A 55,982-nucleotide genomic window follows, 5' to 3' on the forward strand; every position below is an offset into this window, starting at 1 on the left:
AATACCAATTGCGGGTGCCGGAGGGCATTCTAACCAGCATGAACGAGCCTAAAACCAATGTGATGCCGGCAAAAAAATACTCTCACAGCCTCATCGCCCACCATCAACTGCCTCCTAACGAAATGTCCGAGTAGGTTGGATTAGCCCGAAGGGCGTAATCCAACACCAACCATCCCCTCAAAACCCCAAATGTGTCCCAATCCCCGTAAAAAATCCGCAGGGTAAAGACATTGACGCTTGCAGTCAGTATAGTTGACCACCACATAAGTCTTTGAATCGAATCATAAAACGACGCTCCCCTATGTTCACCACAATGATCAGAAAGGTGGTCGGCTCCAAGAACGACCGCGAAGTGAAGCGACTTTATCGCATCGTCCAGCGTATCAATGCGTTGGAACCCGACATGGAAGCCCTGTCTGATGAGGACATCCGCGGCAAGACCGAGGTCTTTCGCGAGCGGCTGAAAAACGGCGAAACCCTGGATCAACTGCTGCCGGAAGCCTTCGCCCTGGTTCGCGAAGCCAGCCGTCGCACCCTGGGGCTGCGTCATTTCGATGTCCAGATGGTCGGTGGCATCGTGTTGCATTCCGGCAAAATCTCCGAAATGAAAACGGGTGAAGGCAAAACCCTGGTCGCGACATTGGCGACCTATCTGAATGCCTTGCCGGGCAAAGGCGTGCACATCGTGACCGTCAACGATTATCTGGCCCGGCGCGACTCCGACTGGATGCGCCCCCTGTATGAAGCCCTGGGCATGAAAGTCGGTGTCGTTGCCGCTCAGCAGGACCCGAACGAGAAGCGCGAAGCCTACCAGGCGGATGTCACCTACGGCACCAACAATGAGTTCGGCTTCGACTACCTGCGCGACAACATGGCCTTCAGCCTGGAGGACAAATACCAGCGCGGCCATGCCTTCGGCATTGTCGACGAAGTGGACTCCATCCTGATCGATGAAGCCCGTACGCCGCTGATCATCTCCGGCGCCGCCGAAGATTCGAGCGAGCGCTACATCCAGATCAACAAGCTGATTCCAAAGCTCGAACCTGGTCGGGAACCCAACGAGGGCGAGGAAGGCGTCGAAGGAGATTTCCTGCTCGACGAGAAGAATCGCAGCATCGAACTGACCGAAGAAGGCCACCAGAAAGTCGAGCGGTTGTTGCAGGAAGCGGGGCTGCTGCCCGAAGATGAGTCGCTTTACGCCCCCCAAAACCTGCTGCTGTTCCACCACATCACGGCCGGTTTGAAGGCGCACCACCTGTTCAACCGCAACGTCGACTACATCATTCAGGAAGGCCAGGTCGTTATCGTCGACGAGCACACCGGCCGGACCATGCCCGGCCGCCGCTGGAGCGACGGTCTGCATCAGGCGGTGGAAGCCAAAGAAGGCCTGCAGGTTCAGAAAGAGAACCAGACCCTGGCCTCCACCACCTTCCAGAACTACTTCCGGTTGTATGAGAAGCTGTCCGGTATGACCGGTACGGCCGATACCGAAGCCTTCGAACTGCGTCAGATCTACGGCCTGGACGTAGTCGTCATCCCGACCAATAAGCCGATTGCGCGGGTGGACTACAACGATCTGATCTACCTGACCGAGGGTGAGAAGTTCAATGCCGTCATTGATGACGTCAAGGCCGAACGCGAGAAAGGGCGTCCGATTCTGGTCGGTACCGCCTCGGTGGAGGCTTCTGAACGGATTTCCGAGGCATTGGAGAAGGCCAAGATCCCGCACAATGTGTTGAACGCCAAACAGCACGATCGCGAGGCCGACATCATTGCCCAGGCCGGCCAGCCCGGCGCCGTCACCATCGCCACCAACATGGCCGGTCGCGGTACCGATATCGTGCTCGGCGGCAACTGGGAAAACGAACTCAAGCACCTCGACAACCCGGACGAATCCAAGCTGGAACACGCCAAAGCCGACTGGCAGGAACGGCACGATGCGGTGATCGCCGCCGGTGGTCTTCACATCATCGGCACCGAGCGTCATGAAAGCCGCCGGATCGACAACCAGTTGCGTGGCCGTGCCGGTCGTCAGGGCGACCCCGGTTCTTCCCGTTTCTTCCTGTCGATGGAAGACAGCCTGATGCGCATTTTCATGCCCGAGCGGATGAAAGGCATCATGCAATCGCTGGGTATGAAAGACGGCGAGGCGATCGAGGCCAAAATGGTCACCAACGCCATCGAGAAAGCCCAGCGCAAGGTCGAGAATCGCAACTTCGATATTCGTAAGCAACTGCTCGAATACGACGATGTCGCCAATGACCAGCGTCAGGTGGTGTACCAGCAACGCGACGAGTTGATGGCCGCCGACAGCATCGAGGATGTGATCGAAAACATCCGCCGCGACATCGTGGATGCCGAAATCAGCGAGCACCTGCCACCGCAAAGCCTGCCCGAACAGTGGGATGTGTCGGGTCTCGAAAAAGGCATCGAAAAAGAATTCGGGGTCAAATTGCCCATTCAGCAATGGCTGGACGAGGACGATCATCTGCACGAGGAGGCCCTGCGCGAGCGGATTCAGCAAGCCGTGGTCGACCGCTACAAGGAAAAAGAGCAGGTCGCCGGCCCCGAGGCACTGCGCAAGTTCGAGAAGCAGGTCATGCTGCAGGTGTTGGATCAGCACTGGAAAGAACACCTGTACAACATGGACCACCTGCGCCAGGGCATTCACCTGCGCGGTTACGCCCAGAAGAACCCGAAGCAGGAATACAAGCGCGAGTCGTTCGAGCTGTTCCAGTCCATGCTGGAGCAGGTCAAGGCCGACACCATTCGTATCCTCTCGCACGTCCAGGTGCGCACACCTGAGGAAGCCGCCGAGGAAGAGCGCAAGCGCCGCGAAGCCGCCATGGCCCGGATGCGCTTTCAACACGAGCAAGCCTCGGCCATGGCCGAAGCGGAAGGCAAGGCCGAGGCCCAGCCGGGTCAGTCCGCCGGTGGGAACGCCAACGCTGGTGGCCAACCGCAGCAGCCCCAGGTTCGACAGGGCCAGAAAGTGGGCCGCAACGAACCCTGCCCCTGCGGGTCCGGCAAAAAGTACAAGCACTGTCACGGCAAACTGAGTTAAGGAAAGGGTACACAGATGGCGGTAGGACAAGGCCCAACCGGGCCGCTGCTCCCGGTGGACGGGGTTTCGATAGGCGTCTGTTGCGCGGGCATCAAGAAACCGAACCGGCGTGACCTCGTGGTGTTCCAGTTTGTACCCGGCACACGCGTCGCCGGGGTCTTCACTACCAATGCTTTCTGTGCCGCACCCGTTCAGGTGGCACGTGAGCACATGAGCCAGGCCGAGACACGCTTCTGGGTCGTCAATACCGGCAATGCCAACGCCGGTACCGGTGCCCGGGGTCTGGCGGATGCCCGAGAGACCTGTGCCCGTCTGGCCGCCCTTAAAGGGCTGGAACCCGAGCAGGCGTTGCCGTTCTCGACCGGCGTCATCGGCGAATATCTGCCCATGGAGACCATCGCCAATGGCCTGCCCAACGCCATTGCCGCCCTGCATCCCGATAACTGGGAAGAGGCCGCTCACGGCATTCTGACCACGGACACCCGCCCCAAGGGGTGCTCTCGTCAATTCGAATACCAGGGCGAAACCATTACCGTCACGGGCATTGCCAAAGGCTCGGGCATGATCAAGCCCAACATGGCGACCATGCTAGCCTATGTGACCACCAACGCCTCGGTCGCCCAGCCCGTGCTGCAGGAACTGTTGAAGACCGCCAATGAAGGCAGCTTCAACCGCATCACCGTCGACAGCGACACCTCCACCAACGACGCCTGCATGCTGGCCGCCACCGGCAAGACCGGACTGCCCGAGATCGACAGCACCGACAGTGAACTCTACCGTCATCTGTTGAAGACGGTTTCCGAAGTCATGCTGGAACTGGCCCAGGCCGTGGTCAGAGACGGCGAAGGCGCCACCAAGTTCGTCGAGGTGGCTGTCGACAAAGCCGGCTCCACCGAAGAAGCCCTGGCCGTAGCCTACACCATCGCTCACAGCCCTCTGGTCAAGACCGCCCTGACCGCTTCCGACGTCAACTGGGGCCGTATACTGGCCGCCGTCGGCCGCAGTGGTCTGGACAACCTGGATGTGGACAAGATCGATATCTGGCTGGACGATGTCCAGATCGTCGCCGGCGGCGAACGGGCTCCCGGCTACACCGAAGAAGCGGGCAGTGCCGTCGTTTCTCAGGAAGAACTGACGATTCGCGTCATCCTCAACCGGGGCAACGTCTCCGACCAGGTCTGGACCACCGACCTCTCGCACGAATACATCCGCATCAACGCCGAGTACCGCACCTGATCCCATGGACAGCACCGCACCAGACAAGCCCCAGGTTAAAGTGATTCATGTTGCCGTAGGCATGGTCCTGAACGGTGGCACCATCCTGATCGCCCGTCGTCCTGATCATTTGCATCAAGGCGGGCTCTGGGAATTCCCGGGCGGGAAGGTGGAAGAGGGGGAAAGCGTACAGGAAGCGCTGGCGCGGGAGTTGGAAGAAGAAGTCGGCATCACTGCCGATACCGATGCCATGGAGTCTCTCACCCAGTTGGAATTCGACTACGGCGACAAGGTCGTGTTACTGGACACCTGGCTTTGCCACGCCTTCAGCGGCCAAGCCCACGGCAAGGAAGGTCAGCCCATCGAATGGGTCAACATCAACAACCTGGACAACTACACCTTCCCCGAAGCCAACGCCACACTGATAGAGAAGCTCCGCGAAAAGTAGGGTGGGCAATGCCCACCAAAAACCTACCACAGAACAGCCTAGTAGGTTGGATTAGCGCGAATGCGCGTAATCCAACAATTTATTCTCGGCTCTGATCCTGATTCCCCGGCAAATCCCCACTCAACAACTCCTCATCCGCCGGCTTCCCGGCAATCCGATGCCCCTCACTGGCCCATTCCCCCAAATCGATCAACTTACACCGTTTCGAGCAAAACGGCCGATAGGGGTTCTCTTTCGAATAAACCGTGGACTTCTTACAGGTAGGACAACTAACGTGAGTGGCCATAAAACCGCCTAATGACATTCGGTAAGCATTTATGACGCGCTTTGTGCCACAAACCGCTTATGCAATGCAACCAGCTGGGATTCCAACTCCGCCAACGAACCCATGTTCGACACCACATGATCCGCCCGCTTCAGCTTCTCCTCGCGCGGCATCTGCTGGCGAATAATCGCCCAGGCTTGCTCTTCGGAGCCACCATCGCGAGCCAAAACCCGTTCGACCTGGACGGATTCCGGCACATCGATCAGTACCGATGTATCGCAGCCGCGATCCAGATCATTCTCGAACAGCAAAGGAGCCACCAGAACCGAGTAGGGCGACGACTGAGCCGCCAATTGCCGCTGCATTTCGGTTCGAATCAACGGATGCAACAGCCCTTCAAGCCAACGCTTCTCATCCGGATCCGAAAAGATGCGATGCCGCAAAGTGGCCCGATCCAGCAGACCGTCTTCAGTGAGTACGTCCTCACCAAAGTGGTCTGCTATGGCCGACAAGGCCGGCTGACCCGGCTCCACCACCTCACGCGCGACCACATCCGCATCCACGCAACCTATGCCGAGCTTCTCGAACACGGCCATAGCGGCGGACTTACCCGAGCCAATACCACCGGTCAGACCGACGATCATGCAAAGCTACCCAGATACCAGCTCATGATGGCGTCGCCCCAGAAGACATACACCAACGCAGCGCCGCACAGATAGGGCCCGAATGGAATCGGAATCTGCCGATCCCGGCCCATCACAGCGATCATCACGATACCGACCACGGCCCCGACCAGCGAGGACAACAGAATAATCAACGGCAACGCCATCCAGCCGAACCAGGCGCCAAAGGCGGCGAACAGCTTGAAATCGCCGTAGCCCATACCTTCCTTGCCGGTGAGCAGCTTGAAGGCCCAGTAGACGCTCCAGAGTGATAGGTAACCAGCAACCGCCCCAATCACCGCACTGTTGATGGATTCAAACAAACCATCGAGGTTCAGCAGCAATCCTAACCACAGCAGGGTCAGAGTGATCGAATCCGGCAGCAACTGATGGTCCACGTCGATCATGGTTAACGCGACCAGAGACCAGAAAAACACCAACAACGCGGCCGTCTCAAGGGATACACCGAATTTCCAGGCAACCACACCTGATAAACCAGCCGTTAAAGCTTCAATGATTGGGTAGCGGGGTGATATAGAGGCTTTACAGGCAGAGCAGCGGCCTTTCAGAAAGACGTAGCTGATTACCGGAATGTTTTCCCACGCTCGAATGGCATGACCGCAATGAGGGCACGTCGAGTCCGGCTTGATCAGATTGAACGTTGTATGATCTTCCACCGATTGACCCTGAATTTCGGCGATTTCACGATCCCAGACACGTTGCATCATGACGGGCACGCGGTAGATCACCACGTTGAGAAAGCTACCTACGAGTAGACCGACAACAAAAACGGCCGCTATGAATGCGGCCGTATTGTTTTGCAGAATGAGAATTAGATCCATTAGACAACAGAACCCATTTGGAAGATTGGTAAATACATCGCTATTACCAAGCCACCGACGATTACGCCCAAAAAGGCCATAATCATGGGTTCCATCATCGCCGTCAGACCATCAACCAGCGTATCGACTTCTTCTTCATATATTGAAGCCGCTTTGCCGAGCATGTCGTCCAAGGCCCCGGATTGCTCACCAATGGCCACCATTTGAACCAGCATTGGTGGAAAAACATCCTGGGATCGCATAGACGTAGCCAGTTCAGTCCCGGTCTCGACATCTCGCTTGACATTCAGGATGGCGTTTTCATAAATAATGTTGCCCGATGCTCCTGCGGCAGACTCAAGCGCACTGACCAGAGGAACACCGGCGGCAAAGGTTGTGGACAATGTCCGCGCATATCGGGCCATCGCAGACTGATACAGTATTTGACCAAATACGGGAAGTTTGACCGTGAACCGTTGCCAGCCATTTCTGAATTTTTTAGAACGTTGGAGACTTTGCTGAAAACCGAACCCGAAAGCTACCAGTATACCCGCACCCAACAGTCCATTCGCCTGCACCCATTCCGACATGTTGAGTACGACTTGAGTGGGAACTGGTAGGTCCGCTCCGAAACTAGTGAACATCTCCGCAAATGTAGGGACTACTTTCACAAGCAAGATAACAGTAACAATAAACGCCACGCAGATCACCGTGATGGGGTATTTCATTGCGCTTTTTACTTTTCGTTTTAGACTCTCTGACTTCTCTTTGTACAGTGCTACACGGTCTAACATCGTCTCCAGTGCACCAGACTGCTCGCCCGATTCGATCAGCGAACAATACAAATCATCAAAGTACTTGGGGTGCTCACGCAAAGCCGCACCAAATGAGCCGCCACTAGCTACCGAATTTTTCATTTGGGTAACCAGTTCAGCCATTTTCTGGTTTTCCAAACCTTCGGCAACAATATCGAAAGCCCGCATCAAGGGGACGCCGGCTTTCATCATGGTAGCCATTTGCCGGGTGAAAATTGCGATGTCTTGAGGTTTCACCTTTTGGCTAAACAGCTGAATGTCGGCTCTTTTCTTGGTCAATTTTTTGACCTGAATAACGCCTTTACGACGCAAGTCGGCTTTAATGAGTGCGGGGTTAGTCCCTGATATCTCACCTTTCTGGACCCGACCATTTCGATCCAGCCCTTCATAATTGAAAATTGACATTTTTTGTGCTTTGGTAGCCATATATCGGCGCCTCAGTCAGTAGTAACTCGGTTGACTTCCTCCAAGCTGGTGATGCCTTTGGCTACCTTGACCAGCCCGGATTTTCTTAAACTGTTGAACCCCTCTTTGTCGAAAGCTTTGCTCAGATCTATGGAATTCCCTTCTTCCATGATAATACGAGAGATCGCTGGTGTAATGCGAACTACTTCGTAAATACCAACACGGCCCTTATATCCCTTGTTACAATTGCTGCAGCCGACAGGCTTGTAGACTGTAATGTCTTTTAATTGGTCTTCGGTAAATCCTTCTTTCAGAAGTACATCTCGTGGGATTTCTGCCGGTTGCTTGCAGTTACCGCACAGTCGCCTGGCCAGTCGCTGAGCGATGATTAAATTGATGGTTGTCGCGAGATTGAAGGAGGGGACGCCCATATTCATCATGCGCGTAAGTGTTTCGGCGGCGCTATTGGTGTGTAGGGTCGACATCACCATATGGCCGGTCTGTGCCGCTTTGATAGCGATCGATGCGGTCTCCAGATCTCGAATCTCACCGACCATGATAATATCGGGATCTTGCCGCAGGAAAGATCTGAGTGCGGCTGCAAAGTCAAGGCCTACTTTCGTGTTTACATTCACCTGGTTGATGCCATCCAGGTTGATTTCTACCGGGTCTTCCGCTGTAGAGATGTTTGTACCTTCCTGGTTAAGGATGTTCAATCCCGTATAAAGAGATACGGTTTTACCTGAGCCTGTCGGGCCGGTAACGAGAATCATTCCCTGCGGCCGTTCGAGGGCAGCCATGTATAGCTGTTTTTGATCGTCTTCATAGCCTAGCGCGTCGATCCCCATTCTTGCAGAAGATGGGTCCAGAATACGCAAAACGATCTTCTCACCGAACAGTGTTGGAAGTGTATTAACTCGAAAATCAATCGCTTTGGTCTTGGAGATTTTAAGCTTGATTCGCCCATCTTGAGGAATTCGACGTTCTGATATGTCAAGATTGGACATGATCTTCAGGCGGGCCGACAGTTTGGGGCCTAGTGCCTGGGGTGGCTTGGCCATGTTTTGGAGAACCCCGTCGATCCTGAATCGCACCCTATAGCTTTTTTCATAGGGCTCGAAGTGAAGGTCTGAAGCACCTTTTTTGATGGCTGACAGCAACATTTGATTGATGAAGCGAACCACCGGTGCATCGTCTGCACCATCCGCAACGTTACTATCGTCATCCGTTTTTTTGGTATCTACTACATCTAGGTCGTCGAGACCTTCCTCTTCCTCTAAATCATTAAATGCGTCTGAACTGTCATCAAGGAACCGTTCTAATGCAGCAGTTAGTTTGTCTTCCTCAACCAGAACGGCATCAACACTTAAGCCTGTGTGGAACTTGATTTCGTCAATAGCGACCAAATTAGTTGGGTCCGATACTCCAATAAACAGCCGATTTGAACGACGTACGAGCGGTATCACGTGGTGGGCTTGAAGCAGACTAGGGCTGATTAGGTCTTTCGGAGCCACTTCAATGTCGAATGCATCCAAGTCGAAAATCGGCGTTCCGAATTCATCGGCAGCTAACTCCGCTATTTTCTTCGGGGTAATAAAGTCGTTTTCAACCAAAAAGGCGACGATGTTCTTTTTTCTTTTACTGCATCCTGTGTTGCAGCTAAGGCCTCTTCTTCACCGATCAGTTCTTCTCGAACCAATCGCTTAGCCAGGCCGCCTAGTGCTGTAGCCATATTGAGGTATCACTCTTGAGTATTTCTAGCCACCTTAGCTTAGTCAAAATTAAGGCAACATTGAATCTTTGGGCTCAATGTCAGGGCAAATGATGTGCGGGGTGACGCAAATTGTCACATCTTGCTAAATAATTGGTAGTTTAGATGTGCGTTAGTCGAAAATTCGGGTGGGGACGATATGATTATGCTGGTGATTAGAGTATCTTCGAGTTGGCACGTATGCTGCTTGGGTTGTTGCAGGTGGGTTACTGTTGATTCAACAGCCCCGAACCGAAACAACGATTCGAGGAGTCGACAATATGAAGAAACAACAAGGTTTTACATTGATCGAATTGATGATCGTGGTCGCGATTATCGGCATTCTCGCTGCTGTTGCGATCCCGGCGTACCAGGATTACACAGCTCGAGCTCAAGCATCCGAAGCTGTTAGCTTGCTGAGTGCGTTGAAAACTCCGGTTTCTGAATACTACCAAACCGAAGGAGTGCTGCCTGTATTGGCCAGTTTGGGCAGCTATCAAGGCTCCGGTAAGTATGTTGCGAGCATCACTGACGGCAGTTCTGCCGCTAGCTCTGCAACTTACACGGCCCTTATGAGATCTTCTGGGGTGTCTGCAGCCATCGCGGGTCAAACGGTAAGCTTAACAGCAACTGGATCTGGTGGTACTTTGTCTTTCGTATGTGCTGGTGGTACCATGGCTGACAATTATCTGCCTTCAGGCTGTAAGTAAAGCTTAGACGCAGTAATAGTAAGCATCTAATCAAGCCGACGTCAGTCGGCTTTTTTTTTGGAGAAAAGAAGTGGTTACGTCGCCGGGAAAGAGCTGGATGCTGATAGGTTTGTATGCTAGCTTGCTGTTTTTTATGCATTTACCTTCGAGTAATTTCGGCGGGCAAGCGCTAGCATTGTATTTCAATATTTTTTACTCGGCTGCTTTTGTCCCGTGTTTGTTGATTGGCTTCTATTACGTATTGAAGAGCAAGACCATTGCTTATAATGACTATATCGTAGGGTTGGTCATTGTATGTTCTGCTTTGACTATTCCATTGTTTTATGCCGTAAATCTGGGAGACAGTTTGCCTCGTGTCATTTTTATATGGCTAGGCCTCCTGCTTTATGTGGTGTTAAGTCAGTATTCAACTATTACAAAAGTGCATGTAGTTGCCATTGTCGTTGCAAGCTCTTTAATCCAGGTGCTGCATGGGCATTTGCAGGTTTGGGTGCTGTATCATTTGGACTTCCTGGTGTTTGGCGAATCCTCCAGGCCCGTTGGTGTGTTTCAGCAGGTTAATGTCTTGGCGTCGTATGTTGTCACGGGGATAGTTTGTTCCGGCTGGCTTGCGACTCGAAACTACGAGTCGATCATTCCAAAGTATGTCGTATATTCGCTACCGCTTTTGGGACCCTCAATTCTGATGCTGGTGCTGTCTCGGTCTGCATTTATAGGGCTTGTTATTGGCTTATTATTGCTGGCTATTGGTGGGTGGAAGAGTCGGAGTAAATTGAAAGCGTGGTTTGCGTGCCTGATTTTAGGTTTTGCGGTCGGATTCGGTGCCTTGTTTGTTTCTGCGCAATTCACTGACGGCCCGAGAACTGTTGACAGTATAGTGAGTGGTGGCATCAGGCCATATGATTATGCCCATGCCGTCCATATGATTAAAGAAAAACCAGTATTGGGATGGGGATATGGTAGCTTCCGGTCGTCGTTCGTTTATAGTTACGTAGACAGAAGAATCGAGGAAGGGAGGATAATACCCGGTTCTCATTCACTCTCTCACCCCCATAATGAGTTCTTGTATTGGGCTGTTGAGGGCGGAGTCCCCGTGCTTGGGGTGATACTGGCCTTTATAGCAGCTGTTTTATATCTTAATTATAGAGATCAGCGAATAGAGTCATTGGCAGGCTGGGCCATGATGGTGCCTATCGCGGTCCATTCTATGTTTGAGTATCCTTTTTATCATTCATTTCCTCATTGGTTCGTGTTCGTAGCTCTATTTTGGGTGGCAACATGCGATAGATCACAATTAAAAACCGTTGCGTTGCCTCATGTTGAAGTTTGGAGGGCGGTGGCATTATCAGGTTCACTGGTAGCCGTATTATATTTTTCGACTGCTTACCATACCGCTATTGTGTACCGCAACTATTTGCAAGACCCAGATGGAAATATTGGGATATTATCCGGTGTGATTAATCCGTTTGCCCTGACCGATAGGTTGAATCTTTCATTTCTAGGCGCGGACTTGGTAAATGCAATGAATCTTGGTGACAAGTCCTCGGTCATATTCTACGCTGAAAAAGCTGAAGAATTTATGTCTAATCACCCTAACGAAAAGTTATTTTACATCGTTGTTGAGGCATATAACTCAATTGGCGAGGAAGAAAAAGTTGAGCAATTGAGTCGATTAGCCAGGCTTATGTATCCTAGGAACTACTAAAGAGCAAATCTAAGGCTTAGGTCTAAAGCTTGAATGTTTTTTGTCAGGTCGCCTGATGAAATGTAGTCTGGGTGCTGTGAATTATAGATGGTTTTGACGCTGTTCAGGTCGACATTACCCGAGACTTCAATGCTTATTCTGCCTTTGGCTCGTTGTAGAGCGAGTGATGTGTCCTCGGGGCTGAAATTGTCCAGCATAGCGATATCTGCATTAGATGTTATGCACTCATCCAGCTGAGCCAGGGTTTCGACTTCTACTTCAATGATTTTACTGGGATCTTTTTTCCGGGCGAATGATACGGCTTTAGATATGCTTCCACATGCCGAAATATGATTTTCCTTTATTAAGAAGCGATCAAAAAGGCCCAGTCGATGATTGGTGCACCCGCCAGCGACTACGGCATATTTTTGCGCCATTCGCAATCCAGGGATCGTTTTTCGAGTATCAAGAATGATCACTCCAGAATCAGATGCGCTGTTTTTATATCGATTAGACGTTGTCGCTGTGCCTGAGAGGGTTTGTAGGAAATTCAGAGCCGTTCGCTCGGCTGTCAATATGGATTCGGCTAGCCCGTTAATGGTGACTAATTTCTCGCTAGGCTCTAGTAGGTCTCCGTCTTCTTTGTGCCATTTCAGAAGTACATTGGCATCAACCTGCCGAAACACTTCATCAGCCCACTCTCGCCCGCACAAAACGCCAGACTCGCGGGTAATGACTTCAGCCTTGATTGATTTGTCATCAGGAATCAACTCCGCTGTGATATCGCCGGACCCAATATCCTCCTCCAGCGCAAACTGGACACATCGAACCATATGATTACGAAGTTTTTCGGCGTAAGGGACATCGGCGATGAACATAGACGGGCTAACCTGTGGTTTGAGGGCTTTAAGAGCGCGGATTATAGAGTCGATGAAGCACTTCTCCAAGAGGGGATTGTCTGTCTTCGCATTTCCCGGAATCGGGTGTTAATCTGAGGGCCGTTTTGGAATGGAGGCGTGACGATGACGTTTCTGGCGGCCTTGTTGGCCTGGTTGGTATCGCTCAGTGTCACCAGTGATCGTTTGCCCGGGGCGGAACCGGTTCAGGAGGCTGTGCATCGGGTCGTACGGCGTTTGGGTGGCAGCATCTGGGTTTTTCTGGCGGTTCTGTTTGTTCCAGCCCTGGTTCTGGCGGCTGTTCTGGCCTGGTTCGATCTCTGGATTGTGACCTTTTTGGTCAGTCTGGGGGTGTTGCTGTTGGCGTTCGGGCCGGCGGATCAGGTCGATCAGTTGCGGGTTTATCGGGATTATCAGGCCGAAGGGGCGGCTGATCAGGCGTATCGATTGGCGGTTGAGCGGTTGGGAATGCCCGAAGGCCTGTATGAACAGGGGCCTCATGAGATGGATCAGGCGGTCAAACACGGGCTGGCCTACCTGCTGTTCCAGCGCTTTTTCGTCACCTTGTTCTGGTTTGTGGCCTTCGGGGCGCCTGGCGTGGTTCTGGTGTCCTTGCTGATGATGATTCAACCGGTCTTTCGAGCGGAAGCGGCCGGGCCGTTGGCGGTGCAGATGCGTCATGCCATTAATTGGATTCCGGTTCGGCTGTTAACCCTGTCTCTCGCGTTGGTTGGCAACTTTGCTCAAAGTTTCGCCATTTGGGTCCGGCGTGTTCGGGACTTCGACCATACCGATCAGAATTTGCTGGCCTCGTCGGTCAGAGCGGCCTTGCCGGGCGAACCGGGCGCTCAGCACCCGGAAGACCTTTTGCTGCTGATGCGCCGAGCACAGATTCTCTGGTTGGTGGTCCTGGCCTTGTTCACGATATTCGCCTGGTGACGCCGGTATCACGGCCTATGGGCGTCATGCGGGTTGTTTTTCGAGCATTGTTCGTGCTGATCTGCATCACGGCTTCCGATTGATAGTTCAAAATAATGGTTTTCATAGCCAGGCCAGGGTTGATTCAATCCAATAAAACGCCATTCTATGCGCAGCTAAACCTGCAACTACACCCGCTTTTGATTTGGATGGAAAAGCACCTATGAGCAGTCAACATCACGATTTGATCATTCTTGGTTCCGGCCCGGCCGGTTATACGGCTGCGGTCTATGCCGCTCGCGCGAACCTGAACCCAGTTCTGATTACCGGTATGCAGATGGGCGGTCAGTTGACCACGACCACTGAGGTGGAAAACTGGCCGGGTGGCCATGCCGAGCTTCAGGGCCCGGAATTGATGGAATTAATGAAGGAGCACGCCGAGCGATTCAACACCGAGGTGATTTTCGATCACATTCATACGACCGACTTGAGCCAACGCCCTTACACGTTGACCGGCGACCAGGGCACTTACACCTGTGACGCCCTGATTATCTCGACCGGTGCCAGCGCCCGTTATCTGGGCCTGGAGAGTGAGGAGGCGTTTAAGGGCAAGGGCGTATCGGCTTGTGCCACTTGCGATGGTTTCTTCTATCGGAATAAAGAAGTCGCTGTGGTCGGTGGTGGTAACACGGCCGTTGAAGAGGCGCTGTATCTGGCCAACATCGCGAGCAAGGTGCATGTGATCCACCGTCGCGACAACTTCCGGTCCGAGAAGATCCTGGCCGATCGACTGTTCGAGAAAGTCGAGGAAGGCAAGGTCGAGCTGCACTGGAACCGCACTCTTGACGAGGTGCTCGGTGATGAGATGGGTGTCACCGGAGTGCGTATCGCGAGCACGCAGGACGACACCAAGGAAGAGCTGACGTTGGATGGCGTGTTTATCGCCATCGGTCATACGCCAAATACCCAGATCTTCGAAGGGCAGCTGGATATGGAAGGCGGCTATATCAAGGTGAAGTCCGGTCTTGTGGGTAATGCCACCGCGACCAGCGTGCCCGGTGTCTTCGCATCCGGGGATGTGATGGATCATGTGTATCGGCAGGCGATCACGTCGGCGGGGACCGGGTGCATGGCGGCGTTGGATGCCGAGAAGTATCTGGATGAGTTGAAGCGGTCGCAGAAGTAAGACCCTCTCCCCCAGCCCCTCTCCCGCAAGCGGGAGAGGGGAGCTCTTAGTAAGGGTTGGGATGTTTCTGCTACTTGGGGAGGTTGACGTTGACCTCCAGAACCGAATAGTTCCCCTCTTCGTTTAAATCGACCTGGAGTTGGTCCTGGTCGATCTCCACGTATTTACGAATCACCGCCATGATGTCTTGTTGCAGCGCCGGCAGGTAGTCGGGGGCGTTGCGCTGGCTGCGTTCGTGCGCGACGATCACTTTCAATCGCTCCTTGGCGACGTCGGCCGAGCGGGGCTCTTTGTCCTTGAACCAATTGAACAGTGCCATCGGTCTTACCCTCCGAATACGCGTTTCAGGAAGCCACGACGCTGGGCTTCGAGGAATCGATGGGGCTTGTCCTCACCCAGAAAGCGCGCGACGGTATCCAGGTAGGCCTGTCCGGCGTCGCTTTTCTCATCCAGCACCACCGGCATGCCCTTGTTGGAGGCGTTGAGTACCGACTGGCTCTCGGGAATGACGCCCAACAGCGGGATGGCGAGGATGTCTTCGATGTCCTCGATGTTCAGCATGTCGCCGCGGGCGACACGGGTCGGGTCGAAACGGGTCACCAACAAGTGCTCCCTGACCGGCGGTTGGCCGTTTTCAGCGCGGTGACTCTTGCTCTGCAGAATGCCCAGGATGCGATCGGAATCGCGGACGGAGGAGACTTCCGGGTTGGTGACGACCACGGCTTCGTCGGCGTAGTAGAGCGCCATTTGAGCGCCCTGCTCGATGCCGGCAGGGGAGTCGCAGATGATGTATTCGAATTGCTCGGCCAGGTCGTCGAGGATCTTCTTGACGCCTTCTTTGGTCAGCGCTTCCTTATCGCGTGTTTGCGAGGCCGGCAGAATGTGCAGGTTGTCGCAGCGTTTGTCTTTGATCAGCGCCTGGTTCAGGGTCGCGTCGCCCTGGATGACGTTGACGAAATCGAACACCACCCGGCGTTCGCAGTTCATGATGATATCAAGGTTGCGCAGGCCGATGTCGAAATCGATCACAACGGTTTTGTGGCCGCGCAAGGCCAGGCCCATGCTGATGGCGGCACTGGAGGTGGTCTTGCCGACCCCGCCTTTGCCGGAGGTGATGACGACGATCTTTGCCAAGGTTAGTCCTTCCTTACTGTCGATGAACGGTCACTTACCGGTAACACGAGCGGATTATCCCCTTTTTCGGGGCGCTCACCAAGGGCCAGTGTCGCAAATGCCGAGCGGCGCTGACAATCAGTAGTGGTCAATCAGCAGTTGTTCGTCGCGCAGGTAGACGCGGGCGGCCCCTTGGCTGTGTTCCGGCATGTCGTCCCGCACCCGGTAGGTGCCGGCGATGGCGACCAGGTCGGCGTCCATTTCCTGGCAGACGATTTCCGCGCTGTCGAGCCCTTGAACTCCCGCCATGGCGCGGCCGCGCAGGGCACCGAAGACATGGATATTGCCGTCGGCGATCACCTCGGCGCCGGCGCTGACCTGGTTCATGATCAGCAGATGGGCGCCGCGCGCATAGATTTGTTGGCCGGATCGCACCGGTTGGGTGATTACCTGAGTGTCCAGAGCGGGGCTTGCCTGACTCGATTTGGGTTTGGTGACCCGGTCGCGGCTGTCCATCCAGGCCAGTTGGAATTCATCGCACCAGATCCCGAGCGATTCCTTGGGGCCCGCCAGGGCAAAGACGATGACCGGGTGGCGCCAGCAGCGTTCCAGCAGGTGGGTCAGCAGATCGCCTGAGAGGTTGTCGACCAAAGCGGTCAGATCGAGGGCCACCGGTGCCCGGTTGAAGAGAGCGGGGGCCTGGGCGAGGGTGGCTTGCAGTCGTTGTTCGAACCGGTCCGGGTCCGGGTCTTCGACGATCAGTCGTTGCACCGGCAGCATCCGGGCACGAACCGTCAAGGGTTGAGCGTCCGTCATTGATGGCTTTCCAGATAGCGTTGCAGAGCTTTTTCGCGATTGTGCTGTTTTTGCCGGGCACGATGCAACGTCGGTTCGGCGACCCGGCTTTGGCAATCGGTCAGCGGGCAGCGCTCGCACGTCTCGTGCACGTCCATTTGGGGAACATTCGGGTCGTTCCAGAACGCGGCTGTTTCCCTGAAGTGGTCGTCCACCAGGAAGCCGAGCGTCATACCGGTGTTGCTGTTCTGGCCCAGCGATAAAGGACGAACGACGGCGATGTTGAAGAATGCCTGGTCCTGGGCGATGAAACGGCTGCGCTGCGCGGCGATGGCTACCTGAGGCGTCTCGCCGGCTTGCTGGCGTTCGCCCACCTCTTTCAACGCCTTGACCGACACCCAGCGACGGCAGTGATGCTCGCTCGGGCCGATGCCGCGCGGAATGAAGACATTGGTGGTGTTCAGTTCCTTGGCGATCTCGTACTTGTCGACGCCCACTTCGTTGTGCAGCCGCATGTAGTGCATCTTGTGCAGTCCGAAATGGTGTGGCATCAGTTGGGACATGCGGTAGACGAACATTTCGGGGGTGGCGTCGTAGCGGTCCATCATGGCGGCCAGACGATCGCCGTCGAAGGTCGGTTGGGACAGCCAGTCGCGCAGGTCCTGCAGCATGACCGGTTCCGGAATCAGCAGGGCGCCGGCGAAGTAGGACGCCTTGAAGTTGTTGTAGACCTGCTCGAAGGATTCAACCTTGATCCAGGACGAGGTCAGGGCTCGTTCGGCCAGGGCCATGTAGCGATAGCCGATTTCCTTGGCCAGTACAAACTTGCGCTGCTGTGGCATCAGCCGGGAATTGATCACCAGCTTGTGCGGTGACACGCAGATGGAACGCAGCGGTTGCAGGTCGGGAACGTCTTCGAAGTCGTCGTAACGCACCTGGCACTGGTAGCGATCGCGCAGCAACGATTCCAGCCAATCCAGGCTGATGCCCCGGGTCGGGTCGAGCTCCTGTTCCTGGCGAAAGGTCTGGGCGTGTTCCTCCAGTTCCGCAAAGTAATTCAAGTGCATTTTCTGGTAGGAGCGGAGTGAGGCGAGCAGGAAGTGCTCGACCTGCATGTCGTACCCCCGGCCGATTTCCAGCAGGGTGCGCACGAAAGCGCCGGCTTTGCTGGGCGAATCGGTCACCAGATCGAACAGGTCGGTCAGGCCGATGCCGAATTGCTGCAGTGGGAATTCCTTGAACAGGGGTGAGTTGAGCAGGGCGGTGATGGGGTTCAGCTCATCGTCGAGTTGCAACGAGACCAGATCGTCGAAGGATTTATCCAGGCCCTGGGCCAGCAGGATGATTTTCTCAGGCTTGGGGTATTTCTTGCCTTTTTCGATCTCGCTCAGGTACGAGATCGACAGCCCGGTCCGCTCCGCCAGTTGCTTGAGCGACAGGCCCGCCTGTTGCCGGTACTGTTTGACCTTGATGCCGAGAATGAACCTCAGGCTCTCACTGTTGATTTCCATACACCTTCCGTAAGTTCGCCACGAGCGAAATTGAGGGGCATTCTAGTGATGAGCCTGAGACAAAACAATCCGCCACACGGATGATGGGCGCATCACTCGCTGTTCGTGAATTGTCTGAATATAGCGAAATTACGCTTGAACTGAAAATTCGCCCATTTATCATGAAAGGAAGGCGATGGTCGGCCACTGTCCGACCACCACACCACCGGAATCTGGACAGGGGCAACGTCATGGGGATCCGCACGGCGGACCAGATACGGCAGGACTGGGAGATTAACCCGCGCTGGCATGGCGTTCGGCGGGATTATGACGCCGAGCAGGTCGCCGCAGTGGCGTCCGATGCCAACCTACCGCACCCCGATGCCCACCGGTCAGCTTGCCGATTATGGCGCTGGCTCCACAGTGACTGGCCCATTCTGCTCGATCGCGATCCACCCCCCTGGCAGCTGCGCCTTTCCGGAGTTGCAAAGCCGATCATGGGGCAGGGCTGGGCGGTCGAAAGCGAAACCGACGACTCACTGTGTGCGCCTACCCTGGCGAGTATGTCCGATGGAGCGGCGGTCGTGTTCCTTAGTTCCGATGTGGTGGACATTGAAGCCCTGGCCCGATCCGCCGCGAAATGCCGTTTCACAGCCGATGCCGTGGGGGTGCCTCTGGTTATTGCTGCGGTGGTCACCGGAATGGAAGCCACGTCTGCGGTGGACAGCCGGGAAGCATTGGCCCGGTTGTCGGGGCGAGTGGATGTCGTTGTCTTCGACTGGGACTGGTCCCATTGGTCCGACCTGCAGCCTTATCTGGAAACGGTGCCTCAAGGTCCGCTGATGGGTACGCTGTTTCGGTCGGCACCTTCCGGCCGAGCCGCCGTCAATGAAGCGTTGCTACAGGCGGGTGTCAAGCTGATCGGCACGCACCAGCCTCCCGGGTAGGCTCGGTTCCGTCAAACTTATCGTTTTATACCCTGTTTTTGAAAGCAACCCTTTGATACACTTTTTGACAGCTGCACTGGGTAAAGGTCTAGCGAACCTAGGCTTGGCCCGTCTTTCTATCCGTTTAGGTCGGACAAGGCAGTGTTTCCGATTCTTTCATTCATCAAGGACAGGCGAATGGATAAGATCAATCGATCCCGTCGTATTCATTATCTTCTTCAATTTATCCCCGAGGACCTGACGCCTCAGGTCGGCATCTATTTTGGTGAGCACGTGGTGCGTGTCGAAGGGCAACTGTGTCTGGTTGTGACCCTCGATGGCGATGTCGGCATTCGCGCCACGGACCCGGAACTGGAGGCCAAGCTGCTGCGAACCTGCGGTCGGCGAAACTGGGTCGCCCATGGCCGGGTGTACGAACAGTGGTATCTGTTACCCGGCGACCAGGCCCTGGGGCAGGCGCCGGTGACGGACTGGGTCCGTCAATCGGCGGAGGGTTCGGCAGCGCTGGCGCGCCGGGAGGAGGCGCGCATGAGAAGTTAGGACTGCAGTACCCAGATCAGGCCGGCCGCCAATGGCAGCAAAGCGATGACGAACAGCACGACGATGACCGGGGACAGGCGTTCCAGTGAGTGGTCGAGAATTGGATCGTTCATGGCGATACCTCCTTCGGGTTAGGTGTTTAGTATGCGCCGGTGGCTAAAGCGACTATTGATCCGCATCAATCGCGATATGACATTTTTTAACATCGGGCGGGAGTCGATGGTCTAGTCTTGGGAAATACCATCCACGTCAAACAGCCAGGAGTGATGTCTATGGCTTACTGGTGTTCTCTGTGGCTACTGCGCTGGTGGCAGTTCTGGCGCATGCCGGAGACAACCTCGTCGCGCCGGGTGACCACCGCGAAGCATCGGGTCAAGGTGGAGTGGGTGCGGCGCCTGTGGATCATCGGGGCCGTCCTGGTCTGGCTGGTGCCGTCGCCGCCGTTCGCCGTTGCCGCTGCTCTGTTGCTGACCTTTCTGTCCTTTGTGGTGCTGGATGAAACCGCTTGACGCGCTCCGACGTATTGACCGGTACGCCTCGCCGAACCGATACCGGTAGGCGACAGGCTTTGAATGAGGCCCGATCATGAGCGATGCATCCGAAAACGAACCGCAAAAGTCCGACACCCGGGTTCCCTTGTTTCCGTTGGGGGCCTTGTTGCTGCCGCAGGCTACGCTGCCGCTGCAGATCTTCGAGCCCCGTTACCTGATGATGGTGTCGCGCTGCACCCGTGAAAACGAGGGGTTCGTCGTGACATTGGCCGAACCTCGCGGCGGCCAGGCGCAATGCGGGTGTTACGGCAAGATCATCGATTTCGGGCAGTTGGACAACGGCCTGCTGGGCATCACTGTGGAGGGGTTGAGTCGGGTTCGGGTCACCGACCCGGAACGCGATGCGACCGGGTTGTGGTGGGGCCGAATCGAAACGCTGCCGGAATCGACGTCGAACCGGCAGGAGGAGCAGGCCTGCCTGCTGCGCTACCAGCCGCTTCTGGACGCCTTGATGGAACACCCTTATCTGTCGTCTCAGGCGAGTGACACCCTGGATTCACCGCGCGGAGGCATCCACCAGCTGATGGTCTGGTTGCCGCTCGATACCGACATCAAGGAGGCACTGTTGGCCGAGGACGACTTCCTGTCGCGCTGTCGGACCCTGGATCAGGTGCTCAACGATATGGCCGGCGCAGACTGACCGGCTTCCTGGAGTCCTAGCTGCACCAGTCGGTAGTCCATCTGGGCGCCATCCCAGGCTATTCCCAGATACGACAGAAAGGTCAGACCCAGCAGCAGCCAGAATGCGATCGATCCGCCCAGGCGGAACCGCTCGCGGGTGAGGCTGATGTAGCTGATTCGGGTCAGGGCGGCGAACAGCAGCGCCAGCAGCAAGCCGGCCGCCACATCCGACAACCAGTGCACGCCGAGCCAGACGCGACTGAACGCCATCAGGATCATCAGAGCGTCGGCGGGCAAGTACAGTTGCCAGCGTACAACGGCGGCACGGGATTCGTTGATCATGGCCGCCAGTATTCCGATGAACAGGGCGAAGCCGGCACTGTGACCGGACGGGAAAGCCGCGCCCATGGGCAGCGTCGTCACCCAATCCGGCCGGTCGACGTCGAACCAGGCCTTCATCTCGTGTAATCCCCACAATGCGATCCCGAGGGTGGCCAGTACATGCGCCGCCAGCCATACGTGGCCCCGCAGAAACAACCAGACGGTGACCATGGCGCTGGTCAGAACCAGGATGGCCGGGTCACCGAGCAAGGTGAAGCCGACAAAGAAATCGTCGGCGCCGCCCGCCCGCCAGGCCGGTACCTGCTGGGACAGCAGTCGGTCCCAGGTCAGTGGCCGGGCCAGAGTCAGCCAGGCCAGGGACATTGAACTCACCAGAGCCAGAATCAGTGCCGAAAACGGGAAGCGGGGCGGGATACGCTTCATGATCGGGAGCCAGCGAGCGGTTTTCGGGTGCTCCGGGTGCAGATGATGGTTGATGGTCAATACCGCCAGCAGAATGCAGCCCGTGGTGATGGCCGTAAGGATCAGGGTCCGGTCGGACAGAGGGCGGGCTTCCATCAGGTCCGCCACTTCTCCGGTAAAATATCCGGGTAAAATGTAGACCGGCGCCCAAGCCAGAACCGACATCAGGTTCAGACCGACAAACAGCCGTTTCGGCATGTTCAGTGTTCCGGCGATCAAGGGTACGACGGGTCGTATCGGCCCCACGAAGCGACCGATGATGACGCTCAGCCACCCCCAGCGACGGAAAAACCATTCCCCCTGTTCCAGCCAGCGCCGGTGATAGCGGAACCAGCGAATGTGGTCGAGACGGTGTTGCAGCCAGCGTCCGATGAAAAAGCTGGACACGTCCCCGATGCAGGCGCCCAGCGCCGCCGCGATCAGCACCCAGGGCAAATACAGATCAAGCTGACTGGTCAGGGCCGCCAGGCTGAACAGCAGCACCACACCCGGGACCAGCACGCCGATCAACGCGAAGGATTCGATGAAGGCAACGAACGCGACCGCCGTCAAGGTGATCAGGGGGTGACTCTCCAACCAGAGGGGCATGGTGTATTTTCCCGGCTCGAACGTGCAAAAGGGGCGATATTACAGGGGAATGTGGTCGGTCTTCCATGGTTTCAAACGCCTCATGTCGGTATAATCCCGAGAGATACGAATCATCGTCCCGAGCCTGGCGCTTTGGGATCGGACAGCAGGAGAAGAGATTATCCGGATGAACGTCACCGAATACATGAACGGTCTGGGTCAGGCGGCCCGCTCGGCCTCCAAGCAGCTGGCACGCGCCAATACCGGCATGAAAAATCGGGCCTTGCTGGCGACAGCCGAGGCCATCGAATCCGAGCGCGACACGCTCAAGCGTGCCAATGCCCGGGATCTGGACGCCGGCCGGACCAAAGGCCTGGAAGCGGCCATGCTCGACCGGCTGGAACTGACCGACGCGCGCATCGACACCATGATCGAAGGCCTGTATCAGGTCGCCGCGTTGGCGGACCCGGTGGGTGGCATTACCGATCTGAATTTCCGGCCGAGCGGTATCCAGGTCGGCAAGATGCGGGTGCCGTTGGGTGTCATCGGTATCATCTACGAATCCCGTCCGAATGTGACCATCGAGGCCGCGAGCCTCTGCCTGAAATCCGGCAACGCCGTTATCCTGCGTGGCGGCAGCGAGGCCATCCAGTCCAACCAGGCATTGGCGGCCTGCATACGTACCGGCCTGAAGGCGGCGGACTTGCCGGAAAGCATCGTTCAGGTGGTCGAAACCACCGACCGTGAAGCCGTGGGCGCCCTGATCACCATGCCCGAATACGTCGACGTCATTGTGCCCCGCGGCGGTAAAGGCCTGATCGAGCGCATCAGCCGCGATGCCCGGGTGCCGGTCATCAAGCACCTGGACGGCATCTGCCACGTCTACATCGACGATCAGGCAGACGCCGACAAGGCGCTGGCCATCGCCGTCAATGCCAAAACGCATCGCTATGGCGTCTGCAATGCCATGGAAACCTTGCTGGTGGCCGAATCCCGCGCCGAAGAGCTTCTGCCGCAACTGGCCGACGCCTTCGTCAGCCGGGGTGTGGAACTGCGTGGCTGCCAGAAGACCCGGGCCCTGATCGACTGTGCAGCGGCGGCCGAGGAGGATTGGTCCACCGAATACCTTGGGCCGGTGCTGGCGGTGCGCGTGGTGGCGGGCCTCGATGAGGCGATCGACCACATCAACACCTACAGCAGCCAACACACCGACTGCATTGTCACCGAGAACTACACGCTCGGACGCCGCTTCCTGACCGAAGTCGACTCCGCATCGGTGATGATCAATGCCTCCACGCGCTTCGCCGATGGGTTCGAGTACGGACTGGGTGCCGAGATCGGCATTTCCACCGACAAGATCCACGCTCGCGGACCCGTGGGGCTGGAAGGGCTGACATCCCAGAAATACATTGTGTTGGGAGACGGCCAGATTCGTGAGTGATACCAAACCACTCATGGCCCTGTTCGGCGGTACCTTCGATCCCTTCCATCGGGCGCACGAATGGTTGTGCCGGCAGGTACTGGCGCAACCGGACATCGCCCAGCTGCGCCTGATTCCCTGCCAGATTCCCGCCCTGAAAGACGCCGCACAGGCATCGCCCGGGCAGCGTTTGCGCATGCTCGAACTCTGGGTCGAGCACGAACCGGTGCGCGATGACCGTCTGGTGATCGATCGGCGTGAGCTGGACCGGCCCGGCCCGAGTTTTACGTTCGATACCCTGGTTTCCCTGCGCGAGGACTTCCCGGACTGGCGTTTTGTCTTCGTGCTCGGTGGTGATGCCTTTGCGTCACTGCCTAGGTGGGAAGGCATTGAAGACCTGATCCAGGTGACACACTTCTGGGTGTTCGGTCGGGGCGACGGCCATCTGAATGTGCCGGACCTGCCGTTAACCGAGTGTGAGAGCCTGGCCGAACTGGCCAGGCTGGACGCCGGCGGCTGGTTGCGGGGGGCGGCCAGCCACTCGCACCTGGCCTCCAGCCAATTGCGAAATGAACAGGCGGACTGGCAACACAGCCTGCCGCCCATCATCCATGACTATATCCGACAACACGGGTTGTACCGGTCACCCGACCGGGCATGAACAGCCCTTGGACACTGAGCGAATGACAGACAAAACATTATCCAATGCACAACCCGAAGGTCTCGTCGAGGCCGTCGTCAACGCCCTTGAGGACATCAAGGCCCAGGACATTCAGGTCATTGACGTGCGCGACAAAACCAGCCTGATGGACACCCTGATTGTGGCCTCGGGCACCTCAACACGTCACGTATCGGCGGTTGTCAATTCGGTGTACGAGGATTTGAAGAAACTGGGGTATCAGGTCCGCGCCCAGGAAGGCGGCGGCGGGTCGGACTGGGTGTTGCTCGATTTCACCGACCTGGTCCTGCACGTCATGTTGCCCGAGACCCGGGCTTATTACGACCTGGAGCGTCTCTGGTCCGGCGCGACGCCGGGTGTGGCCGATTCATCGGAATAAGTGGTTGTCGTGAAACTGCGAGTTCTGGCCATCGGTCCGAAAATGCCCGCCTGGGTCGATGAGGCGGTTGTCGAATATACCAAGCGCATGCCACGCGATCTGCCGATTGAGTTCGTGCCCCTGCCATTGGGGGCTCGTGGCAAGAACGCCGATATCGACCGGGCGATCGCGCGGGAAGGTGACGCCATGTTGGCGGCCCTGCGCCCGAATGAGCGGGTGGTGGCGCTGGATCTGTCCGGCAAGGCCTGGTCCACTCCGGACCTGGCCCGGCAGCTGACGCAATGGCGGCTCGACTCCCAGGACGTCAGTTTACTGATCGGCGGGCCGGATGGGCTGGACCCGCGATGCTTGGCCCGGGCGGATCAGCGCTGGTGTTTGTCCAACCTGACCCTGCCCCATCCGCTGGTGCGGGTGTTGCTGGCCGAACAGCTGTATCGCGCCTGGACCATCACCCAGCATCACCCCTACCATAAATAGGCGGTAATGGTGGCAACCTGTATTGTTTCGGTAAACCCGGCTGCCAATCGGCCGCGATTTGTGGTTTCCTCTGACCATTTCGTAAAGAGTCAAATCCCACCATGTTGAACAGCTCGCTTGATAATCGGGAACAGGAACGCCGTTTGTTTCTGAGCCGAATGACGGCGGCCTTCATCGGTATTTTTTTGCTGCTGGCGATTCTGGTCACACGGTTGTTCTTTCTGCAGGTTCTGGAAAACGAACGCCACGAAGCCCAATCGGAAAAAAATCGCCTGGAAGTATTGCCCATCCCGCCCATCCGCGGGCTGATCTACGATCGAAACGGAGAACTGCTGGCGCGCAATCAACCCAGCTATACCCTCAGCATCGTGGCCGAACGGGCTGACGATATCGAAACCCTGGTGCGGGAAGTCAGCCAACTGATCACCTTGACGGATGAGCACAAGGAGCGTTTCTTCCAGCGCCTGTCCAACTACCGTCGACCGTTCGAACCGATTCCGCTCAAGTTGAAACTGAGCGAAGAGGAAATCGCCATCATGGCCGCCAACCGGGTGTTTTTGGAAGGGGTTCAGGTGGAGGCGGAACTGATACGGCAGTATCCCTTTGACGACGCTTTCGCCCATGTCCTCGGCTATGTCGGACGCATCAATGAACAAGAGCTTCGGGACATGAAGGATCAGGGTCGCTATGCCGGCACCCGGTTTATCGGCAAGCAGGGTGTGGAGCGACAGTACGAGAATGCTCTTCTGGGACAGCCCGGTTTTCAACGTGTGGAAACCAACGCCCGGGGCCGAATCCTCCGGGTTATCGAAAAGGAAGCCCCCGAGCCCGGGGCCAATCTGCACCTGTACCTCGACCGACAGTTGCAGGAAAAAGCCGTTGAACTGTTGGGCAACAGGCGTGGTTCGGTTGTGGCGATCGAGCCGGAGACCGGCGGCATTCTGGCCATGGTCAGTCAACCGGGGTTCGACCCCAACCTCTATGTCTCCGGCTTTCCATCGAGCCTCTACAATGAATTGCGCGATTCCGGCGAGAACCCGTTTCTCAATCGTGCCATTCGTGGCCAGTATCCGGCCGCCTCCACCATCAAGCCCTTTATCGGGCTGGCGGGCGTGGACCAGGGGTTCGTGACCTGGGACTACAGCATTCGGGATTACGGCTGGTATCAGTTGCCGACCGATGATCGCATCTACAACGACTGGAAGCGCGGTGGCCATGGCCGCGTCAATATGACCACCGCCGTGGCCGAATCCTGCGACGTCTATTTCTATGAACTGGCCTACAAAATGAAGTTGGAGGCCATTCACAACATTCTCGACCAGTTCGGCTTCGGCAAGGTCACCACAGCCGATGTCTATAACGCCTCGGCCGGTATCAACCCGAGCCGTGAATGGAAGAAGGATCGGCACGGTTTTTCCTGGTACGCCGGCGACACCATCAACCTCAGTATCGGACAGGGCTATTTTCTGGCGACCCCGATGCAGGTGGCTATCGCCACGGCGGTGATGGCCAATCGGGGGGAGTGGGTGACGCCCCGCCTGCTGATGCACAGCAATAACGAAGCCTTGCTGGAGACCATTCCCGAACCGCCACCGGACGTCCACCTGAACAACGACCGCAATTGGGATCGCATGCACAACGCCATGCAGGAGGTTGTGCAGAGCAATCGGGGGACCGCTCGCGGGTCGGGTTACGACGCCCCTTATGACTTCGCCGGCAAGTCCGGCACGGCGCAGGTGATCGCCATCGAACGGGACGAAGACGGCGAGCCGGTCGAAGATGTGCCGGATCGCTTCAAGGACCATGCCTGGTTCCTGTCGTTCGCGCCGCTTGAGAATCCGAAAATCGCCATCGCCGTGCTGGTGGAAAACGGCGGCGGCGGCAGTGGTGTCGCCGCGCCGATCGCCCGGGCCCTGATGGACGATTATCTGTTGCGCGAGGACCGTCGATGAGATTCACGGAATACGTGCGGCAATTGCCTGACAGTGGAATGGGGCGAAGAACCAGCCTGTGGGTTCGCATTCACATCGACCCGTTTTTGCTGTTGGCGTTGTTGGGCGTCTGCATTGGCGGTTTGTTTGTGTTGTACAGTGCTTCCAGCGGTGACTGGGGCGCCGTCCAGCGCCAAATGGTGCGATTCGGCGTCGGTTTTCTCGCCATGATCGTCGTGGCACAGCTGGATCCCCGCTTGTTTCAGCAGTGGGGCGGGGCGGTATTCGCGCTCGGCGTCGCCCTGTTGGTCGCGGTTCTGGTTACCGGAACGGATGCCAAAGGGGCCCAGCGCTGGCTCACCATACCGGGCGTGGTTCGGTTTCAGCCGTCGGAAATCATGAAGCTGGCCGTGCCGGTAATGCTGGCCTGGTACCTGTCGCGATACGGCGTGCCACCGCGACACCGGCACCTGGCTGTCTCCCTGTTTCTGCTCCTGATTCCCGTGGCGCTGATTGTTCGACAGCCGGATCTGGGCACTTCATTGCTGATCGCCGCGTCGGGGATTTTCGTGATTTTCCTGGCCGGGCTGAGCTGGAAGTTGATCGTCAGTTTCGCCATGTTGGCTGTGTCCATGTTGCCGCTGATGTGGATTTTCGTCATGCACGACTACCAGAAACAGCGGGTGTTGACGCTGTTCGATCCCAGTTCCGATCCACTTGGCGCCGGCTGGAACATCATCCAATCGATGACAGCCATCGGCTCGGGCGGCCTGCAGGGAAAAGGTTTCATGCAGGGCACGCAATCCCAGCTCGATTTTCTGCCGGAAAGTCATACCGACTTCATCATCGCTGTTCTCGGAGAGGAATTCGGTTTTGTAGGCGCGGCCGTGTTGCTGGCCGCCTATGCCTTGATTGTGCTGCGCGGCATGTTGATCGCCGTGCGTGGCCGGGATAATTTTTGCCGTTTGTTGGCCGGCAGTCTCACTCTGACCTTTTTTATTTATGTCTTTGTAAATGTAGGCATGGTCAGCGGTATCCTGCCGGTCGTCGGTGTACCCTTGCCGTTGGTCAGTTACGGCGGAACCTCGATCGTGACCCTGCTGACCAGCTTTGGCATTCTTATGTCCATCAGCACCCACCCGCGCACCTGAAGGTCGCGGGAATGTACCGAATTCAGCGTCATCGTTTCATCCAGAACAACAAACAGGAGTATCGATGTTTAAATCACTCGGTCGTTTGTGCCTGGTCGGAGCCCTGCTCGGCCCCTCCCTCCATGCCGAAACCCAGTCCCAATCCCTGTTGGACTATCCCCTCGCCCAGGACGTGATCGACACCCTGGTCAATGAACACCAGTTTGATCGGGCCGAAATGGAGGCCCTGTTCGCCGAAGGCGAGTACATCGCCCGCAATGTCGAGAACCTGGCCAAACCGGCGGAGACGACCAAAACCTATCGGGAATACCGGCCGATGTTCATCTCCGAGCAAACGGTGAACAACGGCAAGGCATTCATGCGTGAGCAAGCCGATTGGCTGGCGAAAGCCGAGCAGCGAACCGGCGTGCGCCGTTCCGTTATTGCCGCCGTGCTCGGCGTCGAAACGCGTTTCGGCGGTTATCTCGGTCGTCATCGAACCTTCGACGCCCTGGGCACCCTGGCCGTGACCGAAGGCCGGCGAGCCGGTTACTTTCAACGGGAACTGGTGAATTTCCTGCGCATCAGCCGCGATCAGTCGTTCGATCCGCTCACGGTCAAGGGTTCCTATGCCGGTGCCATGGGGCACCCCCAGTTCATGCCGAGCAGTTACCTCGCCTATGCGATCGATCTGGACGAGGACGGTGACATCGACATCTGGAACGATCCCATCGATGCCATTGGCTCGGTCGCCAATTACCTGGGCGAGCACGGCTGGCGCGAGGATGAACCCATCGCCACGCGCGCCCATGTCGACGGCGACTTTCAATCGGTCAAGTTGAACAGCTTCGATCGGGATCAGACTCTGGAGAGCGTCATGCAAAAAGGCTGGGACCCGATTCAGTCGGCGGCACCGGATGCCCAGGTCCACCCGATTCGACTGGACGGAGAAGTCGGTGCCGAATATTGGCTCGGATACCGTAACTTTTGGGTCATATCCCGGTACAATCGCTCCATCAGTTACACTATGGCGGTTTACCAACTCGCCGAGGAATTACGTCGGTCTCAGCAAGAGGAAGCCGGATGACCCTACAGTCTCGTTGTTGGCCCCTGTTGGGGGCCACCCTGTGGCTTGTCGGTGCCTGTTCCAGCCAGTATGTGGCACACGACACCGGCGGTGCCGGCACCGCCAACGCCGGCCGCTACAGCATCTCGCAGGATCGCGGGCCGGATCAGCACATCGACGCGGACCAGGTCAGTGAACCGACACCGCGCAAGGAACCGCTCAGCAAGCACGGCAACGCCAGCCCCTATACCGTCAATGGCCGGCAGTATCATATCCTGGCCAGTGCCGAGCGTTATCGCGAGGAAGGGCTGGCCTCCTGGTACGGCGCCAAATTCCACGGTCACACCACGTCCAACGGCGAGGTGTTCGACATGTACAAAATCAGCGCTGCGCACAAGACATTGCCGTTGCCGACCTGGGTCCGGGTCACCAATCTGGAAAATGGAATCAGCATTGTCGCCCGAGTGAACGATCGCGGTCCTTTCCACCCGGGCCGGGTGATCGACCTGTCCTATGCCGCCGCCGTCAAACTGGATTTCGTGCACAAGGGGACCGCTCGTGTGCGGGTCGAAGCGCTACAGGGCCAGGAGCTGGACCAGCCGGTGTATTTCGTGCAACTGGGTGCCTTCAGCCAGCGCAACAGCGCCAAAGCGTTGCGGGACCAGATCGCCGGTCAGATCGATGAACGGGTGCGAGTCCAGCAAGGCGACTTTTATCGGGTGCGAATCGGACCGGTTCAGTACGACAAGGCAATTGAACTGCAGCGCGCCTTGACCAGCGATGAATTGGGCAAGCCGTTGCTGGTGGTGTCCAACTGACCGTTTACGCTTTCGGTTTGCTTACACAGGGCGATTGACCGCATGCGTGATATTTCACGGTGCCTTGGTACAATGTCCGCTTTCGATCAGAATCCCGATCCAGCCGTCGGGAGGTAAACCGTTATCCTGCACCGTTATAAAGGTAGTGAGTTGTGTTGAATCATCGTTTTCGCGTGTCCTGTTCCCGTCTGTTCGCCGTTTGCATCACCGTTGTCGCCAGCCTGTCGATGCCCCTGGCCGCCGAACCCATCATTCCGGCGGCGCCTCAATTGGCGGCGAGTTCCTATATTCTGATGGATGCCGAAACCGGACAGGTGCTGGTGTCCGAAAACGCCGATGAACGACTCCCGCCGGCCAGCCTGACCAAATTGATGACCAGTTACATCGCCGAGCGCGAGATTCTGGAAGGTCGGATCGGTCTGCAGGACGAAACCCTGATCAGCGTCAAGGCCTGGAAAACCGGCGGTTCGCGCATGTTTATCCAGGAAGGCAAAATGGTCAGTATCGAAGACCTGTTGCGCGGCATCATCGTGCAATCGGGCAACGATGCCTCGGTGGCCATGGCCGAACACATCGCCGGCAGCGAAGACATGTTCGCGCAGATGATGAACACCTACGCCGAACGTCTGAATATGGAAAACACCCAGTATGCCAACGCCACCGGCCTGCCGGCGGACAATCACTATACCTCCGCCGAGGACCTGGCCATCCTGGCGCGGCACATCATTCAGGACAACGCCGAGTTCTATCCCATCTACGCCGAGCGCAGCTTCACCTACAACGGCATTACCCAGGCCAACCGGAACTCCCTGCTGGGGCGCAACCCGGCGGTTGACGGATTGAAAACCGGCCACACCGAGGAAGCGGGTTACTGCCTGGCCGCGTCGGCCGAGCAGGACGGCATGCGGCTGATCAGTGTGGTGATGGGCACCAGCTCGGAAGAGGCGCGCGCGCAGGAGACGCAGAAACTGCTGACCTACGGTTTCCGCTATTTCCAGACCGCCAAGGTGCACAGTGGCGACGAAGCGCTCTACACCGCCCGTGTCTGGGCCGGTAACAGTGAGCAGGTGCGTCTCGGACTGGAAGAGGACCTCAAGTTGACCATCGCCCGAGGCGCCGAGGGCGACCTGAGCACGGTTCTGAACATTGAACCCGTGTTGAAAGCCCCCATTGAAAAGGGACAGGTTCTGGGCGAACTGCTGGTGCGGCAGGGTGACGAGGAAGTGACCCGCCGGCCGCTGCTGGCTCTGGAACCGATCGAGCAGGCCGGTTTCTTCAAGCGCATCTGGGACTATATCCTGCTGTTTTTCTTCAACCTCTTTAATGGCAATTGATGACCGTGGCTGAGCAACAACCGCCAAAAATCGAATTTCCGTGCGACGACTACATGATCAAGGTCGTCGGCGATACCGGGCCAGGGTTTCGCGCTTTCGTGCACGCCGTTCTGGTGCGGTATGACGCGACCCTGAGCGAAGACTCCTTTCGGGTCACTCCCAGTCGCAATGGGCGCTTCGAAAGCCTGACCGTGTATATGCGCATCGAGCGCGAGGAGCACCTGAGCGATCTGCATCAGGAACTGAAGGCGGACGACCGTATTCGGATGGTGCTGTGAATGGCTGGTTCGATCACTGTTCGTGATCTCGGCCGGGTGGACTATCGGGCCACCTGGCAGGCCATGCAAGGTTACACGGAGCAGCGTGGCCCGGAGGCGGACGACGAAATCTGGCTGGTCGAACACGATCGGGTGTTTACCCAGGGGCAGGCCGGCAAGGCCGAGCATCTGCTGAGCCCGGGTGATATCCCGGTGGTGCAGGTCGATCGCGGCGGACAGGTGACCTACCATGGCCCCGGTCAGTTCGTCGCCTACGTCCTGATCGATATCCGTCGTGCCGGTAGCGATGTCCGGCGCTTCGTCTCCAGCATCGAAGACAGTATCGTGGCGGTCCTGAACGACTATGGCCTGGCCTCACAGCCGCGCCCGGACGCCCCCGGTGTGTATGTCGGCGAGCAAAAGATCTGCTCACTGGGGTTGCGCATCAAACGGGGCTGCAGTTATCACGGGCTGGCCTTGAATGTCGACATGGACCTGGAACCCTTCGGTCGCATCAATCCGTGTGGCTATCAGGGCATGCGAATGACCCAGATGGCCGATCATGTCGGTCCGGTCGAGATGGCGGCGGTCAAGCGCCAATGGGTCCGGCATTTCTGCGAAGCGTTGCATGTGACGCCGCAGTGGACCACGAAACCCTTGCAAGGCGCGGCCTGAACCGGCCCGGGGACTGATCCGTGTCAGTGTTTTTAGGCCCGGTTCATTCGCGAACCGACCGCCGCCTTGGTATCATTGCCCCACTTTTCGCATAACGACGGTCGAAACTCTATGAGCGAATCCAATCGTATTCCTGTCGTTCAGGTCGACAGCGGTTCCAAATACGTGACCGAGCATGGCTTTACCGCCATCAAAAACGGCATCAAGGCCCACAAGGACGCCCGCCGCAACACCGCGCGCAAGCCGGACTGGTTGCGCATCAAGCTGTCCAGCGGACCGGAATACGAGAAAGTGAAGGGCATCGTTCACGAGCATCGGCTCAGCACCGTCTGCGAAGAAGCCATGTGTCCCAACATCGGTGAATGCTGGAGTGCCGGCACCGCAACCATCATGCTGATGGGTGACGTCTGCACCCGGGCCTGCCGTTTTTGTGCGGTCAACACCGGCAACCCGCGCGGCTGGCTGGACGAGGAAGAGGCTGAAAACACGGCCCGTTCGGTCGAATTGATGGGGCTCAAGTATCTGGTGCTGACATCGGTCAATCGCGATGATCTGGAAGACGGTGGCGCCGGTCACTATGCGGCCACGGTACGTCGCGTCAAGGAAGTCAATCCGGAAACCGCCGTCGAGGCGCTGACACCGGACTTCCAGGGCAAACCGGAAGACGTCGAGACAGTGGTCGATTCCGGCATCGAAGTGTTCGCCCAGAACGTCGAGACGGTGAAACGCCTGACTCATCCGGTGCGGGATCCGCGAGCGAGCTATGAACAGACACTCGCCGTGCTGGCGCACGCCAAACGGTACAAGCCGGACGTGTTGACCAAGACCAGCATCATGCTGGGGCTCGGCGAGACCGAGGACGAGATTCTGGAAGCGATGGACGATCTGCGTGAGGCCGGTGTGGACATTCTGACCTTCGGCCAATACCTGCAGCCGTCGATCAACCACCTGCCGGTGGAGCGCTATGTAACGCCGGAAGAATTCCAGAAGTACCGCGACTGGGGCCTTGAGAAGGGGTTTCTCGAAGTCGTCTCCGGCGCCTTTGTCCGGTCCAGCTATCGGGCCGAACAGGTATTGGAAAAAAACAACGTCGGGCTGGGTTGAGCCCACCCGACTCGAAGGGGGCCGCTCAGTCGGCCCGCTTATCCCCCGCCATACCCATCACCACGTCCAGTAACGTATTGAGCTGATCGAGCTGTTCCCGGCTCAGTTGTTCCAGCAGTGGCAGTAAAATGCCGAAGTTGCGGCGCTGCTTCAATCGATACTTGAACACCGGCGTATCACTCGACAATTCGATCGGATTGGTCTCGGTCGCCACCCAGAAGCGCATGATCATGTTGATGCTGAAGTGCGTACAGCGGGTCGGCGTCTCGTAGCGGCGAAAAGCTTCGGTCGAAATGCCCATGACCCGGGCGGCATCGTCCTGGGACATGCCCAACCGCACCCGGAACAGCCGCAGCTTCTCCGAAACCGCCTGATAGTACTCTTCCTGGAAAATTTGACGGCTGATGTTCTTGCGATCGTCCAGGAGGCTGTGCAGGGGCTCGGTCTCCTCGTAACACCCCAGCATGCCCGTCAACGCCGCCTGGAGCGACTGCAGGGCCCAGTCCGGCGCGTCGTTGGCAAACGACAGGATGGGAATCCAGGCCGGTCGGAAGGGCACGTTGAGCCAGCGTTGATAGCCGGTGCCGCTGAACAGCCAATGCGTGGGAATGCCGGTCTCGATCGACCACAGCAGGGCGGAATGCAGGCGGGGCAGGTCCTTGCCGCTCTCGTATTTACGGTACTGGCTCAGGGAAACGCCAATGCGTTCGGCCAACAACTGTTGGCTGAAGCCGAGGCGGCTGCGCACCACCCGAAGATTCTGCCCCACTTGTTCCGCCAGTCCCTGTTCGATGACGTTGAAGTCGGGTGTAGCCGCCTCCTGACTGCTGAATACCTCCGTGGGAGAGGGATGAGGTACAAACATGACGATTTCCCGAGTCAATTTGGTTACCTTTGTGACTGTATCATCATCCAGTGTCACTGCAGAATAGCTCTTGCGCGCTGAAGGGAGTTCTGGCGCAATCACAGGGATGTGATACCTCTTTGCTGTCTCATCGCTGACTGCTGCCAAAGGGCAATGGTTCGAGCCAAGGCAAGGCACACCACCTCAAGCAGGTGGCTGGCAGTCAGGGCGAGAGCGCGGCCGTTGAAGGAATGTCTTCCCGTCCCCTTACTCGCCTCGCAAGAGGCGAGCATTTTCGGGGAACCCCCGCGAGACCCAGGTCTCCGGCTCGGGGAAGAACGGTCTCGGGGTCCAGACGGCTCCCCCTCCATTTCCAGGCGCTATTAAACCCGCTAAGGGGCCAGCTACCGGGAAATACGATGACCATTACCCTTCGTTTCATGCATGCCATCCTGTTCACACTGTTGTTCTTCCATGGTCTGGACGAAACGACCGTCAATGTCTTCAATGTTCTGTCGCGCAGTATAGCCGTTTTTGCCAGTTTGGCTTTCTGCTGGTGCCTGGAGGCCCGATGCATGGGTCGTGAGCGTACTCATTGATCCGAAGTGGGACCCACACTTGAAGGCTGTTTGTATATACAGTATTTTATGGGCTGTGCACAGACCGTGAGCCGGTCTTCATTCCGATACCGAATCCGGCTCCCAACCCCGATGGCAGAGCGCATGACGGTTCGAAAAATCATCCACATCGATTGCGATTGCTACTACGCGGCACTGGAAATGCGCGATTTTCCGCAATTGCGTGATCATCCGGTGGCGGTGGGTGGCCGTGGCCCCAGGGGGGTACTGTCAACCTGTAATTACGAAGCGCGCCGCTATGGTGTGCGCTCGGCCATGCCGACACGAAGGGCGCTGAGTCTGTGCCCGTCCCTGATCATTCAGCCGTCCCGTTTCGATGTGTATCGGGCCGTGTCCCGGCAGATTCGGGATATCTTCGAACGGTATACCGATCGAATCGAGCCTTTGTCTCTGGATGAGGCTTATCTCGATGTATCCGAATCGGACTTCGCCCAAGGCAGTGCCACGCTGCTGGCGCGGCACCTGCGCGCCGAAATCGCCCGTGAGGTGGGTATCACCGTCTCGGCCGGTGTCGCGCCCAATAAGTACCTGGCCAAGATCGCATCCGACTGGAACAAGCCGGATGGATTATGCGTGATCCCGCCGGGGCGGATTGATGAATTCGTTCATCAGTTGCCGGTCGATCGTCTGTTCGGTGTCGGTCAGAAAACCGCTGAACGGTTGCATGCCCTGGGGTATCGAAACTGTGGCGACCTGCAAGCGGCGAGCATGGCCGAACTGATTGAGCGCTTTGGTCGATTCGGGCCTCGCCTCTACCAGTTGGCGCGCGGCATCGACGACAGGCCGGTCAAGACCGAACGGGTCCGGAAATCACTGAGCGTCGAACACACCTTTGATACCGATCTGGCGGGGCTGGATGACTGTCGGGAACACCTGTCGCGGTTGTTCGAAGAGCTGCAGCGCCGTCTTGGCAAGCGGGTGCAGCCCGCCATTCACCGGGTGTTTCTGAAAATGCGGTTTCGGGACTTCAATCAAACCACGGTTGAACGCGCGTTGCCGTTAACGCTGGACTCGTTCAATCGACTGGCGGGCGAGGCCTGGCGTCGCCAGGGCGAACCGGTGCGGTTGCTGGGTTTGGGGGTGCGGTTTGTCGAAGGGGACGAAAACCGGCAGCTCTCCCTGTTCGAGCCGCCGGCACAGGAGTCAATGAGTAAAAATCTGATCCATCAGTCGACCGTTCAGGGCGTGCAGTCGGTCGCCTAGCACCGACCTGAGGTTGTCATAGGCCGGTGTTTGAGACACATAGGGGTAATACTCCGAATGCGTAATGAACAACTTGAAGTCGTCCGGCCGGGCCAGCCAAAACTCTCGGTAGGCTTGGTCCTTATCCGCGGCGGATTCAAGCTGTCTGAGCAAATCCGGGGCAATCGCTTCCCATAGACCGGCAACAATCTCTTGCTTGTTGCGGAAGTAATAGTAGATGGACGGGGCCGCGCAGCCGGTCTCAGCCGCGATCTTCCGCAGTGAGAGCTTGCCGATCCCCTGTTCCGAAAGCACCTTCCGTGCAGATTCCAATATGCTTTCTTTCTTGATCATAAGACGATCACTTCCGAGTAAACAGCGTTTTAAAATCTAGCAGTGGTTTGGGCTCGCTGCTAAGTCAAGTTCGTGTCGTTTTGTAAACGGGCCGGGTCAGGGTTGGGTTGTAATCGATTTCAGGTCCCGAAGTTGAAAGAGTTGTCTTAAAGGTCGCTATATGAGTCGGTACAATGCCCGGTATACTGTAGGGATTTTGTAATGAACAGGGCTGTATCGCCCGAACATCAATGAGGAATTGTACATGGCAAACATCCTGGTGATTGACGATTCGCCCAGTCAGGTGACCCAATTCAAGAAAATGCTGGAAAAACACGGCCACGACCCGATTTTCGCCGAAGACGGCGCGACCGGCGTCGCCATGGCCAAGAAGTCGCTGCCGGACCTGATCCTGATGGATGTGGTCATGCCCGAGTTGAACGGCTTTCAGGCCACCCGTAAATTGACCAACGACCCGGATACCAAGCATATCCCCATCATCATTGTCACCACCAAGGATCAGCCGACCGACAAGGTCTGGGGTGAACGCCAGGGTGCCAAGGGGTTCCTGGTGAAACCGGTCGATGAATCCGAGTTGATGGGATTGGTCGATAAGCTGTTGGGCTGAACCCTGCCCGACAGATCCCGGTCGCAGTGAGCGACCGGGGTACTTCCCTCACTGAAAGCCCCGCATCTGGGCCGCGGCCAGATTACTGACCAGCCGCCCGAGTTTCTGCCATTCCTGCTTTTGCTGAAAGTGCTCGCTTTGTTCGAGTTGTTCGCCGATGCGTGTAAACAGGGGCGTGTCGGTGCTGGTCTCATCGTAACCCTCGGCCAGGCTCATCAGTCGACCGGCTTCCGGCAAGGTGATCATATCGAACCGGAGTAATTGATCCGACAGGCGGCCAAGGCTTGCCGGTGCACTGGCCGTTGGCGCTTCGAGGTCCGGGGCCTGGTGAGCGATCCACTCCATCAGGGCGACGGCGTCGCTGAGCGAGACATCGTCCTCGGGCAGGTCCGCGGTAGTGTCCCTGGCGCCGGCCGAGGCTGCTTTTTCGCTGTGTTGCGGGGCGTCCGTATGGCCGAGCTGCTGGTGGGATTGGTAGCGTTCGAGTCCGGACAGTTGAATGCTCATGACGATGTTTCCAAGCGATGATGATCAGAACGTACGTTGGACGTCGCAAGCTCTGTGCCAGAGGGTGGGGTGTTTTCCGCGGGCACAAAAAAAGCGCCTTGAGGCGCTTTTTAGATCAACCGGTGTTTTTAGCCGTTAGTGTCAGGCGTCGCGGAAGTTGCGCTCCTGACGTTCCTGGCGCTGCTTCTCTTCGGCGCAGAGTGTGGCGGTCGGCCGAAGCAGCAAACGGCGGACGCCGATCGGCTCGCCGGTCACTTCGCAGTAGCCGAAGTCGCCGGAGTCGATCCGCTTGATGGCGTCTTCGATCTTCGGCAGCAATTTGGTTTGACGATCCAGAAAGCGCAGGTTCATTCGGCGCTCTTCCTCGATGCTGGCTTTGTCCAGCTCGTCGGGTTCGTTTTCGAACTTTGTCAGCGTTTCCCGGGCTTCTTTCAAGGAAGTACGAACTTCTTCGGCCTGCTCTTTCAGCAATTCCCGGAAAAACTCCAGTTGTTCATCGTTCATGTACTCCTCTTCAGGAGCTGCCAACAACTGTTCTTCAGTCAGCATATTGCGATTCCTGTGCTGTTTCGTCGCGTGTTACGGCTCAATGCAGTGCGTTCGATACGAGAATAGCGTAGCCGAACCCTGCGCCTGTGCAATTCCATTGAAGCGGGACGCACCCGGCGACGTGGTCAAATCGTAACCAGTATCGTCAAAAGAGGGCACATCATATATCATCCCCCATCCGGTTAAAATAGCTTTTTTACTGTAAATTCAAGCCCTTGGAGTAGCGCTCAATGGAACGCGTCTATCGCCTGGTCATGTCCTGTCCGGACAGGGTCGGGATCGTCGCCCGTGTCAGCAGTTTTCTGGCCCAATACAATGGCAGCATCATGGAAGCCAACCATCACGCCGACCTGGAACAGGGTTGGTTTTTCATGCGCAATGAAATCAAGGCCAGCTCGCTGCCGTTCGGAGCCGACAAGTTGGCCGAGGTGTTCGCGCCGATCGCCGAGGATCTCAACATGCAGTGGCGCGTGACCGATACGGGCGTGAAGCCCAGGGTGGTCCTGATGGCCAGCCGGGACAATCACTGTTTGGCCGACATTCTCAACCGCTGGCATAACGGTGACCTGCACTGCGACATTCCCTGTGTGATCTCCAATCATGACGACCTGCGCAGCCTGGTTGAATGGCACGGCATCCCGTTTTGTCACGTTCCGGTGGATGCGAGCGACAAGTCCGTTCATTTCGCCGAAGTCGAGCGACTGATCGAAGAGCAGCACGCCGATACCATCGTATTGGCCCGCTATATGCAAATTCTGCCCAAGTCGCTGTGCGAACGCTGGCCGTACCGGATCATCAACATTCATCACAGCTTCCTGCCGTCCTTTATCGGTGCCCGTCCTTATCACCAGGCTCATGAGCGTGGCGTTAAACTGATCGGGGCGACCTGCCATTACGTGACCGCCGACCTGGATGCCGGACCCATTATTGATCAGGACGTGATCCGGGTGTCGCATCGCGATCAGGTCGAGGACATGGTGCGCCTCGGCAAGGACTGCGAACGATCCGTACTGGCACGGGGGCTGCGCTGGCATCTGGAAGACCGGGTGCTGGTTCACGGCAACAAGACGGTGGTATTCAACTGATGCAACGGCACACCCCGACAATCAGCCTGCTGATAACCTTCCCGCTGGTCTGTGGTTCGGCCCTGGCGGCGGAGTCCCGGGTCACCGGCAATATGCAGGTGCAAGGCACTTACCGGACCCATGACGGCGGCGACAATCGCTGGACACTGCAAACCCCGCACTCCTGGCTCGGTGTCGAAGCCGTCGAGCCGCGCGGCAATAGCCGTTATCGCGGTGTCTGGCAGTTCAGCCTCGATCCGCTCGATGAGGACGCCGCGGCCGGTACGCGACAGATGTTTCTCGAATGGCAGCAAAGCCTGTATCAGATACGCGCCGGCCGCCTGGCGACGCTGGAGCAGCGATATCTGGTGGACCGACTGGCGGTCATGAACGGCAGTGGCGACCGCGGCATCGCCGGGGCCGCTCATGCGCCGGATTTTCTCGATCGGACGTTACAGCTGGATGCCACCAACGGTGAGTTGGCGTATATCTCGGCCGAATGGCAGATCGGCGACGAAGACAGCGACAAGACCATCGAGCAATGGGCGGTCTCCACCGGGCTCGACACACCCGAAGGCCAGGTGTCGGTGACCTATCGCGGCGATGATCAGGAAGCCGGACTCTGGGGGGCCAGCGTGCTCTGGGTCAGCGGTGTCTGGTCACTGGGCGGTGGTTACCTGTACCGGGACGAAACCCTGGCCTGGGACCTGTTGACGCAATACACCCAGGGCAGTGTTGTGTCCAAACTGATGTACGGGAACGATGCCGTCGAGGATGCCGACTACTGGGCGTTCGGGATCGACCAGCGTTTCAGCCAGTCGATCCGGAACTACTCCGAGTTGCGGTGGCTGCCGGAAAGCGACGACTGGGCCTGGCAGACCGGGTTTCGGTTGCAGTTCTGATGACGGTCGACCGCTGGCCTGTTCTGCAGGCTGGGCTGTAGGTTGGATTAGCCCAAAGGGCGTAATCCAACACATCCGACAGTGCCATCACACATGCCATCGACGCCGCAGTAATGTTGGATTACGCCTGTTAGGCTAATCCAACCTACTTAACTGTGCCCACCCTACAGGCCCGGTGTCACCGGCAAACCCGGGAAGGGCAGTTGGTCCAGTGATTCTCCCTCTCGCTCATCGCGAATTTCATCCGGAAACGCCCGCCGAAGCAAATTGTAATAGCGCCGAATGTTGGCGACATAAACCACGGGTTCGTGCCCGCGGGCGTAGCCGTGTTTGGTCCAGGGGTACCAGGCTTTGAGAGCCAGCTTGGGCAGGTGGCTGCGCACGTCGATCCAGGCATCCGGGTCGTCGCCCTGGCTCTCGGTGATGATGCGAGCGTCTTCCAGATGTCCGGAGCCGACGTTGTAGGCGGCCAGGGCCATCCAGGTCCGGTCGGGTTCGGTAATGCGCTCCGGCATGCGTTCGCGTAAGCCGTCCAGGTACCGACTGCCCGCGCGGATGCTTTGTGCCGGATCGAGGCGATTATCGATCCCCATTTCCCGTGCTGTGGTCAATGTCACCATCATGATGCCCTTGACCCCGGTTGGAGACACCGCCCGTGCTCGCCAGTGGCTCTCCTGGTAGGCGACCGCCGCGAGCAAGCGCCAGTCCATGCCGGTCGCCTCGGCTTCGGCCTTGAACAGATCCAGAAAGTCCGGCAGCCGGCTTTGCATGTGACGCTCGAAGGTCAGGGTGCCGACATAGTCGAAATCGCCGGTGTGCCCGAGGTGGCGGTCGCGCAAGCGTTCCAGCTGGCCGGACGCTCGCAGTTCGCGCAGCACATCGTTGACCCGGTTGAGCAGGGAGCGATCCCGGCTCTGGCGGAACAGCGGGCTTACCGGTCGGGGCTGGTCGGTCAGTGTGTCGAAGCGTTGATCGGGGAAAAACGGACGCTGTACCCGGAAGTCGCGCTCGTCCATCAGGGCCATGTCCAGTTCGTCAAGTTCAATGCGCGTCATCAGCTCCGCCGTGGGGGCGCCGGTCAGGCCTTCGAAGGTCAAGCCGGGGTGGCGGGAAGCCAACCGCCGGGCCAGCCAGTCGTGGTTGACCGGGTCGAGCAGGGCGATGTGCTGACGTTCCAGTTCCGGTTTCCGAGCCGCCATCGAGCGGACCAGCCCCACGTCCGACATCAAATAGGGCAGGCCGGGCATGAATGCGGTCGAGTTATAGCCGGTGGTGGTGCCGGGCAGCGCCATGTCCACCGCACCGGACGCCAGCGCCCGGTACAGATCCTGGGTCTCGGTGACCGAAAACAGCTGCACCCGCAGATTCAGCCGCTCTCCCAGTTTCTGCAATAACTCCATTTCCAGGCCGCTGTAGCGCTGGTCGGTCGGCCAGTAAACCCCCTCGCTTTCACGCAGGGCGACGGTCAGTACTCCCCGGTCGCGAATCCGGTCCCAATGGCTGTGCCACTCGAAGCCCTGGGCGACGACCAGCCCCAGGCCCGCCAGTAACAGCGTGGTCAGCAGGACGCGGAGCCCGATGTGAAGGGGATTTCGCCAATACAAAAACAAACCTCAAGGACGGGATAAACAACGGATGACGGTGCCATTTTAACGCCTTTTCGGCTACCATACGCGCCGATTTTTTCCCGCACTCAGGAACAGGCCATCCCGTCATGCTGACACTCCGTGGAAATCCTGCACTTTCCCCCTTTCGTCGCCAACGTATGCTGAACCGTCTGCGTACTCAGGTCGACAAAGCCCTCGCCGGGCAGATCACCGACCTGTACGCCGAGTTCGTGCACTTCGTCGACGCCGACGCCCCATTAACCGATACCGATCTGTCGGTGTTGGACCAGTTGCTGCACTATGGTCCCAACGCCGAACGGGAGACGGAGGACGGGCGCAGCCTCTGGGTGGTCCCGCGCCTGGGTACCATTTCCCCCTGGTCGTCGAAGGCGACCGACATCGCCCACAATGCCGGATTGGGTCAGATTCACCGGCTCGAGCGCGGCATCCGTTACTGGGTGCGGACCGAGACCGATCTGGACGACCGTCAATTGAAGCAACTGGGCGGCCTCCTGTACGACCGCATGACCGAATCCCTGTTGCTGACCGAACCGGACGCCGACAGCCTCTTCGCGAGACAGGAGCCGGCCGAACTGACCCGGGTACCGGTCCTGAGCGGTGGCCGGGACGCCCTGGTCGAGGCCAACCGGACCCTGGGTCTGGCCCTGGCCGACGACGAGGTCGACTATCTGGTCGAGGCCTATCGGACGCTGGACCGGGACCCGACCGATGTCGAACTGATGATGTTCGCCCAGGCCAATTCGGAACACTGCCGACACAAGATTTTCAACGCCAGCTGGACCATCGACGGCGAACCCCAGCCCTGGTCGCTGTTCAAGATGATCAAGAACACCTACGAACACAACAGCCTGGGTGTGTTGTCGGCCTATAAGGACAACGCCTCGGTGATCGAAGGGTTCCAGGCCGGCCGTTTTTACCCGGACAGCGATCATCAGTACCGGTACCACGCGGAAAACGTGCACATTCTGTTCAAGGTCGAGACCCACAATCACCCGACCGCCATCGCACCGTTCGCCGGTGCCGCAACCGGTGCCGGGGGCGAGATCCGCGACGAAGGCGCGACCGGCACCGGCGGCAAGCCCAAGGCCGGTCTGGCGGGCTTCACTGTCTCCGACCTGAACATTCCGGGCTATGTTCAACCCTGGGAAAGCCAGTACGGTCGGCCGGGCCGCATTGTCTCCGCGCTCGACATCATGATCGACGGCCCGATCGGCGCGGCGGCGTTCAACAATGAATTCGGGCGGCCGAACCTGGTGGGGTATTTCCGCACTTTTGAATTGAGCACCCCGGGTGTCAATGGCACCGAGATGCGCGGGTATCACAAGCCCATCATGATCGCCGGCGGCTATGGCAACATCCGTGAAGACCATGTCGACAAGGCCTGGGACAACATCCCGGTCGGCGCCCGCCTGATCGTCCTCGGCGGACCGGCGATGCAGATCGGTCTGGGCGGCGGCGCCGCGTCTTCCATGGACAGCATGGAGGGTAACGAGGATCTGGATTTCGCCTCGGTCCAGCGCGGCAACCCGGAAATGGAACGTCGTTGTCAGGAGGTGATCGACCGCTGCTGGCAGGCCGGGTCCGACAACCCCATCGCCTTCATCCATGATGTCGGTGCCGGTGGCCTGTCCAATGCCTTCCCGGAACTGGTCAATGACGGCGGCCGCGGTGGCCGGTTCGAGTTGCGCGACATTCCGAACGATGAACCGGGCATGTCGCCGCTGGCGGTCTGGTCCAACGAGAGCCAGGAGCGTTATGTACTGGCGGTGACGCCGGACAACCTGGCCCGATTCGAAGCCATTTGTGAGCGTGAGCGCTGCCCGTTCGCCGTTATCGGCGAGGCGACCGATGATCGCCGACTGGTGCTGAACGACCGCCATTTCGGCAACCGGGCCGTCGATATGCCCCTCGATGTCCTGCTTGGCAAGCCGCCGCGCATGGAGCGGGCCTTCGACCGTCAGGACTTCGAACGTGAAACCTTCAACACCAAGGGGATCGACCTGAGTGAGGCGGTCGAACGTGTGCTGCGGCTGCCCTCGGTCGCCAGCAAGAGCTTCTTGATCACCATTGGCGACCGTTCCATCACCGGTATGGTGGCGCGCGACCAGATGGTCGGCCCCTGGCAGATACCGGTGGCCAACGCCGCCGTCACCACGACCGGGTTCGAAGGGTATACCGGCGAAGCCATGGCCATGGGCGAGCGTACGCCGGTGGCGTTGCTGAACGCACCCGCTTCCGGCCGGCTGGCCGTCGCCGAAGTGTTGACCAACCTGGCCTCCGTCTCCATCGGTGACATCGGTCGGGTACGACTGTCCGCCAACTGGATGGCCGCCGCCGGTCATCCGGGCGAGGACCAGGCCCTGTACGACACGGTCAAGGCCGTCGGCCTCGAACTCTGCCCCGAACTCGGCCTGACCATCCCCGTGGGCAAGGATTCCATGTCCATGCGCACCACCTGGGACGACAACGGCAAGGCGAAGTCGGTGACCGCGCCGCTGAGTCTGATCGTCTCCGGTGCCGCCCCGGTGCTGGACGTGCGCAAAACCGTTACCCCGCAGCTGCGCACCGACAAAGATGACACCGACCTGATCCTGATCGACCTCGGTCGCGGCCAGAACCGCCTGGGTGGATCGGCTCTGGCGCAGGTCTATCGTAAAATCGGTGACGTCCCGGTCGATGTTGACGACGCCGAGGATCTGAAAGCTTTCTGGGCGGTCATGCAGGGCCTGGTCGCCGACGACAAACTGTTGGCCTATCACGACCGTTCCGACGGCGGACTGTTCACCACCCTGTGCGAGATGGCCTTCGCTGGCCGTACCGGCATCGATATCCAGGTCGACCGCTTCAAGCAGGATGACCTGGCCGGTGCGCTGTTCGCCGAGGAACTGGGCGCCGTGATTCAGGTCCGCCAGATCGACACCGAGGAAGTGCTGCAGCAGTTGAACGCAGCGGGCCTGGGCGATTGCAGCGCCGTGATCGGCCATTGCAACGATGATGATTTCGTGCGGTTTATCGACGACGGCGAGGAAGTCTACGTCAAACCGCGGACCGACCTGCTGCGCGCCTGGAGCGAGACCAGTTATCGACTCCAGGCCTTGCGTGACAACGAAGACTGCGCCCGCCAGGAGTACGACCACTGGCTGGACGCGAACGATCCGGGGCTGCACGTCGACCTGAGTTTCGACGAAAGCAAGGATATCACCGAGTCGCTGGTGATCGAGGGCAGCGAGCGGCCGAGCGTCGCGATCTTGCGCGAGCAGGGCGTGAACGGACAGGTGGAGATGGCCGCCGCGTTCGACCGGGCCGGTTTCGACGCCGTCGACGTACACATGAGCGATCTGCTCAGCGGACGGGTGCGCCTGAGCGACTTCCGGGGTCTGGTGGCCTGCGGCGGGTTCTCCTACGGTGACGTCCTGGGGGCCGGCGAGGGTTGGGCGAAGACGATTCGCTTCAACGAGACGGTGCGCGAGGCCTTCCGTGCCTTCTTCGCGGACCCGCAGACCTTCACGCTGGGTGTGTGCAACGGCTGTCAGATGCTGTCCAACCTGCGCGACCTGATTCCCGGGACCGACCACTGGCCGCACTTTGTGCGCAACCAGTCCGAACAGTTCGAAGCCCGGACCGTCATGGTCGAGGTCCCCGAATCGCCGTCCATTTTCTTCGCCGGTATGGCCGGTTCGCGCATGCCGATCGCCGTCGCCCACGGTGAAGGGCGGGCCGAATTCCGCGACCAGGCGCATCTCGACGGCGCGCTGAACAGTGAATTGATCGCCCTGCGCTATGTCGACAACCATGGCCAGCCGACCGAGCACTACCCGCAGAACCCGAATGGCTCGCCTGCGGGCCTGACCGGGTTCACCAGCGCCGATGGCCGTGTCACCGTGATGATGCCGCACCCCGAGCGGGTGTTCCGGGCCGTCACCAACTCCTGGCATCCGGATCACTGGCTGGAAGACGCCGCCTGGCTGCGCATGTTCCGCAACGCCCGCGTCTGGGTGGGTTGATGGCGGAATTCCTGGTTGTCTTCCTCGTTACCCTCCTGGTGGTTGCCGGTGTCGCCCTGGCCATGGTATTCGGCAAGGCGCCGGTCTACCGGCCGACCCAGGAGTCCGTTCAGACTCTGCTGACTCAGTTGTTGGAAGGGGAAGCGAACGAGCAGGAGTGGCAGTTCTTTCTGGACATGCCGATTCGGCATGATCCGGATCTGGAACAACTGCGCCAGGAATGCATCGAGATGTACGAGCAATTCGGTCTGCGCCCGCGACACGACAAGGCCCGGCTTAACGAAGCCGGGCAAATTCGTCTGCGCCACAAGATCAGCAAGCTGGAGCAAAGTGGCTCACGAACTTTTTAGTGCCCAAGTTTCAGAGTTAACAGAAGACTGATTGCCAGAAACCCGCCCCGGCTTCCGGGCAAACTCATCAAGGGTCGGCGTGAACCCATCCTTGGGGCCTGGACCGCAGCATCCATGCTGCGGACCACCCTTGATGAGTCCGCCCGGAATCCGGGGCTAGCCTGCAGCAAGCAAACACCGAAACCTGTGTTTAATAATGGATTCCTGGCTACGAGTTAACCACCCGCCAGAAAACGTTCAATAATACGCTGGAACGCCGCCGGCTTTTCCGCGTGCGGCCAGTGGCCGGCGCCTTCAATCAGTTTGGCCTCGGCGTTGGGAAAGCGGTCGCGGATGGCGGGCTGGTCTTCGGCGGTGATGTATTGACTGTTCATGCCCTTGATGAACAATGTCGGCCCTTCGAATGGAGCCTTGAAGTCCGGTTCGCCGGCGATGTCCTCGTACTGGTCCTGCAGTGCCTTCAGGTTGAAGCGCCAGGCCAGTTCGCCCTTATCGTTGCGGTACAGGCTTTTCAGGATGAACTGGCGAATGCCGGCGGTTTCGATGCCGTCTTTCAACGCTTCGTCCACACTGCGGCGGTCCTTGTGCTGGCTCAGGTCGATCCGGTTGAGGGCGCCGAAGATGTCCTGATGGTGGGGCGGGTAGGCCCGGGGGGCGATGTCGACGACGATCAGGCGGTCGATGCCCGCACCCAGATCACCAAGCGCCATCTGCATGGCGACTTTGCCGCCCATCGAATGTCCCATGAGGTGATAGCGTTCGATCCCCTTGTCCCGTAACCATTCCATCACGGCTTCGGCGAACGCCGGGTAGCTCTGCCGGTCGATCCAGGGGGAGCGGCCATGGTTGGGCAGATCCAGCAGGTGGACGCGGTAGTGTTCGGACAGACCCTTGGCGATACTGCGCCAGTTGTCGCCGCTGCCGAACAGGCCATGCAGAATGATCAGATCGGGGCCGGTGCCCAGGGTATCGCTGTGTAACATTTGGTCGCTGTCTCTTGTATCGGTTACCCTTTGGTGGGCATGGCCCACCATTTTTCATCGAACGGCAGGTATCTGATGGGCCATCGAGCCCCCAAACCGGCCCACTCCCCATAATCCGGAGATTCACATGGAATGCCGCAGTGGCTGTGGTGCCTGTTGCATCGCGCCGTCCATCAACACCCCGTTTTACGGCATGCCCGAGGGCAAACCGGCCGGTGTGCGTTGTGTGCATCTGCTGGCGGACTACCGGTGTGCTCTCTTCGGCCTACCGGAGCGACCTGCCGCGTGCGGACGATTTCAGGCCGAGCCGGACTACTGTGGTCGTGACCGGTTCGAAGCGTTGCGCATCCTGTCGGACCTGGAAGAATCCTCCCGGCCCTGAACTACAGGAAGGCGGCCTGGGCTTCGGCGGCTTTTTCCGTGAATTCGGCGAAGATGGGGTCCTCGCGGTCCGCCGGCAAGCGCAGGCGTGCGAAGGCGGTCACTTCTTCCCAATCCTTCCGGGCCCAGCCACTGGTGCTGTCCGCCAGCACGATGAGGTTGGCGACGGTGATCAGGTCGGTGAGGTCGCCCTCGTCCGGTTCCCGGTCGAACTTGCGATATTCCCTGGGGACCTGGCACAGGTTGCTCGGGAAATCCCACTTTTCCAGAATGACACCGCCCAGACCGCCGTGCAGTTGGTCGATGACCTGGCCGAGCGTGATGTTGTCCTGAATCAGGTCGTCGCGTTCTTCCGCGTAAGTGAGGATGGGCAGGGCGCCGAGTCGGTGGATCAGGGCGGCGAGGATGGCTTCATCCGGTTTGGCGATGCCGCTGTGGCGGGCCAGAACCGACGCCATGGCGGATACCTGGCCGGTCAGGCGCCAGAGCTGCCGCATGCGCTTGTCGATCATGTCCGTTGTCGCCTGGAACATCTGCTCCATGGCCAGGCCGATGGCCAGGTTGGAGGTGTAGTTCATGCCCAGTCGGCTGACCGCCATGGCCAGGTCCCGCACCTCCTGGGGGGCGCGCAACAGGGGGCTGTTGACCACCCGTATGATGCGCGCGCTGAGGGCGCCGTCCCGGCTAATGATCTGCGTCAGATCGGCGATGGTCGCCTCGGGATCCTCCGCTGTTTCGCGGACCTGAAGGGCGACTTCCGGCAGGCTGGGCAGAACCAGTTGATCGTTGTTCAGGGCATCGATGATGTCTTGCTTGACCGTCTCGACCAGTGTGCTCATGGGTACTGAGGTTTCCTAATGTCATCCAGGCATAGGCGCGCGCGCCACAGGTGGGCTGGCGTTCCACATTCGCGATTCACGAACTCGGCTTCATTCTAGCACCTTGAGCTCGACTCGTCGGCCTTCGTCGAGAAAGAGGCGGGGCGGGTGTTCGGTATCCTTGATCACGGCCAGCCCGACGCCACCGTCTTCCCCGGCCTGCCAATTGACCCATTCACCGCCCTGGCCCTTTTCGGTAAAGAGATTCGGTCCTTCCGGAGGCGTATTTCCGGACCAGGCCAGTCGGCTCAGGCCGCGCTTGCTCTGGCCCTTGTAATGCAGTCGTGCCACCACTTCCTGGCCGGTATAACAGCCTTTCTTGAACGAAATCCCGTCCAGGTGATCGAGGTTCAGCATCTGCGGTACGAAGCGTTCCTGATGGTCCGCTCCGACCCAGGCGTAGCCAGCTTCGATGTCCAGGCGTTGCCACGCTTCATTCGGTTTGACCGTGGCCGCCTCGACGCGCTCCAGCCGGTCTTCATAGTCATCGGCCCGGGCATTCAGCCATATCTGGGCCCGACCGTCCGGCAGTTGAAACGCGAAATGGCCGCCGCGCTGCCACACGCCCTGTTCACCTTCGCCGAACCAGTCATCCAGTACCTCGCCGGTGTTGGGCGCGACCACGCCCAGGCCATGGTAATGCAGGTGTTCATCGGCCAACCGTGAGCCCCGGAAAAACGGTATGTATTTCTTCAGGTGTTTCTGCAGCCCCTCACTGGCCGAGGCGCTGATCACCAGTTTCACTTCGGCCGGGTCGCTCGCAAGCGGCAGGTTCCAGACGTTGGCCACGACCCGCCCCTTGGGTGTGCAGAAGGCGCCGGGTTTCGGACCGGATGAGGTCAGTCGGTTGTAATCCTGGGTTCCCTGACCCTGGAGGAAGCTCAACGCATCGCTGCCGGCAATGCTTAAAATGGACAGATGGTCCAACGGATAAAATGTCGTATCGCTCATAAGATTTCGGCTTGTTCGTTGCTAACTGTTACACTATGCGGCCTACCGTGTCGCCTTCAATGGCCGCGGTACCTCCAAAGGTTGAGTGTGGACAGTATCCCGTGGAATTGACAGAAGAACAGGCGCGAGAGCGCCGTCGTCTCTGGTGGCACAGCCGCCGGGGCATGCTCGAGTTGGATGTCTTGCTGGTGCCCTATACCGAAAAGGTGTACCCGACCCTCAGTGAAGACGATCAACGCATTTACCATCGCCTGATCGACAGCGAAGACCAGGACCTGTTCAACTGGTTCCTGGAAAAAGCGACGCCGGAAGACCCGGAACTCGCTTACATGGTGCGTAAAATACTGGACCGTGTTCAGCCCGATTGAATGCCGCCTGACACCGTCGCGCCTGTCCGCGGTGGTGACGTTCGGCCCTGTCGTGTTGCTGGGCCTGTTTGGCTGGTTTGCCGGTGTCGAACCGCTCTGGCTGGTGTCCGCCTGGGCGGTCACACTGTACGTGCTCTGGCATGTTCACCGTCTGGAAGCACCGGCGCGCTACCTGCGCTGGCACGGTGAGCGCGTCATCCTCTATACCGAGCCCGATCTCACCGATCCGGAGCCATACCAATGGACCGGGCGCGGCCGCCGTAACGTCCTGTATATCCGACTTGAACTCTTATCCGAAACCCGGGAGCGTCACGACCAGATGATCTGGCGCGATACCGTGACCGATGCCAGTTGGCGGGCATTGAATGCCGCCTACCGGGTCAATTCAACGGTGAAAGCACCGTGATTTCGGCGGTTTCCTGTTGCGTGGGGTAGGTTAAGGTGTAGTGCAGGCCCCGGCTTTCCTTACGCGACAGAGCCGACTCGATAATCAGTTCGGCCACGACCGCCAGATTGCGCAACTCCAGCAAATCCGCCGTGATGCGGAAGTTGGCGTAGTACTCCTGGATCTCCTGCTTGAGCAACTGAACCCGACGGCGCGCCCGCTCCAGACGTTTGTCCGTGCGCACGATGCCGACGTAGTCCCACATAAAGCGACGGATCTCGTCCCAGTTGTGGCTGATGACCACTTTTTCATCCGAATCCGACACCCGTGACTCGTCCCACAACGGCAGACGATCCGCATCCGGCTCGGGCAGGGCTTCGCTCAGGATGTGTTCCGCCGCAGCCTGGGCGTAGACGATGCACTCCAGCAGTGAATTCGAAGCGAGGCGGTTGGCGCCGTGCAGGCCGGTGTAGGCGCATTCGCCGGCGGCGTAGAGGCCATCCAGGTCGGTGCGGGCCTGAACGTCGGTGCGGATGCCGCCACAGGTGTAGTGGGCGGCGGGAACGACCGGAATCGGTTCGCGCGTCATGTCGATGCCGTAACTCAGGCAGCGCTCGTAGATGGTCGGAAAGTGATTGCGGATGAAATCGGCCGGCTTGTGGCTGATGTCGAGGTAGAGATGGTCGGCCCCGAGGCGTTTCATTTCGTGGTCGATGGCCCGGGCGACGACGTCGCGCGGGGCCAGTTCCCCGCGGTCGTCGAAGCGGGGCATGAAGCGTTGGCCGTCGGGCAGAATGAGCCGGCCGCCTTCGCCACGCACGGCTTCTGAAATCAGAAACGACTTGGCCTTGGGGTGATACAGGCAGGTCGGATGGAACTGGTTGAACTCCATGTTGACGACACGGCAGCCGGCGCGCCAGGCCATGGCGATGCCGTCACCGGTGGCACCGTCGGGGTTGCTGGTGAACAGGTAGACCTTGCTCGCGCCGCCACTGGCCAGCACGGTCGCTCGGGCGCCGACGGTGATGACCCGGTCCCTGCTTTTATCCAGCACATAGGCGCCCAGGCACCGATTGGGGTCGTCCTGACCCGGCAGCGCCTTGCGCCGGGTGATCAGGTCGACCGCGACATGGTCTTCCAGTACATGGATGTTGGCGCGTTGCTGGACGCGCTCGACCAGGGTCTCGGAGATGGCCCGGCCCGTGGCGTCGGCGGCATGAATGATGCGACGATGGCTGTGGCCGCCTTCACGGGTCAGGTGATAGTCGACATCGGAACCGTCTTCGTGGGTGAAGGGGACGCCCTGGTCGATCAGCCACTGGATGGCGGCTGTGGAGCGCTCTACGGTATGGCGCACGGCCTTGGGTTCGCACAGGCCGCCACCCGCCGTCAGCGTATCGCTGACGTGGTCGTCGACCGAATCCACCTGGTCCAGCACACCGGCGACACCGCCCTGTGCCCAGGCCGTGGAGCCGGAACCGAGTTTGCCCTTGCAGATCAGGTAGATGTTCAGATGGCGGGGCAGGCTGAGCGCCAGGGTCAGGCCGGCGGCACCGGTTCCGATCACCAGGACATCGGCGGACAGTCGAGACGGCATGGCGGGACTCACTCCGTTGGAATTATCGTAAAAGAGACGGCAGTATATCGAATCGACCCGGGCTTTCAGTAATCCGGCGCGAAAATGGACTGAACTTTTTGCGACCGCGACAGTCAGAGGCTGTATCGCAACAAGTAACCCGTGGAGAGCGCCTCTATGGCCAACGATGCCGATCAGCGGCTGGTGGATAAAGCCCAAAAGGGCGAGAAGCGAGCCTTTGATCTATTGGTCCTCAAGTATCAACACCGGGTCGCCACCGTCGTCACGCGCTACCTGCGCGACAGCGATGCCGTACCGGACATCGTCCAGGAGGCGTTTATCAAGGCCTATCGAGCCTTGCCGGCCTTTCGCGGTGACAGTGCCTTTTACACCTGGCTGTACCGGATCGCGATCAACTGCGCGAACAATTATCTGGACGCCAACGGTCGGCGTCCGAGTGGCAACAGCGTGGAATTGGACGAGACCGGCCTGGCTACGCCCCAGGCGCTGACCGATATTGCGTCACCGGACCGGATTCTGGCGCGTGAGCAATTGGAGAAAGGCCTGAAACAATCGCTTGATCGCATGCCCGAGGATTTGCGGGTGGCGGTCACGCTGAGGGAATTCGAGGGGCTGAGTTACGAAGACATCGCCCACATCATGGACACACCCATCGGCACCGTACGATCGCGCATTTTCAGGGCGCGCGATGCCATCGAGAAAGACCTGAACAGCCTGATGACCGCTCCTGCCCGACAGGCGGCATCCGATCCCGTGAGGTGAACATGAACGATCGCGTCAATGAGAGTTTTTCCGCCTTCCTGGATGGAGAGGCCAGCGAGGTCGATATCCAGAGGTTGATGAAAGCGCTCGACAAGAACCCCGAGCTGCTGGACGACTGGCATCGGCTTTCCCAGGTGCAGGCCGCCATGGCCGGCGACGTCGTGGTGGATGTGGGCCGGCAGCGGTTGGACGACTCTGCCGGGGATCACGTTGAGCCGCCCGCACCGCGTCGGTCCCTGGCCAAACGCCTCAGTCAAATGGCCGTCGCGGCCGGCGTGGCGGTGGTCGTGGTGATCGGTGCCCGCTGGGAGACACCGCAACAGCCGGACACCCAGGTGGCCGGGATTCAGGATGTGGACGCCGCCCAGGCCCGATTCGAGGCCCAGCAGCGTTTGAATTCCTATCTGCGCCAGCATGCCGAAGCCGCCTCCTACAGCAGCGGTCATGCGGTGGTGCCATCCAACTTGCAGTGGGAAGCCAGCGAATGAAACGTCTGCTTTTGGTGATCGTCTGCCTGATGTCGATGCCGGCTTTCGCCATGGAGTGGCAGTGGCTCAACGAAATGCGTTCGGCCATCCGGGACATGAGTTATCAGGGGGAATACCTGCATCGCCGTGGCGACGAAACAAGCGTGTTTTCGATCGCCCACGCGACCCGAGACGGCGAAGCGGTGGAGCTGTTGCAACAACTCGATGGCAGCATGATCGAGGTGTTACGCGAAGGCGATCGCGTGGTCTGTTACTACCCGAAAGGCTCGGAAGACCTGGTCGATCGGGCCATTCCGGCCGCGCCATTCTCGCAGATGGGGCCGATGCAGCTCGAGCGCATCGCGAAATCCTATCGGGCCATGGCCATGGGCGAGGCCCGGGTGGCCGGTCGCGATGCCCGGGTGGTGTCGCTCAGCGCTGACGATTGGCGTTATCAGCACAAGCTCTGGCTGGATAAGGCCACCGGTTTGCTGTTGCAGTCCGAAATTCGCGGCCAGGACGGTACCGTGTTGGAACAGTTCCGCTACACCCGACTGACCATCGGTGAGCCGGTCAGTGATCAGGCTTTGCAGCCGAGCCTGGCCAAGGCCCAGGTGCGTCAGCAGACGCAGTACCGTTCCGAGCCGGAGCAACCGGATGCCGGCGGATTTGTGACCGAACCCGGTTGGTTGCCGCCCATGTTCGAACTGGAAATGACCGAGCGGCATACCGGGTCCGACGGCTGGATGGAAAAGCGGGTCTACAGCGATGGACTGGCCACGTTCTCGGTATTCGTCGAGCCGGCCATGGACGAGGATCCCATGGACAGTCAGGCACGCATGGGCGCGACCCATGCCGTGATGCAACAGCAGGGTGACCTGATGGTGACCGTGATCGGTGAGATTCCGGTGGAGACGGCGCGCCGTTTGCTGAGCTCGGTCCAGCGGGTACAATAACGCCTTCAACCCTTCACAGAGTGGCCGCATCCTTGGTTCGAGAAGAAGGCATCGTGGTTCAGGTCGAAGCCGGCCAGGTCGTTGTGGCCGTGGTCCAGACCAGCGCCTGCCAGAGTTGCAAGGCCAAGCAGGGCTGCGGCCAGGCCGCGCTGAGCGACTGGGGCGATGCCGATCGCCAGGCCGCCAAAAACCACTTCCGCATTCCCCATGACGGCTCGCTTAAACCGGGCGATGCCGTCACACTCGGTATCGAGGAAGACACCGTCTCGCTCGCCGCCGTCTGGATGTACCTGTGGCCCCTGGCCAGTGCTTTTTTCGCGTTACTCGGCGGGGCCGCCCTCGGCTGGCCGGAACCGGTGCAACTGGGCGCCGCTTTGGTCGGCGGCGGCCTGGCATTCGGTGTGACACGCCGTCGCTTCCGCCGAGCCGACGATCGCTGGATCCCCCGCATTCTGGAAAGCCGGCCGGGCGGGGACTCGCTCATCGTACGTGCCGGCTGAGATCGATTCCGGCGCTGTTGCCCGGCTTTCGTCAGGACGCGTACAGCCTCGCGTCAAGGCCCCGCGCAGCGGAGTAAATGGGGTGTAAAACGACCCGTCTCGCCCGCTTGCATTCATCGCTTGTGTCCTAATATCCGTTCGTACCTCGTCGAACGGAACGGATAGGAGACGTATTTCTATGTTACATCGGACTTCCAAGGTGACCGGATCCACGCTGAAGCTCTTGTTGGCGGTGGTTTTTCTGGTGGCTGGTCAGGCCACGGCGGAATCGCTGCCCGACTTCACCGGACTGGTGAAAGATCTGTCGCCGTCCGTGGTCAAGATCACCACGACAACGACCGTTGCTCGCGGTGAACAACAACAGGTGCCGGAGATCTTTCGCTACTTCTTCGGCGATCAATTGCCCAATAACCCGAATTTCCAACAGCCTAACCCGCGGCCTCGCGAAGGGTTGGGCTCCGGTTTCATCATCTCCGAAGACGGCTACATCCTGACCAACAACCACGTGGTCGAAGGCGCGGACGAAGTGTCCGTGACGCTGACCGACGGCACCGAGTACAAAGCAGAGATCATGGGCTCCGATGCGCAGACCGATGTCGCTCTGTTGAAGGTGGAAGCCGATGGGTTGCCCGCAGTCACCATGGGCGACAGCGACGACCTGGCCGTCGGCGAGTGGGTGTTGGCCATCGGATCGCCGTTCGACTTCGAGTACTCGGTCACCGCCGGCATCGTCAGCGCCAAGGGGCGCGCCCTGGGAGGCATCGAGCGCTATGTGCCCTTCATCCAGACCGACGTGGCCATCAACCCGGGCAACTCCGGTGGCCCCCTGTTCAACCTGGATGGTGAGGTCGTTGGCATCAACGCCCAGATCTACACCCGTTCCGGCGGTTTCATGGGCTTGTCCTTCGCCATCCCGATCAACATCGCCATGGACGTGGCCGATCAGTTGAAGGAAACCGGTGAGGTCCAGCGTGGCTGGCTCGGCGTCGAAATGTACCCGCCGTTTAATGAAAACCGCGAACTGGCCGAATCGCTGGGGCTGGATCGTCCCGAAGGTGCGCTGATCGCCCGGGTGTTCGAGGGCAGCCCGGCGGCTGAAGCCGGCATCCAGGCCGATGACGTTATTGTTGAATTCAATGGACAATCGGTGCGCCGCTATTCCGATCTGCCGCCGCTGGTTGGTCAGGTTCGTCCCGGCTCCAGCGCGGAGGTGGTCGTTGTTCGTGACGGCGAGGAAGTCGAGCTGGAGGTGACCATCGGTACCCTGGACGAAGAGCAACTGGCGTCCGGCGGACCGGCACAGACCACCGACAATCCGTTCAACATCATCGTTCAGGATGTCGAAAACCGGGACGGCGTTCTGGTCGAACAGGTCTTCGAAGGGCCGGCTCAGGAGGCCGGGCTGCGCAGCGGTGACGTCATCACCATGCTGGCCGGGGAGTTCGTCCGCAGCAAAGAGGATTTCGACCGGTTGGTGGGCCAATTGCCGGAAAACGGTGCTGTGGCGGTGCGCATCCTGCGCGGCAACAACATCGTCTATCTGGCGATCCCCACGGACTCCGAGTAACGTCCGCATCCCATCCGGCGA

58 protein-coding genes are annotated in these 55,982 nt (G+C 58.7%); 38 read left to right on the plus strand and 20 right to left on the minus strand.

Annotated elements, in window-relative coordinates:
- The first annotated feature begins 301 nt into the window (after positions 1-301).
- The 3 genes from secA to mutT are packed head-to-tail and all read left to right on the plus strand — an operon-like array spanning position 302 to position 4,727.
- Positions 302-3,064: a preprotein translocase subunit SecA gene (gene secA, locus IE111_RS20395; protein WP_189612288.1), complete on the plus strand. Its 2,763-nt coding sequence runs from the start codon at positions 302-304 to the stop codon at positions 3,062-3,064.
- Positions 3,065-3,079: 15 nt separating this feature from the next.
- Positions 3,080-4,300, plus strand: coding sequence for a bifunctional glutamate N-acetyltransferase/amino-acid acetyltransferase ArgJ (gene argJ / locus IE111_RS20400; RefSeq protein ID WP_189612290.1), 1,221 nt, complete (start codon positions 3,080-3,082; stop codon positions 4,298-4,300).
- A gap of 4 nt (positions 4,301-4,304) precedes the next feature.
- Positions 4,305-4,727 carry an 8-oxo-dGTP diphosphatase MutT gene (mutT, locus tag IE111_RS20405; protein ID WP_189612292.1) on the plus strand — a complete coding sequence of 141 codons (423 nt, stop codon included), beginning with the start codon at positions 4,305-4,307 and terminating at the stop codon, positions 4,725-4,727.
- A 79-nt stretch (positions 4,728-4,806) separates the two neighbouring features.
- Here mutT and yacG read toward each other — a convergent pair whose 3' ends face one another.
- The 5 genes from yacG to pilB are packed head-to-tail and all read right to left on the minus strand — an operon-like array spanning position 4,807 to position 9,308.
- Complete coding sequence (yacG, locus tag IE111_RS20410) at positions 4,807-5,031, minus strand: DNA gyrase inhibitor YacG (protein ID WP_308427565.1); 225 nt, start codon at positions 5,029-5,031, stop codon at positions 4,807-4,809.
- An 11-nt stretch (positions 5,032-5,042) separates the two neighbouring features.
- Positions 5,043-5,636, minus strand: a complete 594-nt coding sequence (gene coaE, locus IE111_RS20415) for a dephospho-CoA kinase (RefSeq protein ID WP_189612297.1) — start codon at positions 5,634-5,636, stop codon at positions 5,043-5,045.
- Positions 5,633-6,496, minus strand: coding sequence for a prepilin peptidase (locus IE111_RS20420; RefSeq protein ID WP_189612299.1), 864 nt, complete (start codon positions 6,494-6,496; stop codon positions 5,633-5,635). Before IE111_RS20420 ends, coaE begins: the two co-directional genes overlap by 4 nt.
- The gene (locus IE111_RS20425; RefSeq protein ID WP_189612301.1) at positions 6,496-7,716 is read right to left on the minus strand and encodes a type II secretion system F family protein; all 1,221 of its coding nucleotides are present in this window, start codon (positions 7,714-7,716) and stop codon (positions 6,496-6,498) included. Before IE111_RS20425 ends, IE111_RS20420 begins: the two co-directional genes overlap by 1 nt.
- An 11-nt stretch (positions 7,717-7,727) precedes the next feature.
- Positions 7,728-9,308, minus strand: a complete 1,581-nt coding sequence (gene pilB / locus IE111_RS20430) for a type IV-A pilus assembly ATPase PilB (protein ID WP_308427566.1) — start codon at positions 9,306-9,308, stop codon at positions 7,728-7,730.
- Between the two features lie 418 nt (positions 9,309-9,726).
- Here pilB and IE111_RS20435 point away from each other — a divergent pair, with 418 nt between their 5' ends.
- Positions 9,727-10,155, plus strand: coding sequence for a pilin (locus IE111_RS20435; RefSeq protein WP_189612303.1), 429 nt, complete (start codon positions 9,727-9,729; stop codon positions 10,153-10,155).
- A 97-nt stretch (positions 10,156-10,252) separates the two neighbouring features.
- Positions 10,253-11,860 carry a PglL family O-oligosaccharyltransferase gene (locus IE111_RS20440; RefSeq protein WP_189612305.1) on the plus strand — a complete coding sequence of 536 codons (1,608 nt, stop codon included), beginning with the start codon at positions 10,253-10,255 and terminating at the stop codon, positions 11,858-11,860.
- Here the strand turns inward: IE111_RS20440 and nadC are convergent.
- Positions 11,857-12,717: a carboxylating nicotinate-nucleotide diphosphorylase gene (gene nadC / locus IE111_RS20445; protein ID WP_189612307.1), complete on the minus strand. Its 861-nt coding sequence runs from the start codon at positions 12,715-12,717 to the stop codon at positions 11,857-11,859. The two genes, IE111_RS20440 and nadC, sit on opposite strands and share 4 nt — an antisense overlap.
- A gap of 144 nt (positions 12,718-12,861) precedes the next feature.
- Between nadC and ampE the strand changes: the two genes are divergently transcribed.
- Both ampE and trxB read left to right on the plus strand, forming a co-directional pair.
- The gene (gene ampE / locus IE111_RS20450; RefSeq protein WP_189612309.1) at positions 12,862-13,674 is read left to right on the plus strand and encodes a regulatory signaling modulator protein AmpE; all 813 of its coding nucleotides are present in this window, start codon (positions 12,862-12,864) and stop codon (positions 13,672-13,674) included.
- A gap of 202 nt (positions 13,675-13,876) precedes the next feature.
- Positions 13,877-14,839, plus strand: a complete 963-nt coding sequence (gene trxB, locus IE111_RS20455; RefSeq protein WP_189612312.1) for a thioredoxin-disulfide reductase — start codon at positions 13,877-13,879, stop codon at positions 14,837-14,839.
- A gap of 70 nt (positions 14,840-14,909) precedes the next feature.
- Here trxB and minE read toward each other — a convergent pair whose 3' ends face one another.
- From minE to IE111_RS20475, 4 genes are all read right to left on the minus strand, one after another.
- Positions 14,910-15,158 (minus strand): cell division topological specificity factor MinE, encoded by a 249-nt coding sequence (gene minE, locus IE111_RS20460; protein ID WP_189612314.1) that lies wholly within the window; start codon positions 15,156-15,158, stop codon positions 14,910-14,912.
- A gap of 5 nt (positions 15,159-15,163) precedes the next feature.
- Positions 15,164-15,973 (minus strand): septum site-determining protein MinD, encoded by an 810-nt coding sequence (minD, locus tag IE111_RS20465; protein ID WP_189612316.1) that lies wholly within the window; start codon positions 15,971-15,973, stop codon positions 15,164-15,166.
- 117 nt (positions 15,974-16,090) lie between these two features.
- Positions 16,091-16,768 (minus strand): septum site-determining protein MinC, encoded by a 678-nt coding sequence (gene minC, locus IE111_RS20470; RefSeq protein ID WP_189612318.1) that lies wholly within the window; start codon positions 16,766-16,768, stop codon positions 16,091-16,093.
- Positions 16,765-18,258 (minus strand): helix-turn-helix domain-containing protein, encoded by a 1,494-nt coding sequence (locus tag IE111_RS20475; protein WP_189612320.1) that lies wholly within the window; start codon positions 18,256-18,258, stop codon positions 16,765-16,767. The genes minC and IE111_RS20475 overlap by 4 nt, the downstream gene beginning before the upstream one ends.
- Positions 18,259-18,488: 230 nt before the next feature.
- On the opposite strand from IE111_RS20475, the gene IE111_RS20480 reads away from it, so the two are divergent.
- The 4 genes from IE111_RS20480 (at position 18,489) to IE111_RS20495 (ending at position 20,915) form a co-directional block, all read left to right on the plus strand.
- Positions 18,489-19,184 (plus strand): hypothetical protein, encoded by a 696-nt coding sequence (locus IE111_RS20480; protein ID WP_189612322.1) that lies wholly within the window; start codon positions 18,489-18,491, stop codon positions 19,182-19,184.
- Positions 19,185-19,361: 177 nt separating this feature from the next.
- Positions 19,362-19,724, plus strand: coding sequence for a hypothetical protein (locus IE111_RS20485; RefSeq protein ID WP_189612324.1), 363 nt, complete (start codon positions 19,362-19,364; stop codon positions 19,722-19,724).
- Positions 19,725-19,996: 272 nt separating this feature from the next.
- A complete protein-coding gene (locus IE111_RS20490; RefSeq protein WP_189612326.1) occupies positions 19,997-20,233 on the plus strand; it encodes a hypothetical protein in 237 nt (78 codons plus the stop codon).
- A 76-nt stretch (positions 20,234-20,309) separates the two neighbouring features.
- Positions 20,310-20,915 (plus strand): LON peptidase substrate-binding domain-containing protein, encoded by a 606-nt coding sequence (locus tag IE111_RS20495; RefSeq protein ID WP_189612328.1) that lies wholly within the window; start codon positions 20,310-20,312, stop codon positions 20,913-20,915.
- Here IE111_RS20495 and IE111_RS20500 read toward each other — a convergent pair.
- A complete protein-coding gene (locus tag IE111_RS20500) occupies positions 20,882-22,288 on the minus strand; it encodes a VTT domain-containing protein (RefSeq protein WP_189612330.1) in 1,407 nt (468 codons plus the stop codon). The two genes, IE111_RS20495 and IE111_RS20500, sit on opposite strands and share 34 nt — an antisense overlap.
- 166 nt (positions 22,289-22,454) lie before the next feature.
- Here IE111_RS20500 and IE111_RS20505 point away from each other — a divergent pair, with 166 nt between their 5' ends.
- The 12 genes from IE111_RS20505 (at position 22,455) to lipA (ending at position 33,537) form a co-directional block, all read left to right on the plus strand.
- Positions 22,455-23,708, plus strand: coding sequence for a glutamate-5-semialdehyde dehydrogenase (locus IE111_RS20505; RefSeq protein ID WP_189612332.1), 1,254 nt, complete (start codon positions 22,455-22,457; stop codon positions 23,706-23,708).
- A complete protein-coding gene (locus IE111_RS20510) occupies positions 23,701-24,348 on the plus strand; it encodes a nicotinate-nicotinamide nucleotide adenylyltransferase (RefSeq protein ID WP_189612334.1) in 648 nt (215 codons plus the stop codon). Before IE111_RS20505 ends, IE111_RS20510 begins: the two co-directional genes overlap by 8 nt.
- A 22-nt stretch (positions 24,349-24,370) precedes the next feature.
- On the plus strand, positions 24,371-24,745 hold the full coding sequence (gene rsfS / locus IE111_RS20515; RefSeq protein WP_189612337.1) for a ribosome silencing factor: 375 nt from the start codon (positions 24,371-24,373) through the stop codon (positions 24,743-24,745).
- A gap of 9 nt (positions 24,746-24,754) precedes the next feature.
- On the plus strand, positions 24,755-25,222 hold the full coding sequence (gene rlmH, locus IE111_RS20520) for a 23S rRNA (pseudouridine(1915)-N(3))-methyltransferase RlmH (RefSeq protein ID WP_189612338.1): 468 nt from the start codon (positions 24,755-24,757) through the stop codon (positions 25,220-25,222).
- 101 nt (positions 25,223-25,323) lie between these two features.
- Positions 25,324-27,174, plus strand: a complete 1,851-nt coding sequence (mrdA, locus tag IE111_RS20525) for a penicillin-binding protein 2 (protein WP_189612340.1) — start codon at positions 25,324-25,326, stop codon at positions 27,172-27,174.
- Positions 27,171-28,304, plus strand: a complete 1,134-nt coding sequence (gene rodA, locus IE111_RS20530) for a rod shape-determining protein RodA (RefSeq protein WP_189612342.1) — start codon at positions 27,171-27,173, stop codon at positions 28,302-28,304. Before mrdA ends, rodA begins: the two co-directional genes overlap by 4 nt.
- Before the next feature lie 64 nt (positions 28,305-28,368).
- Entirely contained in the window at positions 28,369-29,370 is a 1,002-nt protein-coding gene (gene mltB / locus IE111_RS20535) for a lytic murein transglycosylase B (protein WP_189612344.1), read from the plus strand.
- Positions 29,367-30,167 (plus strand): septal ring lytic transglycosylase RlpA family protein, encoded by an 801-nt coding sequence (locus IE111_RS24755; protein WP_189612346.1) that lies wholly within the window; start codon positions 29,367-29,369, stop codon positions 30,165-30,167. The genes mltB and IE111_RS24755 overlap by 4 nt, the downstream gene beginning before the upstream one ends.
- Before the next feature lie 227 nt (positions 30,168-30,394).
- Positions 30,395-31,501, plus strand: coding sequence for a D-alanyl-D-alanine carboxypeptidase family protein (locus IE111_RS20545; RefSeq protein ID WP_189612564.1), 1,107 nt, complete (start codon positions 30,395-30,397; stop codon positions 31,499-31,501).
- Positions 31,501-31,779 carry a YbeD family protein gene (locus tag IE111_RS20550; protein ID WP_194523975.1) on the plus strand — a complete coding sequence of 93 codons (279 nt, stop codon included), beginning with the start codon at positions 31,501-31,503 and terminating at the stop codon, positions 31,777-31,779. The genes IE111_RS20545 and IE111_RS20550 overlap by 1 nt, the downstream gene beginning before the upstream one ends.
- The gene (lipB, locus tag IE111_RS20555) at positions 31,780-32,433 is read left to right on the plus strand and encodes a lipoyl(octanoyl) transferase LipB (RefSeq protein WP_189612350.1); all 654 of its coding nucleotides are present in this window, start codon (positions 31,780-31,782) and stop codon (positions 32,431-32,433) included. It begins immediately after the preceding gene.
- 111 nt (positions 32,434-32,544) lie between these two features.
- Positions 32,545-33,537 (plus strand): lipoyl synthase, encoded by a 993-nt coding sequence (lipA, locus tag IE111_RS20560; RefSeq protein ID WP_189612351.1) that lies wholly within the window; start codon positions 32,545-32,547, stop codon positions 33,535-33,537.
- A gap of 25 nt (positions 33,538-33,562) precedes the next feature.
- Here the strand turns inward: lipA and IE111_RS20565 are convergent, their stop codons facing one another.
- The gene (locus IE111_RS20565) at positions 33,563-34,402 is read right to left on the minus strand and encodes a helix-turn-helix transcriptional regulator (RefSeq protein ID WP_189612354.1); all 840 of its coding nucleotides are present in this window, start codon (positions 34,400-34,402) and stop codon (positions 33,563-33,565) included.
- Between the two features lie 398 nt (positions 34,403-34,800).
- Between IE111_RS20565 and IE111_RS20570 the strand changes: the two genes are divergently transcribed.
- Both IE111_RS20570 and dinB read left to right on the plus strand, forming a co-directional pair.
- The gene (locus IE111_RS20570) at positions 34,801-34,980 is read left to right on the plus strand and encodes a hypothetical protein (RefSeq protein ID WP_189612355.1); all 180 of its coding nucleotides are present in this window, start codon (positions 34,801-34,803) and stop codon (positions 34,978-34,980) included.
- Positions 34,981-35,103: 123 nt separating this feature from the next.
- Positions 35,104-36,222, plus strand: coding sequence for a DNA polymerase IV (dinB, locus tag IE111_RS20575; RefSeq protein ID WP_229805460.1), 1,119 nt, complete (start codon positions 35,104-35,106; stop codon positions 36,220-36,222).
- On the opposite strand, the gene IE111_RS20580 is transcribed toward dinB, so the two are convergent.
- Entirely contained in the window at positions 36,163-36,555 is a 393-nt protein-coding gene (locus IE111_RS20580; RefSeq protein ID WP_189612359.1) for a TetR/AcrR family transcriptional regulator, read from the minus strand. The two genes, dinB and IE111_RS20580, sit on opposite strands and share 60 nt — an antisense overlap.
- A 244-nt stretch (positions 36,556-36,799) precedes the next feature.
- Here IE111_RS20580 and IE111_RS20585 point away from each other — a divergent pair, with 244 nt between their 5' ends.
- The gene (locus tag IE111_RS20585) at positions 36,800-37,162 is read left to right on the plus strand and encodes a response regulator (RefSeq protein WP_189612361.1); all 363 of its coding nucleotides are present in this window, start codon (positions 36,800-36,802) and stop codon (positions 37,160-37,162) included.
- Positions 37,163-37,210: 48 nt separating this feature from the next.
- Here the strand turns inward: IE111_RS20585 and IE111_RS20590 are convergent, their stop codons facing one another.
- Positions 37,211-37,669, minus strand: coding sequence for a hypothetical protein (locus IE111_RS20590; RefSeq protein ID WP_189612363.1), 459 nt, complete (start codon positions 37,667-37,669; stop codon positions 37,211-37,213).
- Between the two features lie 141 nt (positions 37,670-37,810).
- Positions 37,811-38,218, minus strand: a complete 408-nt coding sequence (gene dksA, locus IE111_RS20595) for an RNA polymerase-binding protein DksA (RefSeq protein ID WP_189612365.1) — start codon at positions 38,216-38,218, stop codon at positions 37,811-37,813.
- 230 nt (positions 38,219-38,448) lie between these two features.
- On the opposite strand from dksA, the gene purU reads away from it, so the two are divergent.
- Both purU and IE111_RS20605 read left to right on the plus strand, forming a co-directional pair.
- Positions 38,449-39,303, plus strand: a complete 855-nt coding sequence (gene purU / locus IE111_RS20600; RefSeq protein WP_189612367.1) for a formyltetrahydrofolate deformylase — start codon at positions 38,449-38,451, stop codon at positions 39,301-39,303.
- The gene (locus IE111_RS20605) at positions 39,303-40,184 is read left to right on the plus strand and encodes a hypothetical protein (RefSeq protein ID WP_189612369.1); all 882 of its coding nucleotides are present in this window, start codon (positions 39,303-39,305) and stop codon (positions 40,182-40,184) included. The genes purU and IE111_RS20605 overlap by 1 nt, the downstream gene beginning before the upstream one ends.
- A gap of 164 nt (positions 40,185-40,348) precedes the next feature.
- Here IE111_RS20605 and mltF read toward each other — a convergent pair whose 3' ends face one another.
- Positions 40,349-41,788, minus strand: coding sequence for a membrane-bound lytic murein transglycosylase MltF (gene mltF, locus IE111_RS20610; protein ID WP_189612371.1), 1,440 nt, complete (start codon positions 41,786-41,788; stop codon positions 40,349-40,351).
- 110 nt (positions 41,789-41,898) lie between these two features.
- Here mltF and purL point away from each other — a divergent pair, with 110 nt between their 5' ends.
- Both purL and IE111_RS20620 read left to right on the plus strand, forming a co-directional pair.
- Positions 41,899-45,816 carry a phosphoribosylformylglycinamidine synthase gene (gene purL, locus IE111_RS20615; protein WP_189612373.1) on the plus strand — a complete coding sequence of 1,306 codons (3,918 nt, stop codon included), beginning with the start codon at positions 41,899-41,901 and terminating at the stop codon, positions 45,814-45,816.
- A complete protein-coding gene (locus IE111_RS20620) occupies positions 45,816-46,166 on the plus strand; it encodes a hypothetical protein (protein WP_189612375.1) in 351 nt (116 codons plus the stop codon). The genes purL and IE111_RS20620 overlap by 1 nt, the downstream gene beginning before the upstream one ends.
- A 215-nt stretch (positions 46,167-46,381) precedes the next feature.
- Here IE111_RS20620 and IE111_RS20625 read toward each other — a convergent pair whose 3' ends face one another.
- Positions 46,382-47,149, minus strand: a complete 768-nt coding sequence (locus tag IE111_RS20625; RefSeq protein WP_189612377.1) for an alpha/beta fold hydrolase — start codon at positions 47,147-47,149, stop codon at positions 46,382-46,384.
- 127 nt (positions 47,150-47,276) lie between these two features.
- Here IE111_RS20625 and IE111_RS20630 point away from each other — a divergent pair, with 127 nt between their 5' ends.
- A complete protein-coding gene (locus IE111_RS20630; RefSeq protein ID WP_189612378.1) occupies positions 47,277-47,531 on the plus strand; it encodes a YkgJ family cysteine cluster protein in 255 nt (84 codons plus the stop codon).
- A 1-nt stretch (position 47,532) separates the two neighbouring features.
- On the opposite strand, the gene IE111_RS20635 is transcribed toward IE111_RS20630, so the two are convergent.
- Complete coding sequence (locus IE111_RS20635; RefSeq protein WP_189612380.1) at positions 47,533-48,369, minus strand: HDOD domain-containing protein; 837 nt, start codon at positions 48,367-48,369, stop codon at positions 47,533-47,535.
- Between the two features lie 90 nt (positions 48,370-48,459).
- Positions 48,460-49,359: a CAF17-like 4Fe-4S cluster assembly/insertion protein YgfZ gene (gene ygfZ, locus IE111_RS20640; RefSeq protein WP_189612382.1), complete on the minus strand. Its 900-nt coding sequence runs from the start codon at positions 49,357-49,359 to the stop codon at positions 48,460-48,462.
- 101 nt (positions 49,360-49,460) lie between these two features.
- Here ygfZ and IE111_RS20645 point away from each other — a divergent pair, with 101 nt between their 5' ends.
- Positions 49,461-49,727, plus strand: coding sequence for an FAD assembly factor SdhE (locus tag IE111_RS20645; RefSeq protein ID WP_444544505.1), 267 nt, complete (start codon positions 49,461-49,463; stop codon positions 49,725-49,727).
- A complete protein-coding gene (locus IE111_RS20650; protein ID WP_189612386.1) occupies positions 49,711-50,133 on the plus strand; it encodes a protein YgfX in 423 nt (140 codons plus the stop codon). The genes IE111_RS20645 and IE111_RS20650 overlap by 17 nt, the downstream gene beginning before the upstream one ends.
- On the opposite strand, the gene nadB is transcribed toward IE111_RS20650, so the two are convergent.
- Positions 50,108-51,709, minus strand: a complete 1,602-nt coding sequence (nadB, locus tag IE111_RS20655; protein ID WP_189612388.1) for an L-aspartate oxidase — start codon at positions 51,707-51,709, stop codon at positions 50,108-50,110. The two genes, IE111_RS20650 and nadB, sit on opposite strands and share 26 nt — an antisense overlap.
- Before the next feature lie 156 nt (positions 51,710-51,865).
- Between nadB and rpoE the strand changes: the two genes are divergently transcribed.
- The 5 genes from rpoE (at position 51,866) to IE111_RS20680 (ending at position 55,961) form a co-directional block, all read left to right on the plus strand.
- Positions 51,866-52,471 (plus strand): RNA polymerase sigma factor RpoE, encoded by a 606-nt coding sequence (rpoE, locus tag IE111_RS20660; RefSeq protein ID WP_189612390.1) that lies wholly within the window; start codon positions 51,866-51,868, stop codon positions 52,469-52,471.
- 2 nt (positions 52,472-52,473) lie between these two features.
- Positions 52,474-52,959, plus strand: coding sequence for a sigma-E factor negative regulatory protein (locus IE111_RS20665; RefSeq protein ID WP_189612392.1), 486 nt, complete (start codon positions 52,474-52,476; stop codon positions 52,957-52,959).
- Complete coding sequence (locus IE111_RS20670; protein WP_189612394.1) at positions 52,956-53,894, plus strand: MucB/RseB C-terminal domain-containing protein; 939 nt, start codon at positions 52,956-52,958, stop codon at positions 53,892-53,894. The genes IE111_RS20665 and IE111_RS20670 overlap by 4 nt, the downstream gene beginning before the upstream one ends.
- A gap of 32 nt (positions 53,895-53,926) precedes the next feature.
- Positions 53,927-54,394, plus strand: a complete 468-nt coding sequence (locus IE111_RS20675; RefSeq protein WP_189612396.1) for a SoxR reducing system RseC family protein — start codon at positions 53,927-53,929, stop codon at positions 54,392-54,394.
- Between the two features lie 178 nt (positions 54,395-54,572).
- Positions 54,573-55,961, plus strand: a complete 1,389-nt coding sequence (locus IE111_RS20680) for a DegQ family serine endoprotease (RefSeq protein WP_189612398.1) — start codon at positions 54,573-54,575, stop codon at positions 55,959-55,961.
- Positions 55,962-55,982 lie beyond the last annotated feature (21 nt).

It is taken from the genome of Saccharospirillum salsuginis (assembly GCF_014651855.1).
GTDB lineage: Bacteria > Pseudomonadota > Gammaproteobacteria > Pseudomonadales > Natronospirillaceae > Saccharospirillum > Saccharospirillum salsuginis.

Excerpts from the sequence above, each read along its gene's own strand:
- IE111_RS20625 (WP_189612377.1), bottom strand. The coding sequence starts at position 47,149 with ATGTTACACAGCGATACCCTGGGCACCGGCCCCGATCTGATCATTCTG.
- rsfS (WP_189612337.1), top strand. The coding sequence starts at position 24,371 with ATGACAGACAAAACATTATCCAATGCACAACCCGAAGGTCTCGTCGAG.
- rodA (WP_189612342.1), top strand. The coding sequence starts at position 27,171 with ATGAGATTCACGGAATACGTGCGGCAATTGCCTGACAGTGGAATGGGG.
- nadB (WP_189612388.1), bottom strand. The coding sequence starts at position 51,709 with ATGCCGTCTCGACTGTCCGCCGATGTCCTGGTGATCGGAACCGGTGCC.
- minC (WP_189612318.1), bottom strand. The coding sequence starts at position 16,768 with ATGACGGACGCTCAACCCTTGACGGTTCGTGCCCGGATGCTGCCGGTG.
- IE111_RS20590 (WP_189612363.1), bottom strand. The coding sequence starts at position 37,669 with ATGAGCATTCAACTGTCCGGACTCGAACGCTACCAATCCCACCAGCAG.
- IE111_RS20435 (WP_189612303.1), top strand. The coding sequence starts at position 9,727 with ATGAAGAAACAACAAGGTTTTACATTGATCGAATTGATGATCGTGGTC.
- IE111_RS20620 (WP_189612375.1), top strand. The coding sequence starts at position 45,816 with ATGGCGGAATTCCTGGTTGTCTTCCTCGTTACCCTCCTGGTGGTTGCC.
- IE111_RS20485 (WP_189612324.1), top strand. The coding sequence starts at position 19,362 with ATGGATAAGATCAATCGATCCCGTCGTATTCATTATCTTCTTCAATTT.
- purL (WP_189612373.1), top strand. The coding sequence starts at position 41,899 with ATGCTGACACTCCGTGGAAATCCTGCACTTTCCCCCTTTCGTCGCCAA.
- coaE (WP_189612297.1), bottom strand. The coding sequence starts at position 5,636 with ATGATCGTCGGTCTGACCGGTGGTATTGGCTCGGGTAAGTCCGCCGCT.
- IE111_RS20580 (WP_189612359.1), bottom strand. The coding sequence starts at position 36,555 with ATGATCAAGAAAGAAAGCATATTGGAATCTGCACGGAAGGTGCTTTCG.
- ygfZ (WP_189612382.1), bottom strand. The coding sequence starts at position 49,359 with ATGAGCGATACGACATTTTATCCGTTGGACCATCTGTCCATTTTAAGC.
- purU (WP_189612367.1), top strand. The coding sequence starts at position 38,449 with ATGGAACGCGTCTATCGCCTGGTCATGTCCTGTCCGGACAGGGTCGGG.
- IE111_RS20420 (WP_189612299.1), bottom strand. The coding sequence starts at position 6,496 with ATGGATCTAATTCTCATTCTGCAAAACAATACGGCCGCATTCATAGCG.
- IE111_RS20630 (WP_189612378.1), top strand. The coding sequence starts at position 47,277 with ATGGAATGCCGCAGTGGCTGTGGTGCCTGTTGCATCGCGCCGTCCATC.
- dksA (WP_189612365.1), bottom strand. The coding sequence starts at position 38,218 with ATGCTGACTGAAGAACAGTTGTTGGCAGCTCCTGAAGAGGAGTACATG.
- argJ (WP_189612290.1), top strand. The coding sequence starts at position 3,080 with ATGGCGGTAGGACAAGGCCCAACCGGGCCGCTGCTCCCGGTGGACGGG.
- yacG (WP_308427565.1), bottom strand. The coding sequence starts at position 5,031 with ATGTCATTAGGCGGTTTTATGGCCACTCACGTTAGTTGTCCTACCTGT.
- mrdA (WP_189612340.1), top strand. The coding sequence starts at position 25,324 with ATGTTGAACAGCTCGCTTGATAATCGGGAACAGGAACGCCGTTTGTTT.
- IE111_RS20680 (WP_189612398.1), top strand. The coding sequence starts at position 54,573 with ATGTTACATCGGACTTCCAAGGTGACCGGATCCACGCTGAAGCTCTTG.
- IE111_RS20570 (WP_189612355.1), top strand. The coding sequence starts at position 34,801 with ATGACCATTACCCTTCGTTTCATGCATGCCATCCTGTTCACACTGTTG.
- trxB (WP_189612312.1), top strand. The coding sequence starts at position 13,877 with ATGAGCAGTCAACATCACGATTTGATCATTCTTGGTTCCGGCCCGGCC.
- nadC (WP_189612307.1), bottom strand. The coding sequence starts at position 12,717 with ATGTTCATCGCCGATGTCCCTTACGCCGAAAAACTTCGTAATCATATG.
- IE111_RS20665 (WP_189612392.1), top strand. The coding sequence starts at position 52,474 with ATGAACGATCGCGTCAATGAGAGTTTTTCCGCCTTCCTGGATGGAGAG.
- IE111_RS20545 (WP_189612564.1), top strand. The coding sequence starts at position 30,395 with ATGCCCCTGGCCGCCGAACCCATCATTCCGGCGGCGCCTCAATTGGCG.
- IE111_RS20425 (WP_189612301.1), bottom strand. The coding sequence starts at position 7,716 with ATGGCTACCAAAGCACAAAAAATGTCAATTTTCAATTATGAAGGGCTG.
- IE111_RS20550 (WP_194523975.1), top strand. The coding sequence starts at position 31,501 with ATGACCGTGGCTGAGCAACAACCGCCAAAAATCGAATTTCCGTGCGAC.
- IE111_RS20480 (WP_189612322.1), top strand. The coding sequence starts at position 18,489 with ATGGGGATCCGCACGGCGGACCAGATACGGCAGGACTGGGAGATTAAC.
- IE111_RS20500 (WP_189612330.1), bottom strand. The coding sequence starts at position 22,288 with ATGCCCCTCTGGTTGGAGAGTCACCCCCTGATCACCTTGACGGCGGTC.
- mutT (WP_189612292.1), top strand. The coding sequence starts at position 4,305 with ATGGACAGCACCGCACCAGACAAGCCCCAGGTTAAAGTGATTCATGTT.
- IE111_RS20565 (WP_189612354.1), bottom strand. The coding sequence starts at position 34,402 with ATGTTTGTACCTCATCCCTCTCCCACGGAGGTATTCAGCAGTCAGGAG.
- IE111_RS20475 (WP_189612320.1), bottom strand. The coding sequence starts at position 18,258 with ATGGAAATCAACAGTGAGAGCCTGAGGTTCATTCTCGGCATCAAGGTC.
- lipB (WP_189612350.1), top strand. The coding sequence starts at position 31,780 with ATGGCTGGTTCGATCACTGTTCGTGATCTCGGCCGGGTGGACTATCGG.
- ampE (WP_189612309.1), top strand. The coding sequence starts at position 12,862 with ATGACGTTTCTGGCGGCCTTGTTGGCCTGGTTGGTATCGCTCAGTGTC.
- dinB (WP_229805460.1), top strand. The coding sequence starts at position 35,104 with ATGACGGTTCGAAAAATCATCCACATCGATTGCGATTGCTACTACGCG.
- mltB (WP_189612344.1), top strand. The coding sequence starts at position 28,369 with ATGTTTAAATCACTCGGTCGTTTGTGCCTGGTCGGAGCCCTGCTCGGC.
- rpoE (WP_189612390.1), top strand. The coding sequence starts at position 51,866 with ATGGCCAACGATGCCGATCAGCGGCTGGTGGATAAAGCCCAAAAGGGC.
- IE111_RS24755 (WP_189612346.1), top strand. The coding sequence starts at position 29,367 with ATGACCCTACAGTCTCGTTGTTGGCCCCTGTTGGGGGCCACCCTGTGG.
- IE111_RS20605 (WP_189612369.1), top strand. The coding sequence starts at position 39,303 with ATGCAACGGCACACCCCGACAATCAGCCTGCTGATAACCTTCCCGCTG.
- IE111_RS20490 (WP_189612326.1), top strand. The coding sequence starts at position 19,997 with ATGGCTTACTGGTGTTCTCTGTGGCTACTGCGCTGGTGGCAGTTCTGG.
- IE111_RS20505 (WP_189612332.1), top strand. The coding sequence starts at position 22,455 with ATGAACGTCACCGAATACATGAACGGTCTGGGTCAGGCGGCCCGCTCG.
- IE111_RS20495 (WP_189612328.1), top strand. The coding sequence starts at position 20,310 with ATGAGCGATGCATCCGAAAACGAACCGCAAAAGTCCGACACCCGGGTT.
- IE111_RS20440 (WP_189612305.1), top strand. The coding sequence starts at position 10,253 with ATGCTGATAGGTTTGTATGCTAGCTTGCTGTTTTTTATGCATTTACCT.
- IE111_RS20670 (WP_189612394.1), top strand. The coding sequence starts at position 52,956 with ATGAAACGTCTGCTTTTGGTGATCGTCTGCCTGATGTCGATGCCGGCT.
- lipA (WP_189612351.1), top strand. The coding sequence starts at position 32,545 with ATGAGCGAATCCAATCGTATTCCTGTCGTTCAGGTCGACAGCGGTTCC.
- IE111_RS20635 (WP_189612380.1), bottom strand. The coding sequence starts at position 48,369 with ATGAGCACACTGGTCGAGACGGTCAAGCAAGACATCATCGATGCCCTG.
- IE111_RS20585 (WP_189612361.1), top strand. The coding sequence starts at position 36,800 with ATGGCAAACATCCTGGTGATTGACGATTCGCCCAGTCAGGTGACCCAA.
- minE (WP_189612314.1), bottom strand. The coding sequence starts at position 15,158 with ATGGCACTGTTCAATTGGTTCAAGGACAAAGAGCCCCGCTCGGCCGAC.
- secA (WP_189612288.1), top strand. The coding sequence starts at position 302 with ATGTTCACCACAATGATCAGAAAGGTGGTCGGCTCCAAGAACGACCGC.